A 57,671-nucleotide genomic window follows, 5' to 3' on the forward strand; every position below is an offset into this window, starting at 1 on the left:
CACGGGTACGCTCACCGACACCGGCGAATACGGAATAACCGCCGTGCTCTGTAGCGATATTATGGATGAGCTCCATGATGAGGACCGTTTTGCCGACGCCGGCGCCGCCGAACAGACCAGTCTTACCGCCCTTAGAATACGGAGCGATGAGGTCGACGACCTTGATGCCCGTCTCGAGAATCTGGGCGCTCGTCTCCTGCTCATCGAATTTCGGAGCCGGACGGTGAATCGGCCAGAATTCCTTGTTGCCCACAGGAGCCGGATTGTGGTCAACCGTCTGACCGAGGACGTTAAATACGCGGCCGAGACATTCCGTGCCGACTGGAACCATGATTGGATGGCCCGTATCAACAGCTTCCATGCCACGCATGAGACCGTCTGTCGAGCTCATAGCAATGCAGCGCGTAACGTTGTCGCCGAGGTGCTGCATGACCTCGACCACGATATCAATCTTTACGCTCGTCTCACCCTTGATGGTGACGGCGTTGAGAATTGCCGGCAGTTCACCCGCCGGGAATTCAATATCTACGACAGGTCCGACGACCTGTACGACTTTACCTTTTGCCAATGGGAAACCTCCTTACGATGCCTTTACTTGAGCGCTTCGGCACCGCCCACGATCTCAGTGATCTCGCGGGTAATACCTGCCTGACGTACCTTATTGTAATGGATATCGAGCTTGTTGATGAGGTCCTCTGCGTTGTCCGTAGCATTGCTCATCGCATTCATGCGGGAACTCAGCTCGCTGGCAGCCGACTGCAACAAGGCTGCATAGATTGTCGTGAAGATGAACTGCGGGAGCAGAAAGCCAAGGACAGTTGCTGCATCCGGTTCATAGATGTACTCGGCATGCGGTTTATGATCCTGTTCCTCTGGTGCCTTGAATGGCAGCAGCTTCCCTGCCCGGGGTTCACAGCTGATTGCCGAAATGAATTTCGTATAGACCATCTGCACTTCGGAAATCTCGCCTGTCTTAAAACGTTCGATGATATCCAGTGCAATACTGCGGGCTTTCTCGACACTTGGACGCTCGCTGACGCCAACATAGCTCTTCACTACATCATAGCCACGATTTTTCAAATGACCAGCACCCTTGCGGCCGACAACTACAAACTGCGTATTGGCTTTATCCTCTGCAAGGCTCTCTGCCAATTTGCAGGCATTGCTCGTATAGGCACCAGCCAGCCCCTTATCTGCTGTCATCAGCAGGACAAGACGTTTGCCCTCAGGATGCGAATCGAGCAGCGGATGAGAAAATTCTCTGCCGGCATTGGCTGCGACCTGCGTTACGACTTCAGCAACCTTCTCTGCATAAGGCCGGTTTGCAATTGCAGCTTCTTTGGCATGACGCAGACGGCTCGTAGCGACCATGTTCATGGCACTCGTAATCTGCTTGGTACTCTTTACGCTCTTGATGCGATGGCGAATATCCTGTAAACTAGCCAAAAAGAATCACCTCGCTGCCTTATGCCATTTTATACGAAATCGTATCTCTGAACTCCTCAATCGCTTTCTTGAGCTCGGACTCCAGCGCATCATCGAACTTCTTCTGCTCAATAATCTTCTGGCCGACTTCCGGATGCGTCGTCTTCATGAATTTAATGAAGGAATCCTGGAACTCTACAACCTTCTCGACAGGGATATCCGCGAGATAACCATGAACAGCCGTGTAAAGGACCATGACCTGATCCTGTACAAGCATCGGGCTGTACTGCGGCTGTTTCAGTGTCTCTACAACGCGAACGCCGCGGTCGAGCTGTGCCTTCGTAGCTTTATCGAGGTCAGAAGCGAACTGCGAGAACGCTGCAAGTTCGCGGTACTGAGCAAGGTCAAGACGAAGGGTACCTGCAACCTGCTTCATAGCCTTGATCTGAGCCGAACCGCCGACACGCGATACGGACAGACCAACGTTGATTGCCGGACGGATACCAGAATAGAAGGAGTCCGTCTCGAGCATGATCTGACCATCGGTGATGGAGATAACGTTCGTCGGGATATATGCCGAAAGGTCGCCGGCCTGCGTCTCGATGATTGGCAGAGCCGTGATGGAGCCGCCGCCAAGTTCATCATTGAGTTTGGCTGCACGCTCGAGCAGACGGGAATGTAAGTAGAAGACATCGCCCGGATATGCTTCACGTCCTGGCGGTCTTCTGAGCAGCAGGGACATAGCACGGTAAGCAGCTGCGTGTTTCGTGAGGTCATCGTAGACGCAGAGGCAGGCCTTGCCCTGATACATGAAATGCTCAGCCATAGCGCAGCCTGCATACGGTGCAAGGTACTGCAGCGGCGAGCTGTCAGCAGCCGTAGCAGCAACAACAATCGTATACTTCATTGCGCCGCGTTCTTCGAGCGTCTTGACGACACGTGCAACCGTCGAAGCCTTCTGGCCGATAGCTACATAAACGCAGATACAATTCTGATCATGCTGATTGAGGATCGTATCAACGGCGATGGCCGTTTTACCGATACCACGGTCGCCGATGATGAGCTCACGCTGGCCGCGGCCGATTGGTACGAGGGCATCGATAGCCTTGATACCGGTCTGCAGCGGCTCTTTTACCGGCTTACGGTCGGCAATGCCCGGTGCATGGAACTCAACAGGACGCGTCTCCGTCGTCTCAATCTTGCCCTTGCCATCGATAGGACGGCCCAGTGCATCGACAACGCGGCCAATCATGGCTTCACCGACTGGTACCTGCATAATGCGGCCCGTGCGTTTTACCTGCGAGCCCTCTTTGATTTTCGTCTCACCGCCTAAGATAACGGCACCGACATTGTCCTGCTCAAGGTTCAGGACCAAACCATAAATATCATCGCCGAAATCGAGAAGCTCGCCAGCCATAGCCTTTTCGAGGCCATGGATATGAGCGATACCATCACCGATTTCGATAACGGAACCAACATCATCGACATTAAGATCGAGATCGTAATTCTTGATCTGGTCTTTAATGATGGCTGTTATTTCTTCCGGATTCATTTTCATAACTTCGCTGTCACCCCAGTTTCATCACTTGTTTGCCAGTAATTCATTCTTCAGCGTTTCGAGACGGCCAGCGACACTGCCATCAATGCGGCGGTCGCCAATCTTGACAACCACGCCGCCGATGAGGGCCTTATTTTCATGGAGACGAAGCTCCACTTTCTTACCCGTCACCTGCTCCAGCTTCTCGGCTATTGCCTTCTGCTGTTTCTTGCCTGCCGGAATGGCGGTCGTCACGTCTGCGATCAAGATGCCTCTGGCTTCGTTGGCATAAGCATGGTACTGGTCATCAATCGTTCCCAGCAGCATAAAGCGGCGCTTATCCACCAGCAGCATCAGGAAGTGATACATGTCCTTTGAGATTTTTCCCTCGAAAATCTTCTTGAGAAAACCCTTCTTCACCTTCTGGTCGACCTGCGGATTAGACAAGAATGCCATGGCCTGCGGCACAGACTCCAGTCCCTGCCGGACCTCAGAAAGTTCCTTGCCATACTCCACAAGCTTATCCTCTTCCTGCGCAATCTCGAAGATAGCGCGGGAATATTTCCGTGCAAGCTGTATGTTTAGCATGGCAGATCCCCAACCTTATCCTTGTCCAGCTTATTGACAAATTCTGTAATAATCTGCTCGTTCTGCGCTTTGTCGATATTCTTCTCGATGATCTTGCCTGCAGCGGCCATGGAAAGAGATACGACATCTGCGCGCAGCTGTTCCATAGCGCGTGCGCGGTCTCTCTGGATTTCAGCAGCAGCAGCCTTTTTCATCTGCGCAATCTCATTTTTGGTCTCGCGGATGCTGTCCTCACGCGTCTCGCTGGCGCGCTTCTCCGCATCCTTGACAATCTCTTCCGCCTTTGTACGCGCCTCTGCCAGCGCTTTGCGGCGTTCCTCGAGAACAGCCTGTGCCTCTGCCACATCGGCATCAGCCTTATTGAGGCTTTCTGCAATCTTATCCTCACGTTCCTTGAGGATCTTCTTGACCGGTTTATAAGCCAGCTTCTTGAGAATGAACACGAGCACCAGGAAATTGACAATCTGCGCAAAGAATGTAGCGTTTAAATCAATCAACCTTCATGCCTCCTTCATCTTTTCCTTGCATCAGGCAAATCTTATTTGATCAGCGGATTTGCATAGAGCATGATGAAGGCAACGACGACCGAGATGATAGCCATTGCCTCGATGAGGCCGACGGAAATCAGTGTGTTGACAAACAGCGTGTTCTTTGCTTCCGGCTGACGCGTGATACCCTCGATGAAACGGCCCGTGACAAGACCATCACCGATACCAGCACCGACTGCAGCGAGACCGGCAGCAAGGCCAGCACCGACAAGAGCACCTAAGATCATGATTGCATTTTCCATTGAATAATCCTCCTTGATTGAATATAGATTCGGATGATAGTTACTGTGCGTCTTCTTTTTCCGGCTCATTTACGGCATTTGCAAGATACGCCGTTGAAAGCATCGTGAAGATGAACGCCTGAACACAACTGATAAAAATACTGAACGCCAGCCAGAGAACACTAGGAATGATCCACCATCTGGTCAGGTCCAGCAGGATGAGAATCAGAATCTCACCAGCCAGGATGTTGCCGAAGAGACGGAAGGCCAGTGTGATTGGCTTAGCGAGCTCTTCAACGAGGTTGATTGGGAACAGGAATGCCATCGGTTTAAAGAAATGAGCAATCCAGCCCATCCCCTGATTCTTGAGGCCGATGACATGAACCATACCAATGACGAGGATTGCAAGACCCAGCGTCGTATTGAGGTCATTCGTCGGGGACGAGAACCCAGGGATAAGTCCCAGAAGATTGGACACGAGCAGGAACATGAACAGGGAAACAATGAACGGTGCCAGCATCTTGCCGCGTTCGCCCATCATGACCTTGACCTGGCCATCCATGCCGGTAACAAACATCTCAATGATGTTTTGACAGCCTGAAGGTACCAGTTTCAAGCTCCGTGTGCCCAGATAAGAAACAATGATGACGATTGCCATTGCCAGCCATGTCATCTCCAGTGTCTCGATGTCAAACGTGAACCCGCCGAAGTGAGCGAGTGCGCGAACACCGATTTCCTCCATAGCACATTACCTCCTATCTTAAATATTTATATTGTCAGCACGAAGCTGTGACAACACGAGGATTACAAGGAACATTCCCCAAGCGCCAAGAAAAGCTGCTGCTGCTGCAAGAATGGCGCCATGGCCAACCTTAGCAGCCAGAGCAAACGTGACTGCCACAATGACCAGCCTGAGAAACAGGCCCCAGCGCATGCGGCGTCCAGCTCCTTCGGTGCGGCCGCTGGCAATCTGCCACAAACGCGCTGACAGCGACCAGAAGCAAAAACAGGCAGACAGCACGCCCAGCACGAACACACCAGCAAGATGCGGCAGACCACTCAGGAACAGACCTCCTGCCCCTACAATCAGTAAGCCTGTTACACTGCGAAGCAGATGTCCCCGCACCCTACGAAACACTTCATACATGTTCTGCCTCCATAAAACAACGCAAACTCTTTTATTTGTTTACTTCGACACGGAAAAAGTATTTCCTTTCATGGTCAGGAAACTTTCTCCAGTCTGCCTTAAACCATAGGTGCGAACCATTGATAAATAAAATTTATTTTATCATGTCAATGCAAACTCATTTATTTATCGTTTATCGTCATGTTTTATATTATATACACCTAATTGTAGAAATTCAAGCCTTTTTTTTCGATAAGAATACGAATAACTATCATTTATCTAATCCATCTATAAAATGAATGGACAAGCAAGAATAATTCTCATAGAATGCCGCTGCGTCGAAGCTGACGAAACAGCGTATAAAAAGCTCCTGGAATACTGACAATAATGCCCACCAATTTTCCCTTGACTCCAAGGTCAAAATACCGGTCTGCAAGATCGCCAAAAAAGATGCCAATCCCGATGAATACGACAATATAAATCCCCATGCTGCCCAGCAGGGCAAATGCCTTAAATGCCTGTTTCAGACCGTCTCTCATTGTTTCGTGCGAATGATTCGGTTTTTTAGGTTCTTGTGTCTTGTTCAACATAAGCTTTCCCTTCATATTTCTATTCTATCGTTTCCAGTCAGGAATGTACAATACGAATATGGCTAAATAATGATATGTCACAATCATATATACTTATAATGATAATAAAAAAGCTCCCCCATGCAGGAGAGCTTTCAGTCAATGACTCATATCAGCCTTCAAAAACGTCAGGACGCCCATCAGCCAGTCCATAATGGTAAAGAATGGCCTGAATGATGCGCCTTGCGGCCTGGCCGTCGCCGTACGGATTGACCGATTCAGCCATACGGCTGTATTCTTCTTTGTCCGTCAGAAGTCTCTTCGCTTCTTCGTAAACGCGCTCGCGGTCCGTGCCGATGAGCTTGACCGTGCCGGCATCGACGGCTTCCGGACGCTCCGTCGTATCGCGCAACACGAGGACCGGCTTGCCAAGGGCCGGGGCTTCTTCCTGCACGCCGCCCGAATCCGTCAGGATAAGATAGGCGCGGTGCATGAGGTTTGCAAACGGCTCATAGTCGAGCGGGTCAATCAGATGAACCTTCTCAAGGCCGCCGAGCTCTTCGTTGACGACTTCGCGGACTTTCGGATTCTTGTGCACGGGGAAAACGACTTCGACATCATCAAATTCTTCCGTCAGCTGCTTCAGGGCCTTGTAGACATGGCGCATCGGCTCGCCGAGATTCTCGCGGCGGTGCGTCGTAACGAGAATGATGCGCTTATGCGCAAAATCGACATCCTGCAGCGAAGCATCCTTGAACGCAAAGTCATCGCGCACCGTATGGTGCAGGGCGTCGATGACCGTATTGCCCGTGACGAAGATGGACTCCGGCGGCACGTTCTCTGCAAGCAGATTTGCTTCCGACGTGCTCGTCGGCGCAAAATTAAGGTCTGCAATGCAGCCCGTCAGGCGGCGGTTCATCTCTTCCGGGAACGGCGAATACTTGTTGTGCGTGCGCAGGCCCGCCTCAACGTGGCCAACGGCCGTCTGATGATAGTACGCAGCGAGTGCACCGGCAAAGGTCGTCGTCGTGTCACCATGAACGAGGACAATATCCGGCTTTTCTTCCGTCAGGACCTTATCGAGGCCCATCATGGCTCTCGTCGTAATATCAAAAAGTGTCTGACCTGCCGCCATGATGTTGAGATCATGATCCGGTTTGATATGGAAGAGACTGAGCACCTGGTCGAGCATTTCACGATGCTGCGCGGTGACAGCCACCACCGGTTCAATCGTATCAGGATGCTTCTGAAGCTCCAATACGATTGGTGCCATCTTAATGGCCTCCGGACGTGTACCGAAGACCGTCATGACCTTGATCTTCTTCTTTTCCACTACAAGACCTCCTTAATGCCTTTAATGCCTTAAATCCCTTATGCCAAAAAACAGCTTACTGCTGATTTGCAGAATCCTTCATATGGAAAATTCCCAGCTTTTTCGCGCCAACCAGTACAACAATCACTACGACACAGACAATGACAATGGCAATCTGGGCGCTGACTTCCGTCAAAGCCACGGCACTGAGCCCCAAAAGTGCGCTGATGACATACATCAAAAGCACAGCCTGACGCTGCGAAAAGCCGAGGTCCAGAAGCCTGTGGTGCAGATGCCCCTTATCCGGCTTGAAGATTGGCACACCGCCGCGGTAGCGGCGCACAATGGCAAATGTCGTATCAAGGATCGGCAGGCCGAGAGCAAGAATCGGCACAATGAGGGCAATCGTCGCCGCGCTCTTAACGGCACCGATGACCGAAATGCCCGCTAACATAAAGCCGAGGAACTGACTGCCCGAATCGCCCATGAAAATCTTCGCGGGATTGAAATTGTAATAAAGGAAACCGAACGCAGCGCCGGCCAGAGCAGCTGTCAAAACAGCGACAAGCAAATTGCCCTGCTGCAGTGCCACGAGAAAAATCGTAATCGAAGCGATGGTCGAAACACCGGCTGCCAGGCCATCGAGGCCATCGATGAGATTGACCGTGTTCGTCAGACCGACGAGCCAGAAAAGCGTTGCGGGGATAGCAAGATATTCCAGATAGAGATAATCCCCAAACGGGTCCGTGATGAAGTCTATGCGGACATCAAAAGCAATGACCAGCACGCAGGCTGCCACAATTTGTATGAGCAGCTTGACCTTGGCAGGCAAATTGACATAGTCGTCGACGAGGCCGCCAATGAAAATAATGGAACCGCTGACAAGCAGACCGACTGTCTCATAGAAAACCTCTGATGGCACATCCGTAAAAGACAGGACGCTGAGAATCGCCACCATGAATGCAAAATAAATGCCAATGCCGCCAATGCGCGGAATCGGCTTCTTGTGGACCTTTCTTGCATCCGGGGTATCCATGGCCCCCGTCTTTCCTGCAAGACAGATGACACCTGGCGTTATCAAGAGCGCCACACCGGCAGCAATGACAAACGCCAACATATAGACTGGCATACAAGCGCACTCCTTTTCCTTGAATACACAACTGCTTTCGTCCCTGCACAGGCAAATACACCCGCATATACCTAGAAAGCAACCATTATAACAAACTTATTTTAACGCACAGACTGTACCGTGTCAATCATTTGGACGGCTTCCTGTCAATCATGGATTTCATCCGGACGGCAGCTCACAACGCTGCCATCTTCATCGTAATAAACGACTTTCGCGAGTTTCGCGTTGCGGAGCATGCGGCGGCAGAGCAGGCAGGGCTTGCCGGAAGCAAGGCTGCCGTCGGCATTGACCCCGACGATATAGATCGTCGCGCCCTCCATAGCAGCTGGATCCGCATTGATGATGGCGTTCTGTTCGGCATGAACAGCAACGCAGAGTTCGTAATTCTGTCCTTTCGGCACATGCAGGCGTTCGCGCTCGCAGTTGCCCGTATCGATGCAGTTGGCCTCACCGCGCGGTGCGCCGTTGTAGCCCGTACTGATGATGATCTTGTCCTTGACGATGATGGCGCCGTAGCGGCGGCGCAGGCAGGTTGCGCGGCGTCCGACAGCCTTCGCGATATCCAGAAAATATTCCGTCCAGCTTGGACGTTCTTGTTTCTCAATCATGATAATACTCCTTTATATAGCGTGTCGCGAGGATTACTGCGACAAAATCATCAACGGGTTCAGGCGGCACCTGCAGCCCGAGGGGAATAAAACGGCGCCACCCCTTAGGGGGCTTCGCCTGCCAGTAAGCCTTGCGCGCCATATCCGTAGTCCTGTATTCATCGACCACCTTGATGATGAGCTCGGGCATGGCCCTCGTCAGGCGTGCCTGTGCCTCTTTGCTCGTCGTACCATTGCCCTCGATGAGCCGCGTAAAGCCATACTGCTTTTGGGCATTTCTCACTTCCTGCTCCAGTTTTTTCGTCTCAAGGACTTTCTGAAAGAGGACGCTGCCTTCTGTATCAAGGACAGCAAAGCCGCATTTATCCCGCCCCGGGTCGAGTGCTGCGATTGTCTCCATAAAAACACCTTCTCGATAAAAATAGAGCTCTGCAGGCTATTTGCCCCGCAGAGCCCTGATTCTCTTTACTGCTGGTCCGGAAGCTGCTCTTCCTTGATGATCAGGCGCAGCGGTCCGAGTGCATCCGTATTGCCGCGTGCATAGGCGGAAAGCACGACCGTACCGTGCATGCCGTTAATCGCATTGACCACTTCGTAGAACTGCGCACCGTCCATGACGCCAATGGAGCCGCGGATCGGGTCCGGCAGGATGCCCTTGGCCGAAGCAGCCGCATTGATTTCCTTCAGGAAATTCATGACAGCCTGTTCCGCTTCCCCGTTATTCGTGCCCTTAAGCTGAATCGGACGCGCGAGGATGAACTCGCGGTCCTTATAGATGACGCTGTTCTTGTAGAGCTCAAGCGAGGCGCGGACTTCTTCCCCGCGCACGAGATTGCCGGCAGCCACGATGCGCACAACCATATCCTGCGGACTCTTGGCAATCGTCTGCACAGCCGATTCATACTCCGGCTTGTAAATCCAGACATCCTTATCCGAGACATTCTGGTTCAAACGCGTCGAGACATTGCGGCTGGCCAGCTGAGCAAGGGCCTGCAGGTCCTTATCGACTTCGGCAGCCGGACGGTTGCCGCGGATGACGCCGCTCGCGATGACTTCGCCGGCACGGAAGACAATATCGCCTTCGCGGATGGTAATGAGGCCGTCACGCAGGTCTTTATTGCGTTTTTCAAGGTCCTGATTGTCCGCCGTCAGACTGGCGTTGCGGCCCGTAAGTTCCTGATTCTTGCCAGTAAGAGCCGTATTCAGGCCCTGCAGCGAGGAATTTGCCGAGGCGAGCTGGCTGTTCTGCTGGCCCAGCTGACTGTTCTGCGCCGAGAGCACATCATTGCGCTGCATGAGTTCAGCCTTCGCGAGTTCGAGCAGGCGGTTGCCCTCCTGCAACCGCTGAGACTCGGCCTCGAGTTCCTGCTGCTGCTGTTTCAGCGTCTCGACGTCCTTGCGCGACTGGTCGAGTGCGTCATTGGCCTCTTCCTGCTGCTGCTGCGCCGTCTGCAGGTCGGCATTGGCCTGGTCGAGATTAGACTGTGTCGTCTTCATCTTCTGGTTGAGTTTTTCCATGCCGAAAAGTGCCGTACGCACATTCTGCGACGCCGCGGCCATGACACCAAACGTCAGGGTCGTAATGCATACGCCCGTAAAAATCGTGACGATGATGGATGTATGACGCGGACGCAGGCCAAAGATCGACAGTTTCTTCTTGCCGACTTTTGAGCCCAGGCGGTCACCGATAAACGCGATGGCTCCACCCGTGATGATGAGTACAACAATGAGAAGGACACCATACATCCTGTATTTACCACCTTTCCTGTCTTCCTGAAAGTCCATCCCAAAATAAATTTTGGGATGACCTTACCGGGAAGCTCTGCGAATTAAGATAAAGCCTGCGATGAGGCCGACAATATTCGGAATCCAGACCGCGATGATCGGCGCAATGGCTCCGCTTCTTGCTAGAGCATTGCCCATCGTCATCAAAGCATAATAGAAGAAAATGATGATAACACTCATGGCAAAGCCGGCAGACGAGCTGTTTCTCGTTGGCTGCAGTCCAAGAGGAACGCCGATGAGGGCGAAAATCAAGCTGGCCATCGGCACGGTGACACGCTGATAGAGCTCTGCCTCAAGCTTATTCGTATCGACATACTGCGACTTCATGATGTTGATCTGGGCACGCAGTTCTTTCATCGTGAGTTCCTCAGGATCCTTCTGCTCGCGCACGATCTGTTTTGGGCTCGCATTGATCGGCAGGACCTGCGTATCAAAGCGCATGCTGTGCTCGCTCTGTCCCTCTGAGATATCGTAGAGCATGCCGTTGTGCATGACCCATTTATTCATGCTAAATTCCGCATACTCGGCATTCTCGACATGGCTGACCTTGCCATCCGTATTGAAATCCTGCATGGTCACGCTCTGCAGCGTCTGCGTGTCCGCATCATAGCGGCGCGCGTAAACAAGGCGCTGAATCTGGCCGTCCTTGATGTCCTTGAGGATGATGTGCTCCTGCGATTTCATGCCGTTGTTGCCCTGAATCTCATAATAGAGCACGTTGCGGTAAGCCGTGTTAGCCCATGGAACGACGTATTCATTGAAGGCAATCGCACCGATGCTGACCAAAAGGCCCATGAGAATGGCCGGTGCCGCGATGCGGTAAAAACCGATACCGCATGACTTCATGGCCGTAATCTCGCTCGAGCTCGACAGTCGGCCAAAAGTCAAAAGCGTTGCCAGCAGCATGGACATCGGGAAGGTCCACATGACGACGGACGGCAGGCCGAAAACAAAAATCTTGATGACGGCGGAAAGCGACGCGCCGTAGTCCGTGATGTACTTGGCAATCTTGAAGAGCGTACCGGAACCGATGAATACAGCGGAGAATGCGCATATGCCAAAGATGAAAGCCTTGAAGACTTCCCGAAATATGTACTTGTCTAAGATTCTGATATGCATTGCTGATTCTCCGTTACAAGGTGAAATTATCGCCAAGATAGAACTTCTTGGCAATCGGGCTGTTGGCGATGGTCTGACTGTCACCCTCCAAAAGGATCTTGCCGCTGTTCAGGATGTAGGCACGGTCGACAATCTGCAGCGTCTCGCGGACGTTGTGGTCCGTGATGAGAATGCCCATACCGCGTTCCTTTAAATACTGCACGATTTCCTGAATATCGGCAACGGCCAGCGGGTCAACGCCGGCAAACGGCTCATCGAGCAGGATGAACTGCGGCTCAAGTGCCAGGCAGCGGGCGATTTCAACGCGGCGGCGCTCGCCGCCTGAAAGCTCCGTGCCCTTGCGCTCGCGCACATGGCCAATGTGGAACTCTTCGAGGAGTTCCTCGAATTTATCCTTCTGTTCCGCTTTGGAAAGCTTGGTCGTCTCCAGGATGGCCATGATGTTTTCCTCTACCGTGAGTTTGCGGAAAATCGAGGGTTCCTGCGTGAGATAACTGATGCCGAGCGCCGCCCGATGATACATCGGCTCTTCCGTGATGTTGATGTCCGAAAGGAACACCTCGCCGGATGTCGGACGCTCCAGTCCGACAATCATATAGAATGTTGTCGTCTTGCCCGCACCATTCGGACCGAGCAGTCCTACAATCTCTCCCTTATCCACGCGCAGGGAAACGCGGTCCACGACCGTGCGCTTCTTGAATTTCTTTACCAGATTTCTTGCCTCGATATGCAAAATCGTGCCCTCCAAAATACCCACAGATTATCCTAAATCCATCTCTTTATTGTACCTTAGCTGACCCATCGTTCGCAAGATAAATCGTCATGCGGTTGCTGCGCATCGTATTATTTTCCTGTACAGCCCAGGCATTGCCCGTGATGACGGCTTTGCCCTGTTCCTTGCCATAGTAATCCATCTGGTCGCCGCCAGCTTCCATAGCTCTTGACGGGCTGACGACATGGGCATTGCCCTCGCCGATATAGTGCTCATCCTTAAGCCAGCCGTAAATGCGGTCAGCCGTGAACGTGTCATCTCCGCTCGTCAGCATGCCGCCGCGATCAATGACGATGTAATCATTCTGCTGCGGGAAATAATCCACCTGCTCCCCCGAGAAGGTCTTATCATCGCGCGTACCGTGAACATTGCCCGTAGCCATCATATGTTCCTGACCATCCGACATCAGATGGTCACAGGTCAGGCGCGTTCCCTGATAAACAGCGATGACATTGCCATCGACCGTAGCGGCCTGTGTCTTGGAATTATAGGTAGCACGGGCGCCCGTGACCTTCGAATCGCCGCGCGTCAGCAGTACATAGCCTGTAGCCGTGGCCTCGCCCGTCTTCATATCATATTCCAGCGTATCTGCATCGAGCGATGCCGGCACACTGTCTTCTGCAGCATAAATTGTTCCCATCTGCAGGGACAGAGCAGCCGCAATCACGGCAAGCATGCCTTTCATTTTCTTATTCTTCATTATTCTGCCCCCCTGCCAGTTTTTCGATATGTGCTTTGCCAGAAATTTTGACTTTATTGAAGCCATCCGTACTGTCGATGCGGTCACCCCAGGCTTTGATGGTATCATTGGATACCTTTGCCTGACCAATGGCAGAAAGCATTCCTTCCTTCGCTGTCCAAAGCAGCTGGTCGCTCGTAAGCTTTGCCCCATCGCTTGTCGTAATCGTGACATCACCGTCAATCTGGATGTCCTTTGTTTCATTATTATAAGAGCCGTGCTCTGCCGTTACCTCGGCAGAACGGCCGTCAGCCTGATAAAAATGACCCGTAATGCCTGTCATTTCGGCATTTCTCGAGTCGATATCGACTTCGATATGGTCCGCCGTGAGGTCCCAGATCTTGACACCATCTTTTTCCTCGCTGATGGTATTGTTGTCATACGTCATGACGCGCGGCTGGTCATTCTGCGAATTATCGACTTTCGGTGTCTGCGGCACCGTGCGTACCGCCCAGATGACCACACAGGCAAAGAAAATGAGGCCCAGTGCCACCAGGGTTTTCTGCTTGCCATTCATTTTTTCTCTTCCTGCCCCCTTACCGTATGATGCTTGCCGAGCTTCTGCTGTTCCGGCTTTGTGTTCCAGCGTTTCTGGAACCAGAGCCACTGCGTCGGGTTGTCACGGATAATCTGTTCAACAATTTTGGTCATGCGGGCTGTAAAGTCCAGCAGGTCCTTATCCGTATCCCCTGTATCATGATACCGCATGACCTCGCCGACGACAACCTTATGTTTGCCATTTGGCTGACGCAGGATGAACGCCGGCACGACCGGCGAGTTGAACTTGCGTGCAAAAACAGCAGGTCCCATCGGCGTAGCCGCAATCTTGCCCAAAAACGGCAGGAACGCGCCGCCAGGCCCCGCATCCTGGTCCACGAGAAAGCCGAGGATCTTGCCGCTCTTAAGAGCGCGCGCCGCAGCGATGAGCTCACTCGTACCGCGCGAGAAAATCTCAACGTGGATCGTCTTGCGCAGGTCATTGAGTGCATAGGTGTACTGCATATTCGGCTGCGGCTTGGCAATGGCCGTGACCGGCAGTCCGTTTAAGGTAAAGGCAGCAGAAAGCCACTCCCAAGTGCCGATATGGCCGGTGATAATGGCCACGCCATGACCTTCTGCCAAGGCATCCTTCAGGCGTTCCAGATGATCAATCTCGATGTAATCGCTAAAATTCTTTTCATTGAGATGCGGCATGTAGAGGATTTCCAAGACATTGCGGGCAAGATTGATGAAGGATTCTCTCACAAGATGACGGGCCTTGGCTTCATCGATGCCGAGAGCCGGCATCATCTGCGCAACAGCGCGCTCCCGCTCCTTCTTGATGAGAAGATAGTAGAGATTGCCAAGTACCCAGCCAATGGCCATCAACAGCCGGTAAGGCGTGTGGCAGGCCACTTTGCTCAGAAACATCACGAGTTTATACTGCATGGAAAATGCCTCCAATGTCTTTCCTAAAATTACTGGGCGAGACCATCCATATGCTCAGGAGCCTTGAACCCTTCCAAAAGCATCTGCCATTTTCCCTGAGCTTTGAGAATGAATTCGATGATTTCCCGCACAGCACCGCGGCCGCCCGGATAGGCGGAAACGATTGCGGATATTTCGCGTACTTCCTGCACGCCATCGCCCACGGCTGCAGGGAAGCCGACCTGCCCCATGATGGGCAGGTCGACGAGGTCATCGCCAATATAGGCGATTTCTTCATCTTTAAGGCCGGTACGTGCCTTGAGTTCCTTATAGGCTTCCCGCTTATCGAGATTGCCCTGGAACACCTCGGTGATATGAAGCTCCTTGGCACGGTATAAAAGCTGCTTTGACTCACGGCCGGTAATGATGGCGGTCTTGAGTCCTGCACGGTGACAAAGCGTGATGCCGAGACCGTCGCGGCAGAAGAACGGTTTAAAAAGCTCGCCTTCCGCGCCGATGTAAATGCCGCCATCTGTCAGCACGCCGTCGACATCAAAGATGATGAGCCTGACTTTTTTAGCGCGTTCGCTTGCGTCTGTCCGAAGTTCCATATCAAACAACCCCCTGACGCAGAAGGTCCGTCAAATGGACAATGCCAACCGGCACACCCTTGTCATCAATGACGGGCAGAACCGTAACAGGACGCGGTTTATGCTTCTCCATGACGGAGAGGGCCGCCGCTGCCATCTGCTGCGGTGCAATCGTCAAAGGCTCCGTGAACATGATCTTCTCCACGGCCTCATCAAGGAATTTATAATCTTTGGCGAGCGCGCGGCGGATGATGCCATCGGTTATGAGACCGACAAATTTGCCGTCATCATCAACAACCGAAACAGCACCGAGGCCCTTGTCCGTCATGACGAACAGAGCATCCTTGACCGTCTTGCCGCAGTGAATAAGCGGATTATCCTTGCCCGTATGCATGACGTTCTCGACTTTGAGCAGCAGACGGCGTCCAAGGGCACCGCCCGGGTGGAACATCGCAAAATCCTGACTCGTGAAATTGCGTTCCGACATCAGGGCCATGGCAATCGCATCGCCCATGGCAAGCGTGGCCGTCGTGCTGGCCGTCGGCGCGAGCCCTAACGGGCAGGCCTCACGCTCCACGCTGATGTCGATAAAATAATCACAGAATTTGCCGAGCTGTGATTCGCGGCGTCCGCACATGGCGACAATCGTCGCCCCGATGCGGCGGATAATCGGCAGGATGTTGACGATTTCCGTAGACTCGCCGCTGTTGGAAATCGCAATGACGACATCGTTTTCCGTGACCATGCCGAGGTCACCGTGAAAGGCTTCCGCCGGATGCAGGAAAAAAGACGGCGTGCCCGTGCTGGCGAGGGTCGCCGCAATTTTGCGGCCAACGTGTCCCGATTTGCCCATGCCCGTCACGACAACGCGTGCAGGGCAGGCCAGAATGCAGTTGACAACATCGACAAATTCACTGCCGATGCGGTCTTTGAGGGCAAGGACTGCCTTTCCTTCGATATCGAGTGTCTCAATGGCTCTCGCTTTGATGCTGTTTTCGTTGCTCACGCTGCTCCTCCTCATGCCTGATGACGAATGACCTTATGGATGGCAAGAGCATCCTTCAGGAGATCTTCGAGTTTATCGAGATAAACCATGTTGGCACCGTCTGACAAAGCCTCTTCCGGATTGTCGTGCACTTCAAGGAAGAGGGCGTCAATGCCGACGCCGGCGGCCGCGCGCACGAGGTACTCGACGAATTCGCGGTTTCCGGAAGACGTCGTGCCGTTGCCGCCCGGCAGCTGGACGCTGTGCGTGCCGTCAAAAACGACCGGATAGCCGAAGCTGCGCATAATCGGCAGGCTGCGCATGTCGACCACGAGATTATGATAGCCAAACGAAGCACCGCGCTCCGTCAGCATCATCTGCTCGCAGCCGCATTCGTGCAGTTTATCGACAACATTGCGCATATCCTCAGGCGCGAGGAACTGCCCTTTCTTGACATTGACGACACGGCCCGTCTGAGCCGCAGCATGCAGAAGATCCGTCTGACGGCAGAGGAAGGCCGGAATCTGCAGGATATCTGCGACCTTGGCAGCGGGCTCCGCCTGCGTCGTCTCGTGAATGTCCGTCACGATGGGGACATTCAGCGTCTCCTTGATTTCCTGCAGCATCTCAAGACCTTTTTTGAGGCCCGGGCCGCGGAAACTATGATAAGACGAACGGTTTGCTTTATCAAAAGAAGCTTTGAATACGTAATTGATGCCGAGACGGCCGCAGATTTCCTTGATCGTGCGCCCGATGAGCAGGCAGCGGTCCATGCCTTCAAGGACACAGGGACCGGCGAGGAGTGCCAGCGGCTCGCCTTCACCGATCATGAAATTTCCAACCTTGACCTTATTCATACGATTCACCTTCCACTTTCTGTGCTAAAAAATCTTCTGCTTCTCATATTTATTTTTCCATCATCTGACGGTAAATCTCGTTGACCTTAGCGAGGTCTTCCGCCGTATCGACGCCGACGAAACGGTACGGCGTCTTGATGACCTTGATGCGATAGCCATTTTCCAAGGCCCGCAGCTGCTCGAGGCTCTCAGCATGCTCAAGAGGTGTCTCTTCCATCTTGGCATACTGCAGCAGGAAATCCCGCTTGTAGGCGTAAATGCCGATGTGCTTGTAAACGGGCGTGCCCGTATGGCGCGGGTACGGCAGCAGCGAACGCGAGAAGTACAGGGCATAGCCCTTCCTGTCCATGACCACCTTGACATTGTTGGGGTTCTTTGCCTCTGCCTCATCCGTGATTTCCGTGCAGACCGTTGCCATCTGCAGGTCGGCGTCATCATCGAACGCAGCGGCGAGTTCATCAATGAGGGCCGGCTCAATGAGCGGTTCATCGCCCTGCACATTGATGATGAGGTCGACATCCGGATATTTCTCTGCCACTTCTGCCAGGCGGTCCGTGCCCGTTGGATGGTCCTTACGCGTCATGACGGCCCTGCCGCCATTTTGCACGACAGCCTCCAAAATGCGTTCATCATCGGTCGCCACCAGGGCAGCCGATACACGCTTAGCCTGTGAAGCTCTATCGTAAACACGGCAGATCATGGGTTTGCCGGCAATATCCTTGAGCGGTTTGCCCGGCAGGCGCGTCGATGCATAGCGCGCGGGAATGACACAGAGAACATTCATGGACTTTCTATCCTTTCTATTATATATAGAAGAAAATGAGATTTCAACGGGGGCCGAGGCGTTCTGCAAGGCGCTGCTTCAACATTTCATGGAGGCCTTCGCTGCCCTTCTGGAACGTCACTTCTACGCAGATAACATAAATCGGGATGGACCATTTCTCACGGGCTACGTCCGCCGGAATCTTAACGGCATCTTTCTCCGTGATGACGATGGCCTCTGCGCCGGCATTTTCAGCCTGCTGGAAAATATCGGTCATCTCCGACATCGCATAATCGTGATGGTCCGGATAGCGCAGGCTCTCGATGATGACAGCACCAAGGTCGGAGAGTGTCTGTTCAAACGAAGCCGGATTGCCGATAGCCGAAACCGCCATGATGCGCTTGCCGCGCATTTTTTCAACATCGATACCCTCACTCGCAATATTGACATACCATTCCGTCAGCGGGATAAAGCAGCGCGGCTGGTGAATGCTCTCGACAATACGGGCTTCCGGATTGTAGCGGTGCACCGTCTCGCGGATGTAATCGCACGAGCCCGCTGCTGCCTGGTCCACCTTGGTCATCAGGCAGATATCGGCCCTGCTGATATGCGAAATTGGCTCGCGCAGCGTGCCGCGCGGCAGGATGTAGCCATTGCCAAAAACATTGACCGCATCGACGAGCAGGATGTCAAGATCCCGCATGAGCTGCCAATGCTGGAAGCCATCGTCGAGGATGGCAACTTCCGCGCCGAAATGCTCCATCGCGTAGCGGCCTGTCTTTGCGCGCTCCGCGCCGATGAGCACGGGAACTTCCGGCAGATGCTTTGCCAGCATATAGGCCTCATCGCCGGCTTCAGCCGCATCCATATGCAGTCTCTTGCCGTCCGAAACAATGCCGACTTCGCCGTGCCATTTGGCACGGTAGCCGCGGTTGAGGATGACGACGCGGTAGCCCATGTCGCGGATATCGCGCGCAAGGCGCTGAGCCGTCGGCGTCTTGCCCGTACCGCCGACCGTGACATTGCCGAGGCTGATGACGAAGCAGTCGAGCTTTTGTTTCTGGAACACGCCGTATTTGTAGCCGGCGAGCTTGATATTGACGAGCAGGCCGTAAATCAGCGAGAACACATAGAGGATGCCCATGATGATATTCGGGAAGAAACCATCTACTTCCTTACTATGTACGAGGTCGATGAAATAGGTCTGGAAGTTCGTGATTTTTTGCGTGGAACGCACGTGATGGCGGTTTTCGGGGCTGCTCTCATAGGCATCGAGCATCTGATGGAGCAGAACGGCCGATTTGCGCGAAGCGCCCTTATTCTCCCGCACGATGGCGCGCGTTTCTTCTTCCATGCGGTGGCGGTGATCCGGTTCATCAAAGAGACGCGTAACTTCCTTGGCCAGTTCGTCGCCGTTGTGGACCGTAATGCAGGCATTGCGGTTCTTGAAAAGAGCATATGTATCTTTGAAATTGAACATATGCGAACCGACGATGATGGCCTTGCCATGAGCTGCCGGCTCGAGGATATTATGGCCGCCATGCGGCACAAGACTGCCGCCGACGAAGACGACATCGCCGATGCTGTAGACCTTGCCGAGTTCGCCAATCGTATCGAGGATGACAATATCTTCATTGTGCGAAGGCTCCTTCTGGAGCGTTGTCCTCGTCGTCACAGTGAACCCCGCCTTGCGGCAGAGATGGACGACTTCCGTCGTGCGCAGGAGTTCACGCGGCGCGATGACGAGACGCGCGTGCGGATGCGTTTTGCGCACAGAAGCAAAAGCCTGCAGCACAGGGCCTTCCTCGCCGCGGTGCGTCGAGCCCGCGAGGAAAATTCCGTCATTTTCCGTCAGGCCCATATCCTCAATGATTTTTTGCTTTTCTTCCGGGCTGACGTCCGTATACGTCTGGTCAAACTTCGTATTGCCCGTAACGGTCACGAGTTCCTTCGGTGCCCCGAGGCGCATGATGTATTCCGCATCGATCGGCGACTGCATGGCAAAGAGCTTGACCGTGCCGATCATGTCGCGCAGCAGACTGTGCAGATGCTTGTACTGCTTGACACTCTTGTCGCTGATGCGGCCGTTGACCATCATGACCGGTACATGAATGCGGCGCGCCGTGCGCAGGAAATTCGGCCAGAGCTCCGTCTCGACCGGCAGGAATACGCGCGGACGGATGCGGCGCAGTACATGGCCGGCCAGCCACGGCAGGTCCAGCGGGAAATAAATGATGGCATCGGCATCCTTGATGATGCGGTTGGCCATTTCATAGCCGCTGGTCGTGACAACCGAGACGAGAATCGGGCTTTTGGGAAATTCTTTGCGGAATTCCTTGATGAGCGGGCTCGTCGCCACGATCTCACCGACAGAAGCCGCATGCACCCAGATGCAGTCCTTCTTCTCCACTTTATCAAGGGCGTGTTCCGGGAAGAAGCCAAAGCTCTGACGGATGCGTTCGACAAAGCCCTTCTCGCGCACCGAGCGGATCATGAACATCGGGATCACGAGGATCACAATGATGATGGCCGCTATATTATAGAGTAATTGCATAACCTCTTCCCTTCTTAAACGTTTTTCTTACTGAACTGGATGTTGTAGAGATAACTGTAAAGGCCGCCGAGCTTCAAAAGCTCCTCATGCGTGCCGTGCTCCTTGATATGGCCGTTGTCGATGACGTAAATCTGGTCGGCATTGAAAATCGTCGAGAGGCGATGGGCAATGACGAATGAGGTACGGCCGACCATGAGTTTATCGAGAGCTGCCTGTACAATCTTCTCACTTTCCGTATCGAGAGCCGATGTAGCCTCATCAAGAATCAGGATCTGCGGGTTCTTGAGGATGGCGCGCGCAATGGCCATGCGCTGGCGCTGACCGCCTGAAAGGTTCAGGCCGCGTTCGCCGATTTTCGTCTCATAGCCGTTTGGCAGCTCGCGGATGAAGGCATCGGCATTCGCCGCCTTGGCAGCCGCTTCGACTTCCTCATCTGTCGCATCGAGGCGGCCGTAGCGGATATTCTCGCGGACCGTCGTCGAGAACAGCATGGTCTCCTGCGGCACAATGCCAATCTGTTCGCGCAGGGAAGAAACCGTCACATCGCGGATGTCGAAGCCATCGATGGAAATAGAGCCCGACGTAACCTCATAGAAACGCGGGATGAGGTTCGCAATCGTCGACTTGCCGGCGCCGCTCGGACCGACAAAGGCGATCATCTGGCCCGGTTTTACTTCGAGGCTGACATCGGAAAGTGCCGGCACACCCTTCTTATATTCGAAGGAAACGTGGTCGAAGACGACATGGCCTTTAACTTTCGGCAGTTCCTTGGCATCTGGCTTATCCGTGATCGTCTCTTTGAGGTCGATGACGTTGAAGACGCGGTCGACGGCGGCCATTGCCCGCTGCAGATTGCCGTAAACGCGCGAGAGACGCTTGACCGGGTTTGCCAGATTGACCGCATATGTGAGGAACGCGACCAGCGAACCGGCTGTCATCTGACCATTGACGACTTCGTAACCGCCGAACCAGATGATGACCGTAACCGAGATGGCCGCGAGAAACTCAACGGATGGCGTCAAGAGACTCGTGAGCTGAACATTCTTCATGGCTGCCTGAAAGTTGAGTTCGTTCTGACGGCAGAAGCGTTTGATTTCGTAATTCTCACGTACGAAGGACTTGACGACGCGGATGGAAGAAATACTCTCCTGCAGCAGCGACGTGATATCAGCCATGCGTTCCTGAATGACCGTACCATTGCGCTTGATCTTACGGCCAAAAATCTTCATTGCCTGCCCGACCAGCGGGATGATGACGAGAGTCAGGATTGAAAGCTTCCAGTCCAGCACAATCATCATGACAAGAGAGCCGATGAGGATGGACCCTTCTGTGACCATCTCAATGAGCTGGTCGACGAGGGCCGACTGGATGGCTGCGACATCGTTCGTAATAAAGCTCATGACCTCGCCCGTCTGATGGCGGTCAAAATAGGCCATCGGCATGCGCTGAAACTTGCGGAACATGACCTCGCGCACATCGATGATGACTTTCTGGCCGATGAACGAAACGAGATAGGACTGACCGTAAAAAAAGATACCGCGCAGCAGGAAGACCACGACGATACCGACGCAGATGAGATTGAGCATCAGCATATCTTTTTCGGCCAGCACTTTATCGATCATGTCCTTGATGATCCATGGCAAATAAAGGTTCGCTGCCGCTGCCATGATGATGCAGAAGATGGCCAGTATGAGCTGCTTGACATATGGCCGCATATATTGAAGCAGCCGCTTATAATTCTTCATGTTGTTCTCCCGAATTTCGTTTTCTCTCTGCGGCCGCTAAGATTTTTGCGGCTACCCGTTTGGATGCACCCGGCGGCCCCAATTTTGCACAGGCCTCCCGAAGTTTCGCCGCCGTCGCACCGCGTGCCGGTGCCCCGCGATAGAGGCGGGCCAGCTCGCGCGCGATGCGGTGCGGCTCCACTTCATCCTGCAGGAGCTCCGGCTGGATGGTCTCATCGAGCAGGATATTCGGCAAAGTGAAGTGCCTGACATGCACGAAGGCACGGCCAATCATATAGTTGAGCGGTGCCAGCCGGTAAAGTGAGACGCAGGGCAGTCCCATGAGGGCTGCCTCCATGACCACGGTTCCCGAAGCTGCTGCTGCCACGTCGGCAAGTCCCATGAGCGCATAGCGGTTTTCATGTGTCAGCCGGACTTTAACATCATGCTCTGCCACCATGCCCTCAATCAACGCCTCATAAGCAGGAGCTGCTACGGGCAGGAAGAATTTCGTATCGGGCCGCTGCGCCTTTAAGAGTTCTGCCGCCTTCAGCATGGCCGGCAGCAGCATCGTGATTTCCTGACGGCGGCTGCCCGGCATCAGCAGGACGGCATGCTCGTGTTCATGGATGCCGAAAAATTTTCTCGCCTCGTCTTCGGGCAGCTCCGCCTTGACGGTGTCGACCAGCGGATTGCCGACAAACGAAATATTGGCGCCAGCCGCTTCATAGACAGGCAGCTCATGCGGGAAAATCGCGACGAACTCATCGGCAAGAGCCGCACATTTTTTTGCTCTGCCCTTGCGCCAGGCCCAGGCCGACGGCGGAATGTAGGAGAAGACCGGTATGCCGAGCTTCTTAGCGCGTTTGGCAAGTCTCCAGTTAAAGTCCGGATAGTCGATGAGGACCAAGAGGTCCGGCCTCTCTCTTTCCATGTACGCAGTCAGGTCATCAAGGAGTTTCAGGATGCGCCGGAGATTCTTGATGACCTCCCAGACGCCCATGACATTGTAATCCGCAAAATTGCGGAAAAGCCTGACACCTGCAGCTTCCATCCTTGCTCCGCCAAAGCCGACGAGCTCCGTCTCCGGGGCCTGCTCATGGATGGCTCTGGCCAAACGTTCTCCGTGCAGATCACCGGAAACTTCCCCTGCGGACATCATGATTTTCATCCGAACCCCTCCTTTCCTGCAAAGACACCGAAAAAATAACAGTCCATAAGAAAAGCCGAAAAGACGCGTGGATACCAGCATTCCTGATTCCGCCGCGTCTCACAATCACGTACTTACATGGCTGCAATCGTTATATTATTGGCATCTGCCAGTGCAAGCATCTCCTCACGCTCTACCAGAAGCGTCTTGTCTGCCTCGATGGCCAGCGCCGTTGCACCGACAGCGACCATGCTCTTGATCGTTTCCAGACCTACGGTCGGCACGTCAAAGCGGTCGTCCTGCTGCGGCTTGGCAACTTTTGCCACCACAGCGCCGCCGCGCGCGAGTTCGCCGCCGCGGCGAATGCAGGCATCCGTACCCTCAATGGCCTCAAGTGCCATGACAGCCATATTTTTGACAACAGCCGTCTGGCCGACATCGAGACGGCCGATTTCCTTGGCCATGCGGAAGCCAAACTCCATGTCCTTGCGCTCTTCCGGTGTCGGTTCACGCTTGGAGATTACACCGCGATGCGGCATCAGACGGCGTATCAGGGCCGTCTGATCAAAGGCCTGCATGCCGGCTTTCGCGAGTTCGCGGACAAACATCATCATGATGGTATCGTCCTTGCGGTCCGGCAGTTCCATGATGAGCTTCAGCATGCGGGCATCCGGCTGAACTTTACCCGAAAAGAGCAGTTCCTTCGTGACCTTGCCGATCATCGTAACCTTCGTGACCTGATGTTCTTTCAAATAATTGAGGACAGCATCGAGATGTGCGATGCTGATGAACTGACAATCTGCTGTGCAGTCCTTGAGTTCTGCATCCGTCTCCGGCAGCAGAGCGACTGCATAAACCTCATAGCCGAGGAGTTTGGCTGCTTTGGCACACTCCACCGGCAGTTTGCCAGCACCAGCCAGCAGTCCGATTTTTTCCATAACGATTCCCCCGAATTTCTCCATCAATACCGATATCAGTCACGCTCTCTGCGCTCACGGCAAATGCCGCGCTCTGCATTGCGCAGGAAACGCAGAAAATGCTCGACCTCTTCACAGGAATCGACTTCCTGCTCGATGACGGCAATTGCCTGCTGCAGGCTCAGACCGGAACGATAGAGAAGTTTATATGCCTTCTTGATATTGCGGCGTGCCTCAAGCTTGATGCCGGCACGCGAAATGCCCACGGCGTTAAGGCCGACGACTTTGGCCGGCTGTCCATCGACAATCGTATACGGCACGACATCCTGCGTGAGCTTCGACATGCCGCCGACCATGGCATTGCGGCCAATCTTGACAAACTGGTGCACACCTGCCATGCCGCCGATGACGGCGCGGTCCTCGACAACGACGTGACCGGCAAGACTTGCCAGATTCGACATAATGACATGATTGCCCACAACGCAGTTGTGCGCAACATGCGTCAAAGCCATGAGCAGGCAGTCGTTGCCGACACGCGTTTCCTCACCTTCGCCGGTCGCGCGATGGATTGTAGAACCCTCGCGGATGGTCGTGCGGTCGCCGATAATCGTATAGCTTTTTTCCCCTTTAAATTTAAGATCCTGCGGTTCTTCGCCAATGGAAGCCCCCTGGAAAATGCGGCAGTCTCTGCCGATCTGCGTCCAGCCGTGAATGACGACATGCGGGCCGATCTTCGTCCCTTCGCCAATCTCAACATTCTCCCCGATAACCGAGTACGGGCCAATTTCAACATTTTCTGCGATCTTTGCACCTGGCGCAACCACAGCAGTTTCATGTATATTTGCAGTGACTTTATTGTCCGTATTCATCTGCTCCAACTCCTTAACCTTCCTCCAATGCCGGCTGTGCCGGCCAGTTTGCTCTGTCCTTCTTTATATACTCCTGAATACCCTCATCATTCTCGTATTTCATTTGACTGCAAATCTGGGCGTTTTACGAGTTGAACAAAGACTAAATGTGCTTAGACAATTAATGCAGGCAAAAATCAAAGATCTTCGCCTTTTTTCAGGGCAAACTTAAAATCTGCCGAAGCAGCGAGCTCGCCATCCACATAACCGTCGCAATGGAGCAGGCCGAAGTCACCGCGCGTGCGGACGAGTTTGGCCTTCGTGACCAGCTGGTCGCCCGGCACGACCTGACGTTTGAATTTGACATGCTCCATGCCGCCGAACAGCGCAATCTTGCCGCGGTGCTCCGGTGGATACAGCATGGCCACGCCGCCGACCTGAGCCATGGCCTCAAGGATCAGCACGCCCGGCATGATCGGATGGCCTGGGAAGTGGCCGCGAAAATGGGGCTCATTCATCGTGACGTTCTTGATGCCTGTAGCCGACTTAAACGGTTCGAGCTCAATGATGCGGTCGACAAGCAGCATCGGCGGACGATGCGGTAAGATTTTCTGGATTTCTTCGATGTCTAATACCATGATATATCCCTCTTCTTCCTCTGAAAACTTCAGGTAAATCTTTTTCTTCTTATTCTTCTTATTCTTCATAAGCAGCGGCAATCTGTTTTGCCAGCTGCGTGTTGAGTGCATGACCGGAAGCCACGGCAATCACATGGCCGCGGATGATGCCGGAAAGGCGCAGGTCGCCAATGACATCGAGAATCTTATGGCGCACGAGCTCATCCTCGAAATGGAGCGGATTGAGCCAGCCCTCATCATTGTAAACAATGACGTTCTCGAGCGAGCCGCCGAGTCCGAGCCCCATCTCGCGCAGGGCCTTGATTTCCTTTTCATAGGCAATCGTGCGGGCCGGTGCAATTTCTTTATGATAGACTTCTTCATTGACATGAAAGTCTTCATACTGAACGCCAATGAGCTTATGCGGATTCAGAGATGTAAAGCTCACGCGGAATCCATCATAGGGAACGACCATGACGAAGCGGCCCGTCTTTTCATCATCGATGCGGTAAACCTTATCAATGACGATTTCCCGGCGTTCCTTCTCCTGCTCCACAATGCCTGCTTTTTCCATGAGCTCGAAGAATACGAGCGATGCGCCGTCCGCTACCGGCGGTTCCTCTGAGTCAAGCTCTACATACGCATTATCGATGCGGTGTGCATGAAAGGCGCTCATGAGATGCTCAATCGTAAAAACTTTATTGCCATGTTCTTCAATCGTCGTAGCGCGCAAGGTCGACGTGACATTCTGGGCCTTCGCATGAATCTGCGGCTCTCCCGGAAGGTCTTTACGCACGAAGACAATCCCAGCGTCCTCTGGAGCCGGCTTCAGCACTGCGTGAACCTCACGGCCGGAATGCAGCCCGATGCCAGTATAAGAAATTTCTGTCTTCAATGTTCTCTGCTTCTGCAAAATCATACCCCCTGCCGTAATATGCCTTCCTATATTGTACAAAACTATTGACCTCGATGCAAGTTAGGATTCTTCCCGCATGGATTTCCAGCGGTCATGCAGCCAAAACCATTCTTCAGGATATTTGCGCACATGGTCCTCGATGCATTTTGTCAGAACCTGTGTCGTCTCACGGATGTCCTCGCGCTTGTCGCGCGTCTTTTTCACAAAGACAGGGTTCTGCACGATCAGTGTATGGAAGCCGTGTTCATCGCGATGCATGAAGGCAGGGAAAATCGGTACACCCTGAAAGCGGGCCATCGAGGCCGCGCCCGGGACACAGTTCGTCGGTCTGCCGAAGAAATCGAGGACGATGCCGCTGTGACGGTTCGTATCCTGGTCCATGATGAGGCCAATAGCCCAGCCTTTCTGCAGCATCTCAAACATCTCCCGCACGCCGGTCTTATAGGTGATATGCATGCCGATAAGGGTGCGGTATTCATTGATGAAACGGTCTGCCCCCGTCGACTTCTGCTTCATGGCCACGCCGACGAGCGGAATGCCGGCCTGCGCAAAAGCGCCGCCCATGAGCTCCCAATTGCCGCTGTGTGCTGCCGCTATGATGCATCCTTTGCCAAGAGCCAGGCCTTTCTGCAGCTTATCGAGGCCTTCGATGCGCACATACTCATCGATGTGTTTGCGGATGACCGGAAAGCGCAGAACTTCCATGAGCATCGGGCCAAAGCGCACACTGCTGGCCTTCGCGAGTTTTTCTGCCTCTTTCTCGTCAAGACCCAGACACACCATGATCTGGTCTTTGGCGAGTTTTTTGCGGCGTTTCGGCACAAAAATCCAGGCGAATTCGCCAAGTGCCCTGCCCAAGACCTCACATACGCTGCGCGGCAACAGGCAGCAGATTTTGCTGATGAATTTCAAGATATAGTAGGAAAACACGCTTTTCTCCCCTTTCAGCAAGAAAGCCTTCCATCTTCAGGAAGGCTTTCTTCATCGCATCACTGCGTTATTGTTTCTCGTACTTGGCCAGCTTCTTTTCGAGCTGCCGGAACTTCTTGTACATTTCCGGCAGATGCTTCATCGAAGCCTGCATGCGCAGCCATTCCGCATGGCTCTGCACAGGGAAGCCCGCACAGAACACACCTTCCGGCATATCGCCGATGATGCCCGAACGTGCGGCATAGACGGAATTCGCACCAATCTTGATATGGCCGACCGTGCCGACCTGTCCGCCAAACGTGACATTGTGGCCGACAATCGTCGAGCCCGAAATACCCGTCTGCGCGACAATCAGGCAGTTCGGACCGATCTTGCAGTTATGGCCGATATGGACGAGATTGTCGATCTTCGTGCCGTGGCCAATGACCGTCGAGCCCATGGCCGCGCGGTCAATGCCGTCATGCGCACCGATTTCGACGTCATCCTCAAGGACGACATTGCCGACCTGCGGCACCTTCGTGTGCACACCTTCGTGCGTCGTGAAGCCAAAACCATCCGAGCCGATGACAGCTGAGCAGTGGATGACGCAGCGTTTGCCGACATGGCAGTGCTCGCGGACCGTAGCACTCGAATAAATGACCGTATCGTCTTCGATTTCTGCATACTGACCGATATACGTATGCGGATAAAGCGTAACGCGGTCCCCGATGACAGCATGGTCGTCCACGACGGCAAACGGCATGATGACAACATCTTTGCCAATCTTGACATCCTTGCCGATATGGGCCTGTTCGCTCACGCCCTTCGGGAACTGAAGCTTCGGTGTGAAGAGCTCGAGCAGCTTGGCAAAAGCAGCGCGCGGCTCTTCCACATAAAGTGCTGTCTTCGGGAAATTTTCAATTCCTTCCGGCAGCATGACAGCAGCAGCCTGACACGTCTTGGCTTCCTCAATATGCGGATCCACAGCAAAGGTCAGATCGCCTGCACCGGCCCCCTCGATATTGTCAAGCCCGCGAATGACGATGGATGCATCGCCTTCCACACGGCCGCCAACATATTCTGCAATTTCCTGCAAGGTCTTTTTCATGTCACAATCCCATCCTTACGTCCTTACGTCTTACTGCAGTTTGGCAATAACGTCATCCGTCACGTCAACGCAGCCCATCAGCGCCGTCGGCTGTTCCTTCTCGCTGTCCACTACGACATCGAGTTTCTTCTCTTTCGCGATATCCTGCAGAGCTGCGCTTACTTTCTGCTGCAGCTGCATCTGATACGACTGGTTGAGGCTGGCCATCTTCTGCTGGGCCTGAGCCTGTGCCTTCTGCGCATCTTCCTGACTCATATCCGGATTATCCTGCAGGCTCTTCTGAGCTTCTTCGCGGGCATCATTGATTTTCTGATTTCCTTCATCCACCAGAGCCTTGACCTGCGGAGCCTCCTGCATGACGCGGGAGCCTTCGATATAACCGATCTTGACCTGACCGCAGCCGCTCATGAGCATCGTTGCAGCGAAAGCTGCCGCCAAGAGGCCTACGGATTTTTTACGCAATTTCATGTTATGATTCTCTTCTTTCTATAATAGTATAGATTTGTTAAAGATAGGATAATATTTATGAGTTCTCAGATGAGCTGTCTGAAGTTCCTGAAGTTCCTGAAGTATCTGAGCCGTCCGCATCACTCGCAGACAAGGTACTCATCTCTTCGACCAGTTCATCCGTGACATCTTCCGTGTCGCTGCCGACCACAGGCATAAAGCGTTCCGGCTTCATGCTGTCCGGTACGGCAAGCGGAAGTTTGTAGACAAGGTCCTCCGCCGGATTGGCGAGGATCAAAGTAAAATGATGCAGAATGGCGATTTTGGCTGCTTTGCCCGCGATATCATTGCGGATATGCGTGTCAAGTGCCTGAATTTCTTCTGCCTTTGCCGCCATCTGCTGCTTGATCTGGGCACGCTGCTGGAGTTTCTGCGCTGCGTCCACCTGAGTCTGAACCTGCATGGCCTGCGTATCGCGCTGCTGCACCTCAGACTGCTTTTTTACGGCCGCCGACTTCTGCTGGCTTACCGTCGTCTTTGCCTGTTCCTGCCATTTGGCTACCTTCGGCCCCATGACGGACTGTACATACGCATTGACTTCTTTTTCCCATTCCTTGGCCAGCTCCTGCTGTCTCATGCCGCGTTCCTGCTGCAGGAGTTCGCGCTGGTTTTCCCAGTCTGCCTTCTCGGCATCGAGGTCTGCCTGCTTGGCCCAGGGATGGTGCATGACCTTTTGATTGTCAATCTTGAGATTCAGATTAAAAATCGCATTCTCATAATCTTCATCGACAGCCTTGCGGCGGCTGTCGTACTCGGCCTGATGGGCCTCACGGTAAGCTTTTTCAACATCCTTGGCCTCGCGCTCGAGTTCGGTGCGGCCGCCGATGACAGCCTGCGCATTTTTCTGCCAGACAGAATCATCAAAGGGCTTGCTGTCGACCTGCGGAGCCTGCACCGGCATTTCCGGCAGTTTCTCGGTATCCTTCAGAGAAAGCTCCAGACTCTTGTACTCCTTTTGGAGCGCTACGAGCTTATCATAGTCAGGATGTGCCTCCAGCGCCTTCTGCATGTCAACAAGACCAATGCTCGCGGCTGCCGCCGTATTCTGCGTGTCCTGGTGGCTCGGCATCAGGGCGCGCAGGCCCCAGGCCCCCAAAAAGACGAGGCCGATGGCGATGACGCTGCCAAGGATGATTTCCTTGCGCTTTTTCTGCCAAAGCCCGGATTTGGCAGAGTCCGCGGACTTTGCCGTTTTATTCGGATCTTCCACAAACCCTGCCCTCCTTACAAGTAGTACCGAGCGCAAACGCTCGGTACCCAACATTTCATATGAACCTCAGAGGTTTACTTGCTGAGCTTATTGATGACATCCTGCGTGATATCCTGGCCGCCGTAAACTACCGAGCTCTTTTCAAGGACAACAGAGAGGCCTTTTGCTTCTGCTACGCTCTTGACGGAATCCTCAATATTCTTCTGGAACGGCTCCATGAGCTCCTGATTCTTCTGTGCAAGGCGCTGCTGCGTCTGCTGATAGTAGTCGTTCTTTTCCTGGTCGCTCATGTTTGCGGATTTCTCCTCAAACTCTTTCTGCGCATCCTGAACTTCTTTCTGCATCTGGGACTGGATGTCCTGGAGCTGTGAGCTCTGCTGCGCAATCTGGCGGTAATCCACAACGCCGACATTCGAGCTTGCAGCGCTGGCAATGCCTGAACCGGACTGCGTGAGTGCAAGGGCTACAACAGAACCGACAAATACAAGTGCAATGAGGATACTGATGATCTTGACCTGCTTCTTCTGTAAAGTTACCATTTTATCTTCTCCTTCTTACGATTCCAAAGAAACACGTTTATTATAGCAGACTTCGCAGGGGTCTACAAGGAGTAGTTGACCTGCAAAGCTATTAGAAATTTCCAATGAGGCGGAGCCAGCCCTGCGTCTTATCGAGGACATACTCCAGACTCAGGAAATCATGAACTTTATATAGGAGACCTGCCTCACCGAGCTGGTCTGCAAAGCGGTACTCATAGCGGAGCTGCCAGCGCGGCGCTAACGTCTGCAGGGCACCGAGGACAAAGCGATTTTTGCGCATATCGTAGCGGACCTGCGGAACTGTCCCCATGCCGAAGCGGTGTCCATAGCCGAGTTCCCAGCCCCAATCCACTTTCTGCGGCATGAAGTCAAACTGCGCAAAGGCTTCATCGCGCGAGGTCAGCATGCTGCCCGCATGCAGGCGGAAACGCAGGCTGTCCATCTCGCCGTCATATTTGCTCTCACGCCGTCCCATATCGACCCAGCCGAGCAGCCGTGCACGATAGCGGTCCGAATTGGAGCGGCTCATGACTTCCATGCGCTCATGCGGTGTAATCGTCACGGATGTCGTCATGCGCAGCGCGCGAAAATCCTGCTGGGCATCAAGCGTCTTGGCAAACATCTGCTCAAATTCATGCTGATGACGCGCCACAAAAGCAACCGGCACGCCCACGAGCATATCAGTCTGCTGCTGCATGAGCTCGCGATGATTGAGCAGGGCAAAATTCGGTATGGTATCGGAGCGCATCGATAAATCCGTCGTACGCACCACAGGCAGCCGCGGATAGACCGTCAAACTGACGTTGGCCTTATCGCCATCTGTTTCAACCTCAAAGTCACCGCGAAATTCCGGTAAATGCACCGCGAGATAATCGTTCAGATGATGCTTGAGCACTCCGTTTGTCCAGTCTGTCGCCGCAACGGGCAGGCCGTAAAGAGCATCCGAAAAGACTGTATTGACATCGGCAAGGTCCTGGCGAATCAGGGTTTCGACTGCCGGCGGCATACCCTCGACATTTGTCTTAACTTCAATATTCCGGATCTGGTCCGACCATGGCATCAGCCGGACGGTGACGCTGGTCCCCTGAGCATCGTCCGGTGTGACTTCCACCTGACGTACTGTGTAGCCAACGAGGACCTTGTCAAAAACCTGACGAATGACTTCTGATTTTTGCTGCAGTTCCTCAGCAGAAGCATCTGCGGGCATGCCGAGCAGCAGCTGTTCCGCAATGACGCGCACGCTTGTCTCCATGCGCTGCTTCACAAGAGGCGGCATGCCCGTCTCTGCTGTCACATGGGCATCGACACTTTCCACGCGGCCGCTGGCCTCTGCCGTAAGCGGCAGCAGCAAAAGGAGCAAAATCGCCGCCAGGACTGCATTCCGGCCGCCCCTTCTGCCCAGCCATCGTTTCAGCAAAGAACATCCCTTCTTTGTATATTAGGTTCGGCTCTTTTCCTGATTAGAACGAGCTGCCGACGCTGAAGTGAACGCGGCCGCCGTCATCGCCCCAGCCATAGTCAAAGCGCAGCGGACCGATTGGCGTCGTCAGGGAAATACCGACACCGACGCTGCCGTGCATGTCGTCAGGCGTCAGGCCGCTGTCCCAGGCACCGCCCCAATCCGTGAACAGGGCACCCTGAACTTTTTTCATGAGCGGGAAACGGTACTCGAGCGTGCCGAGGAACTCGCGGTCGCCGCGGAACTGGTCTTCGCGGTAGCCACGCAGCGAGCCCTGGCCGCCGATGCGGTACTGGTTGAACTCGGAGATATCGCCGTTGCCGATGCCGTAGCGGGCGCGCATAGCCCAGACCTGCGAGCGGCCGGCACGAACATAGCGCTGACCGTCAATCGTGTACTTCTGGAAGTCGAAGTCACCGCCGAAGCCCGCGAACTCACCCGAAAGACTCAGGCGGCTGCCGCTCATCGGGTTGTAGACATTGTCGCGCGTATCCGTGACATGCTCGAGCGTGATGCTGCGCGTCGTACCGAAGTTATCGTTGCGCCAAGCTATATTCTCAGGAGTATCGATACTGCGGTCGCCCATATTGCCGTCATCGACATGTCTGACATACGAATCCTTGCGGTTGCGCAGAGTCAAATAGTTTGTCGTGTACTCGCTGACCGGACGTCCGAACGTCAGCTCGCCGCCGGCGTACTTACGCATGTATGTTTCCTTGAGGTCACCGCTCGTATCGTAATCATCGTATTCATATGTACGGTTGTAGATGCGGAAGGTGCCGACCGTCTCCTTGCTGTCGAGCCATGGACGGCGGTAGGAGAACGTGTAGCCGTGTGCATCCGTGTCATCGCCGCTCGTCTCATACGTCAGGCTGACGGCATCGCCCGTGCCGCGGAAGTTCGTATCGCCGATGGAGACCATGCCGATGACGCCGTCTTCACTCGAGTAGCCGGCGCCGATGCCAAACGAGCCCGTGCGTTTCTCCGTGACATCGAGCTCCATGACCACGGCATTCGGGTCGACACCAGGATTCATCTTGATGTTGACGTCCTCAAAGAAACCGAGGTTGTAAACGCGCTGCATGCTGCGGCGTGCGAGTTTCGAGTTGAACGGTTCGCCCGGCTTCTGGCGCATCTCGCGCAGAATGACGCGCTCCTTCGTCTTCGTATTGCCCTTGACTTTATAGCCCTCAAGGATGCCCTCGTTGACTTTGAGGTTCAGAATGCCGTTCTTATCGATGTTCATATCCGTGATTTTTGCGAGAATATAACCATCGCGGCGGTACTGCTCCTGAATGGCCGTGACATCCTTGCTGAGCTCACGGCTGTTGAGAATTTCGCCTGTCTTGAGCGTCAGGAAGTTCGTGAGCGTATCCGTGCTCTCGACCGTATTGCCGCTGATTTTTACACCCTTGAGAACAGGATTTTCAAGGACATGATACGTAATGATGACACCCTCCGGCACGTTCTGGAAGCTCGGATAAATATCATAGAAATAACCCGTATTATAGATTTTTTCGCGGTCAGCATCGAGCCCTTTGACGGTGAACATGTCCCCGGCTTTCATGGAAATGGCTGCTTTGGCCGTTCCCTCTGTCGCTTTTGACGTACCGTCAAAAATCGTATCGACAATGGTCTGACCCTCATACTGCTTCATGCTGTCCGAGATGGCCGTTTCCTGGGGGCGGTTTTTCGCCCAATTCTGCGTGCGTTCATCCACGGACGAATTGGCAGCCGCATCAGCCTGCGCTGCAGCCGATGTATCCGCCGTCTGTGCGGCAGGAGCTGCAGCCTTCGTCTCCTCCGCTGCGGTTTTGGCTGCATCTGCATGTTCAGCAGCGGTATCAGCGGCAGAAGGCTGTGCTGTCACGGGCTGCGCTTCTGCTGCCCAGGAAGTGCCCGGCACAGCAGCACAGCTGACGGCAATTGCCACAGCATAAGCGAGAGATCTGTATTTCTGTTTCTTCAAAGGTCAAACCTCCTAAGCGATATCTTCATCATTCATAAATCAATTCAACAAGGATATCTTATCAATTCCGCAGGGTTTTGCCCGCGGTTTGCATCAATTTTTGCATCCCGTCATCCGGGACTTTCGGTGTTTTGGCAGCAGGAGCAGCAGACTGCTCTGCCACAGGCTGCTGCGCCGGAGCGGCTGTCTTTTCCGTCTTCACCTGCACAGGGTCCGTCTGCACGGCCGCAGGGACAGATGGTTCTGCCCTGCCGGCCGGCGAAGGTGCGAGAGGCGCATCATGAGAGGCCGCTGCTTCCGGCATGGCCGCAGTCGTTTCCTGCGGCGTCGGCTCCTGCGGAGTCTCCTGCACCGCAGAAGCGGGCGGATACGAGGAAGACAGGGACGGCGTCCGTGCCTGCCAGAACAGCCAGCCGCCGCCCGCAATGAGCACGGCCATAGCTGCCGGCAGCAGGCGCATGGTCCATTTCTTCAGGAAACGGTGTCCCGGCGTTCCTTCGACGCGCGCGAGTTCCGCCTTGGCCAGCATGACTTTAAGCTCGCCCCGCACTCTGTGATTTTCTGCCAAGGAATGCTCGGCCTCGCCAAGCCATGCCCGCGCAGCCCGTATGTGACGGCGCTGTTTTTGATTCCGGTCCTTCATGATACACCTCCTGCCTGTTCAAATTCACAGACTCATCTTTTATATTCCGAGGTCATCATGGTATCCCGGCATGCCGTATAACGCCATAACAGCAGATGATAAGAAAATATCTGCTGTTTCCTTTTGCATGCAGGCCATTTTCACTTACTTTCTTGCTCTTCCTATTTTTACCAATAATGCATGAAGCGTGACAGCATGCCGCGGATGCGGCGGATGCCATTTTTCTGCAGGCGGTAAATGTGGGACGAACTGACATTGAGCGTGTCCGCCATATCAGCTGCATCTTCGCTGCTCCAGTACATGCCCTCGAGCACGGCGCGTTCCTTGTCCGGCAGGCGCGCCATCGCCTGATGCAGCTGTTCTGCGAGCTCATGGCTCTCTGCCTGTTCGGCAACAGAGGCCGTAAGGTCCACAAGATTTTCCTTGAGGCTGCCGGAACAGCCTTCCGCGGCCTCTTCCATGCAGGCAACATCCACCTGTCCCTCGCGGCGCAAAAAATCCATCATGCGCCCGCGGATCCGGTGGACGGCAAACAGGCTGAACGCCACGCCGCGCGTGTGGTCATAGCGTTCTACCGCTTCAATGAGTCCGACTGTGCCTTCCTGGATGATATCCATAATGCAGTCGAAACGTGCAAACGGCGCAGCCTGCTTAAAGACAAGCGGCTGGTACGATTCGATGAGAAGCTGGCGCGCCCGTTCATCACCCTGCTCCTTGCAGGAAGCCCAAAGAAGTTTTTCTTCCTCGGGAGACAAGGTTTTGACCTTGCTGAGTTCCTTCATATAATCATTCAGGCGCACGCATCTCACCTCCTCATTTTCCTATAACCATTATAACCATTAAAAACGAATGCGCGCTTCCAGTCCGACAATGAACTTCTGTGCCTCTTTTTCAAGAGACAGGCCAAAGCGGTCATTCATATCATACTGAACACCGACGCGGTGCGTATCATCGCCGCCAATCTGCTGCGTATACTTGAGCATGACCTTATCGGTGATGTACTTGCCCATCTCGACATGATAGACGTCGATGTCTTTATTGGATTCCTCATCATGCGTATCAAAGGCCGAGCCGCTGCCGCGCGCAATCGTGAAGCGGTCAAGCCAGAGCACATTGCGCATGATATCCTCGACTTCGGACAAAAAGCTCATCTGCAGGCCCACAATCAGGAGGTCGCCTGCATCGAGATTGGCCTCGCCCGCCCTATAGGCACTGCGCAGCGTCAGCATGCGGATGATTTCCGTCTGACTCATCTCCGGCGACGAACGCAGCGTAAACGTCATATTGTCAAGCGGTCCCGTGATGGACAGGAACACCTTGGCCTGCGTCAGCCGCGTATCAGCGATGAACGTAATGCTCGGCAGGAACGAATCAACCTGATTGAAATAGGCCGTACCTTCACGGACATTGAATTCCGTTTTGAGGTAGCTGACCGTGCCGCCGCGTTTTACGGAAACGGAGCCTGACGTCTTCGGATGATGCGTCGTGCCGCCGAAATGGACCTTGCCCACAAGATACATATCGTAAAGATACGAACTGTAGGCATGGACTTTATCGCCGACATTGACATCTACATCGAGAAGGACATCCGGCAGTTCGCCGCTGCTGTCCGGGATGGTCGGCACGGAAATCGTGCAGTCCGCGAGATTGACCTCGCCGGAAATCTTCGGCATTTTTTTGCCAAAGATCTCGGCATTGACAACGTGCAGGCTGCCGCTCAGAGGTCCTTTGAAAAAGTCACTCTGGATATCAAGGCTATCCGCTGTCAGCGAAAAATCGTATGTCGAAGGCGTCACACCGTCGAGTTTCAGCGTGCCCTGACCTGTATAACTGCCTTTGCCCATTTTACCAGAAAAGTCGCTGACTGTCATGGTGTCCCCATTAAAAACAAGCTGAGTGTTCATTTCCGTGACAGGTGTCGCAAGTGGTTTGAACTTAACCGCACCGTCTGTCAGAGAAACCGTGCCTTTGACAAGAGGATGGGCAAGCGTGCCCGTAAACTCCAGCGTGCCCTTCGTCGGCCCCAAAGCCCAGTCAATCTGGTCGGAGACAAACGGCAGGATGGAAAGGTCAGCCTGGTCGAGGTTGACATCGAGCTTGATGCGCTCATAATCATCGAGGTCTTCGTTGCGGTTTGCAAAAAGTGCCTTGATCGGCACGATGCCCTTGGCCGTGGCCTGATAATCCTTGCCTTCAATGGTCTTCTTGACGGCAAACTCCCTGACATCGACGAGACCATTCGTCAATTTGAAATGACCATTCAGGGCATCAAAAGTCGAGCCCTGGAAGCCGCCGTTATTGGCCGCAATCGTGACATCGGCGGCTGGATTGCCCGTTGTGCCGCCAAATTCGGCCTCGATATCCGCCGTGCCGTGTACCGTGCGTTCAAGGCCAGCCGACTTCGTGAACATGCCGAGGGCGAGCTTATGAGCCGAGAATTTTGCGGCAATCGGGCCATCAAGGCCCACACTGCCGCTGGCCGAAAAGCTGCCGTCCGTGCCCTGCATACCGGAAAGCTTGTCAATATAGACAACATTATCCAATAAATGTAAATTAACTTCCACATCATGAACATCATAACCGGAAATTTTGCCGCTGTCGAGAATGCCGTTGAGTGTGACATCCGGATTGTCGTACGTGCCGCCAATCTCGATATCACTGCTGAGCTTACCCGAAACGATATTATTCTTGAGATTGGCAATGGCCGTCAGGGCATTGACATCGCCATCCGTGACACTTACCGTGCCCTTTGCGTCATGCGTATCCGTATTGATGGTAAGTACGGCCTGATAGAGGCCATCCCCCTGATGGAAGCCGAACGGACTGACACTGACCACGCCGTCGCGGTAATTGACGATGCCGTGGACATCGCGGATTTCCTGGTCATTCAGGGTAATGGACGGGGCATCGAGCGTGCCGTCAAACTGCGGATTTGAGAGATTCCCGCCGATTTTACCGGAGAACGTGCCTTTGCCGCTGACCGGATACGGGAATTTGCTGGCAAAGCGTTCCATATTGATTTCATGGACGTTGGCCTGCAGGTCGAGGTTCATGTCGCGGTCAACCGTGCCATTGAGGTCCATATCGACCATAGGCGAGAAGACATGGAAGTCCTGCAGGCGTGTAACGCCGTCTTCCATGAAGTAATCGCCGTCCATGCCGGAAAGCAGGATGCCATTGTAACTGCCGTAATAGAAATGGATGTAGCCCACTGCATTTGGATGGTCGAGCGTGCCTGTGATGCGGATGGTATTATCCACATTACCGGTGATGGGCTGGTCCGGAAAGGCCAGAGCCGCAATGTCCTCCATACGGGCCCCGACTGTATCAATGCGCATATTGATGCGGCGTTCGCCCGTGAGACCGACAGAGCCATCGACATACCACGTCTGTTTGCCATCTTTTACCAGCGAGAATTCTTCTATCGTAACGCCGTCGAGACTGCCGCCCGCGTTGAATTTCAGGCTGTCATACGGCTGCTTGAAGAGCGTGCCGTTCGTCGCCGTGAATTTGAAATTGACCTGCGGGTCCGCCATATCGCCCTGCACCGTACCGGAAAAATCGCCAAGGCCCGTGATATCGGCCTCGGGAATCAGGGTGCTGACGAGCGAAAGGTCAACGTGGCCGCCGTAAAAAGCGAGGTCGAGGTCACTGCCATTTTTGATGCTGCCTTCAATGCCAAGGCTCGTGTGATGAGGCAGATTGAGGCTGGCATAATCAATCGTAATATCCCTGCCCTTCACGAAGAACGAGGCATTGAGACTGTCAATCGGCAGGTTCTGATAAGAGCCCGACTGCAGGGAAGCACTGCCATAGGCCTGCACAGCGGCACTGTCTGTACCCTGACCGCTGAGACCCATATCGACGCTCACACGCCCCGTGATGTCAGCAAGCTGCGGCACAAAAACAGCGGCCTGCTGCACATCAATATCCCTGCCAATGAGATGAGCCGTATACGTCAAATCACTCGGTGAAAAATAAACTTCGCCGCTGGCCGTACCGCCAAAAACACCTACGGAAAGTCCCTCAACAGAGACCTGATTGTCTTCATAGCGGACATGTGCACGGGCATTTTGGAACGGAATATCCATAGCCGTACCCGACGCAATTTTCACGTCACCCTCGACCACCGGCGACTTTACGGGGCCCGTGATATGCGCCGTAACGGCAGCTGCCCCCGCATAAGGAATATCCTTGAGCACTTTGGACGGATCAAAGGAATTCGACGAGGCATTGAGGTCAAGATACGGGGAATCCGTATCGTAACGCACCTTGCCATCGACATGTGCCTGCTGCCCCGCTGCCTCAGCATCGGCAAAAATCAGGGCTTCTGTATCGGTAAAAGAGGCAAAGCCGTGGATATCATCGACTTCCGTATCCTTGACCTTGACGGCGCCATCTTCATACTCGGCCTGGCCGGAAAACGAGAGCACACTGCCCATATACTGGCCGGAAACCTTGGCCGTCTTGACCTTGCCGCCAAGAATTTCAATGCCGCCTGGAATCAGGCCGTCCGGCACAAGCGGCAGAATTTTGCTGAGGTCCGCGCCTGCGACTTCCGCATTGAAAATCTGACGCTCTTTGCGATACGTCCCCGAAAGGGAGACATCCGCGTCAAGGCAGCTGCCCTTGGCGTCGAGCTTCAGCACGGGATAATCCGCAAAATCAAGCGTTCCCGCTACATCGCCGATATAAAGTTCTTTGCCCAAGGCGGCAAGTTTCAAGCCGCCGTCTTCCACTTTAACCGTACCGAAAAAGGAACCCTCGCCCGAGCTTTTCGTCTGGATATCCTGAACATTCCAAGTGCCGTCATCGCGCTGCACGAGATTGGCCTCAACGCCTGACAGCGTGACTTCTTTGACAGCATGCGCGGGATCCTTATATGCAGAAAGCAGGCGGAACTCCACGCGGGCCGTGTCGGCCGTCGCAATGCAATCCGCCTGCTTATCATAAATGGCGAGGTCATGAATCTCGAGGTCATGAAGCGAATTCACCTTGATAGAGCCGACGGAAACGGGCACGCCTAATGTATCGCTGGCAGCGGTGGAAGCAGTTTGTTCTACTTTATCCATGAAAGCGCTGGTCTGTATGTAATACCAGATACCGCCCAGTACCAGCACGAGTATGCCCAAAAGCACACCGATGCCTATCCCGATGGTTTTTCGTTTCATGATGGTCTCCCCAATGATTCACTCCTGAAATTCACGCTATAAAATTCTTATTTTCGTGTTTACACGCTGCTACGCGTGAGCAAAGCTTAATTGGCCATGTCCGAAGCAACCGTCTCGCTTGAGACATTGGCCGCACTCGCGTTATTCGCGGCTGCAGCAGCACTTGCGGCAGCCGTGTCAGCTGCTTTCTGCTGAGCTGCTGCTTTGGCAGCGTCAGCGGCTTCCGCCTTCGTCTCTGACTGCTGAGCCTTCTGCAGCTGCTCCATCTCAAAGATCGCATCATCCTTGAGCTTCGCATCATCGCGGGCCTTCGGCGCCGTCTTGCCGGCTTCCTCAGAAGCCGAATACTTGACGACATCGAGGTCTACCGGAATGCCCATGGCCTTGTCGAGCTGTGCCTTGCTCGTGTTGTAGTTATAGAGAGCCGTGTAATAATTCGTGCGGGCCGTCGTCAGCTTCTCGTTGGCATCCATGACATCGAGGTTCGTGCCGACGCCGGCGCTGTAGCGGACCTGTGCAATTTTGTAGTCCTCTTCGGCCCGTGCGACAGCGACAGAAGTCGTCTGGATGTTCTTTTCAGCAGCCTGCAGGCCAAGGTAATACGTGCGCACATCGAGACGAATCTGGTCATCGGTCTCGGCTGCCTTTTCCTTGGCCTTGGCAAGGGCCATATTGGCCGAGTTGACACTAGCCTGAGTCTGGCCATTATCAAAGACATCCCAAGAAGCATTAACACCAGCCGCCCAGCTATCGCTGCTCGTATGGTCGTGTGTAAATGGCTTTTCACCAGCAATAGCTTTATTCACTACAGCATTGACCGTTGGCTGATAACCTGCCTTGGCCGTTTCAACGTTTGCTTCCGCGGCCTTGACAGCGTAGCGCGCGGCCGCACCGTCAGCGCGGTTATCCAAAGCATAATTGACGCAGTCATCCTGAGTCAGGTCGTACTTCGTGTATTTAAGCTGGTCGCGGATGTCAAGGACCGTATCCGTCGGCAGGCCGATGACATTGTTGAGCGTCGAGACAGCGATATCATAGTTGTTCTGGGCCGTCACGAGCGCCTGCTGGGCATTAGCGAGCTGCACCTGAGAGGCGAGCACATCGGATTTTGCGACCGTGCCGACGCGGTACTGCGCGTTGACATTGTCGAGATGCTCCTGCAGGGTATTGACCGACTCCTGCTCGACATCGATGAGATTGCGGCACTGCAGAATACTATAGTAGTCCGCAGTTGCCTGCAGTCGGATAGCCTGCTTTGTCTCTTCCAATGCTAAGTCAGCTTCGTTAAGACCGTAACGGGCCTGCTTAATCTGACCTTTGATTGAAGCATTATAAAGTGGAATAGCTCCTTGTACTGTGTTGCCCCATGCATAATCATAAGCAGGGCCAACCAAGCCAGCAGAATGTTGGTTATGTACAGTATCCAAAGAATCACCGCCAATACGATTTGCGTTGGATGTCCACGTTACAGTTGGTCCCATCGTACGGCGTGCCTTGGACAGCGACCACTTGGCCGTGTCGACATCTGTCAAAGCCTGACGGATCGTGCGGTTATTTTCCAGTGCCATCTGCACGCTGTCGTGCAGGTCGAGCTGTACGGTATCAGAAGCCAGCGCCGTACCAGAGATGGTAGCCGTCATCAGGCCCATGGCGACAATGGCAGTCAGTTTTTTATAGAAGCGTTTTTTCGTATTCAAGGTCAGTTCCCTCCCAGAGAAATGTAGCATCTCTTCCTTAAATCTTCATTTGAACCAAGATGTTTCGTCAGAACGACTGGCGTATGCCGAGATACGCTGCGCGTTTATCGCTGTCGTTGACATCATTCCACTGGCCCATAAGCCAGGTGCCGGCATTGTTGAGTTCATATTGAGCCTGCAGGCGCAGCGATGGATCGTTGGGGTCCATGGCATCCGCCGAAAAGATGAAGCGTTTGCCCGCGTAAGCGTCGAGACCTACGCCCACATCGCCGTTTATGACCCCGCCGCGCACGCCGTAATGGTCACCGCGGCGTCCAATCTCAAAATTTCCGCGGTTGCCGTCCCCGATATCATCGAGTCCGGCCCGCAGAAAATTTCCTTTTTCAGGCCCAATATCGACATTGAAATCCGTCTGCCAGTCACTTTTGGCCCCACTATAAAGTACGTCTGCCGATGGGTTGACTTTGATATCTTCGAGCTTGCCCATCATATTTCCTGCTTTTTCGGACATTTGACGTGCATTATGAATTGTTTTCTTGATGTCCTCAGCTGTCTGCGGGTCGCCGACGGCGTTGTCCATGTTTTCGGCGATATTCGCGATGCGGTCGCTGGCGTCCTTGATGTTCATGAGCGTCAGGCGCAGATTTTCTGCCGTCTGCGGGTCAGCACCAACGGTCGCAAGATTCGTCATCATGGCCTCGACCTGCTGCATCGTGCGGTTGAGACCGCCCGAGGCCGCATTGAGATTGGCGAGCATCTGCGTAATATTGCCCTGATTATCCCGCATCGTCTGCTCCATCGCCGCGACGAGGCCATCCATATGAGCCGTCATATCACGGATATTTACGGCCATCTGCAGGAAGTTTTTCTGAAAGTCCGGATTGCCCATGACCTGATTCAGTGAATCGAGCAGGGTCTGCACCTGATCCATGACATCACCCGCTTTGGCCATCAGGGTATCGATGCCCTCTTCTTCCTGACCAATCAGGTAGTCGCCATCGCCAAGGTAGATGCCCTGGTCCTTGCCCGGCAGGATATTGACGAATTTATCGCCCATGACACCGGACGAGCCGATGGTCACCTGTGAGCCCTTCGGGATTTTCGTATTTCCCGTGATTTCCATGGCCACCGTGACGCCGCCGCCATCGTTGCGGATGCTCTTGACCTTGCCCACGGGCACGCCCGAGAGGCGTACGACAGATTCCGGCTCCACGCCGATGACCTGCTTGAAGCCAGCATATAATGTATAGCCTTTATGTCCGGACAGGGAAACACCTGAGAGCAGGGCGGCCACGGCCGCGAAAAGAATCACGCCGATGACGGTAAATGCCCCGACTTTTGCCTCTGTCGTCATGTCTCGTCCTCCTTCACTGTACGCAGGGTGCGGAAAAATGCCTGCACACGCGCATCTTTGATTTTCTTGAAACGCTCCACCGTGTCGACTGCGATGAGTTCGCCATTATAAATCATGGCAATGCGGTCGGAAATGCGGCAGGCACTGGCCATATCGTGCGTGACGACAATGCTCGTCACGGAAAGGGCCTTTTGTGTATTTACGATGAGTTCGTCAATTTTCTCGGTCATCAAAGGGTCAAGGCCGGAGCTCGGCTCATCGTAGCAGATGATGGAAGGCTCTACAGCGATGGCCCTTGCAAGGCTCACGCGTTTTTTCATGCCGCCCGACAGTTCATTCGGCATCATGTTTTCGACGCCGTCGAGTCCGACGAGATGAAGTTTTTCCTTGACGATGACGCGGATATCGTCATCACTGAGTTTTGTATGTTCGCGCAGGCCGAAGGCGACATTCTCGCCCACGGTCATGGAATCAAAAAGCGCGGAATACTGGAAAACCATGCCCATCTTGAGTCGGGCCTTGTTGAGCTGTGCCTCATTCATCGGCACGATGTCCTGCCCGTCGATGAGAATCTGGCCGCTCGTCGGCTTGATGAGGCCCATGAGCAGGCGCAGGAACGTGCTCTTGCCCGAGCCCGAGCCGCCGATGATAGCCAATGTCTCGCCATCGTATATTTTTAAATTGATATGCTTCAGTGCTTCTTTTTCTTCAAAGCGCATGCATACATCGACAAATTCAATCATATTGCTTTCCTAATCAAAAGAGCAAGAATGTCAGCAGAGCATTCAGGCAGAAAATGACAATGATAGACGCGACTACGGTCTTTGTCGTAGCCCGGCCGACGCCTTCCGCGCCATCCGGGCAGTGCAGGCCGTAATAGCAGCCGAGCACGGCAATGACATTGCCGAAGAACACAGCCTTGATGACACCGCCCATCAAATCGAAGAGGTCGCAGAAGACATGGATGGAATTCATATAACTGTATGTCGTCAGACCCTTGTAAAAGACGGCAATGACCCAGCCGCCGAAAACGCCGATGACATCGCCAAAGACCGTCAGGATGGGAACGACCATCATGCAGGCCAGCATGCGCGGCACCAAGAGATAATCAATGGGGCTCACGGCCATGACGCGCAGAGCGTCAATCTGCTCCGTGACTTTCATCGTCGCAATTTCCGCCGTGATGGCCGAGCCTACGCGGCCGGCACAGACGACGGCGACGAGCACGGGGCCGAGCTCGCGGCCCACGGCAATCGTGACAATGCCGCCCAAAGTGCCCTGCGCGCCAAAGCGAATCAGGACATCCGCTGTCTGCAGCGTGATAACCACGCCCGTAAAGAGCAGAGTCAGGCTGACAATCATCAGGGAATCCACGCCAAGATGCGACATCTGCGTCAGGATATGATGAAAGCGCGGTTTGTGGCGCAGCGAACGCAGGGTCTCGCCATAGAGCATGACGATGGTGCCAAGTTCCTCCAGCCTGTGCAGGACAAAGGCGCCGATGGCACTGAGTATCCGCAGCAGCATCTTATTCCCCCTCTCTTTTGCATAAATCCTCATAGTTACGATTTTAGCAAGCAATTGAAAAATAGTAAAGATAAGTTTACTATTTTGAACATAATTTTCTCTGTCTTTCTCAAAAAAAGTCCTTTATAATAGAAGAAAACCTTGTTCAGGAGGAGTCTATGCCCAAAAAAGTATACGCCGTACGCGTTGGCCGCAGCTGCGGCCTTTTCATGAGCTGGGAGGAATGCAAAAAACAAGTCGCAGGCTTTCCCGCTGCCCGCTATAAAAGCTTCACGAATGCACAGGAGGCCCTGAGCTGGCTGGCCGGTTCCGACACACCGCAGGCAAAAAAAGCACCGTCAGGCTCAGCCGCTCCCTTCCCTCATGCAGCAAAACCTCATAAATCATATGCCCGTACTGCCAGTCCCACTCCGTCAAAGCCGCTGCGCCCCGACGCCGAGCAGGATTTTGTCATCTACACCGATGGCTCGTGCCTGCGCAATCCCGATGGCCCCGGCGGCTGGGCCGCGGTCATCCGCGACGTCGCGACGAACGAAGTCACAAAACTGCATGAAGGCAGTCCCTCGACGACAAACAACCGCATGGAGCTCTCGGCAGCCATCGCGGCCCTCGCTTTTCCGAAGATGCCTGCTAAAATTGCCCTTTATACGGACAGCCAGTACCTCAAGAACGGCATTACAAAGTGGATGACAAATTGGAAACGGCGCGGCTGGAAAAAAGCCGATGGCCAGCCCGTCCTGAATCAAGACCTCTGGCAAAAGCTTGACACACTCTACAGCCGACACGATGTGACATTTCACTGGGTCAAGGGCCATGTCGGCGTTGAACTCAATGAAGAATGCGATCGCCTTGCCAAACAGGAAGCAATGAAATACCGCGCATAAAAAAAGACTGCCTCACGGCAGTCTCTTTTTATTTCATAATATAATCTTATTCCGGCTTTTTGATGACTTCTACGCCGCCCATGTACGGAATCAGGACTTTCGGCACGCGGACGGAGCCGTCAGCCTGCTGATAGTTCTCGAGGATGGCTGCGACCGTGCGGCCGACAGCGAGGCCCGAGCCATTGAGCGTGTGGACAAACTCCGGCTTGCTCTTGGCATCGCGGCGGAACTTGATGTTGGCGCGGCGGGCCTGATAATCCGTGCAGTTCGAGCACGAAGAAATCTCGCGGTATTTGTTCTGTGCAGGGAACCAGACCTCAAGGTCATACGTCGTGGCCGACGTGAAGCTCATATCGCCCGTGCAGAGTTTGACGATGTGGTACGGGAGCTCCAGAAGCTTCAGGACATCTTCTGCGGCGTTGACCATCGTATCGAGTTCATGCCAGCTCGTCTCCGGCTTGACGAATTTGATCATCTCAACCTTGTTGAACTGATGCTGGCGAATGAGGCCGCGCGTATCGCGTCCGGCGCTGCCGGCCTCGGCGCGGAAGCAGGCCGTGTAGCAGCTGTAGTATTCCGGCAGTTTGCTGCCATCGAGGATTTCATCGCGATGATAGTTCGTCATCGGCACCTCAGCCGTCGGCACGAGGTAATAGTCAAGGCCTTCAAGCTTGAACATATCCTCGGCGAATTTCGGCAGCTGGCCCGTGCCGATCATGCTGTCCTTGTTGGCAATGTACGGAGCCAGCACTTCCGTATAACCGTGTTTGTTCGCGTGCAGGTCCATCATGAAATTGATGCAGGCGCGCTCGAGGCGGGCACCCATGCCCTTGTAGAACGTGAAGCGTGCACCCGTGACTTTGGCGGCGCGGTCAGCATCGAGAATATCAAGGTCGGAACCGATATCCCAATGCGCCTTCGGCTCGAAATCGAATTTCGTCGGCTCGCCCCATTTGCGGACTTCCGGATTTTCTGTGTCGTCCTTGCCGATAGGTACGTCTTCGCGCGGCATATTCGGGATATGGAGCATGATGTCGCGCAGCTGCGCTTCGACATCTTTGAGCTCTTTGTCGAGTTCCGAGATTTTTGCACCGACCGTGCGCATCTCAAGAATCTTTGCCTCAGCGTCTTCCTTGTTCTTCTTCATGACGCTGATTTCCTTCGAGACCGTGTTGCGCTGGCTCTTGAGAGCCTCAGACTCCTGCAGCAGCTCGCGGCGTTTTTTGTCAAGGCCTTCAAAGTCATCGAGGTTCAGCGGATTACAGCGGTTCTTGAGCATCTGACGGACTTCGTCGAGATGTTCGCGCACAAATTTGATATCCAACAATGTTCTCACACTCCATTATGATTCCAGCACCGCAGGGCGCGGCACAAGTTTATGCATGATTTCTTCTAAAATATCATTATATCAGCTTTCTAAAAACGCGGCAAATCTTTCCAAAGAAAAAGGTCTCCCCTAAGGGGAGACCTCTATGCCTAATACGTCAAAGGAAACGCATAGATAGCAAAGGAACAAAACAAACGGCTTCAGGCCATCACGGCTTTGCGCGGCAGGTGCGAGATAACCTTGGCACCGGCTTTTTCTACGGCCTTTTCCGCGAGGACTTCTGTCGCATCGATGAAATTGCCCTCGAGATGGTACATCTCTACAGCCACCGGCACTTCCGTGCAGCCGAGCACAAAAGCCTCGCAGCCTTCGTCAGCCATCTTCTTCAGAGCCATGCGTACGGCCGTCGTATCGTAGCTCATGTCGCCGGCTTTGACGCCATCGTAAATCATGCCGTGCACGGCTTCTTCTGCTTCGCCCTGCGGCTGTACGACCTCGACGCCCTCGCGTGCCAGAGCGCGCTGATAAAGGCCCGACTTGCACGTGCCGGCCGAAGCGAGCAGGCCGACTTTGCGATAGCCTTCTTTGGCGCAGAACTTAGCCGTCTCCTCAATCATGTTGATGACGGGGATTCTCAGATGCGGCAGCATGAGCGGCAAGAAGTAATGTGCCGTGTTGCAGCCCATGATGAGGAAATCCGCGCCGCCATTCGTCAGGCGCTCAGCCGACTTCATGAGCTCCGGCAGCGGGCTCTCGCCTTTGCCGAGAATGGCTGCCGTGCGGTCAGGGATATTCGTGTTGTTGTCTACGAGAATAGGAATATGGTCCTGATCTTCACGCGCATCTGTGGCGAGAATGACCTTTTTCATGAGGTCCACCGTTGCCATCGGGCCCATACCGCCAATAATACCAATCGTCTTCATCATGACCACTCCTCTATGTTACGGCGCCCTGCGCCAGTCAAAATCTTTTCTTGTTATCAGCATATCATTTTGGTAGTATATAAACAAATACATATAATTATATAATATCTATCGAAATATTTTATGGCACAAAAGGAGATATATTCATATGCAGGGAATGGATTATGTCTATGCGGTCTGGCAGGAAAAAAGTTTTTCCGCCGCCGCGCGCAAGCTCTTTGTCTCACAGCCGGCACTGTCGGCCTCGGTGCGCAAAGTCGAAAAAGAACTCGGCCTGCCCATCTTCGACCGCAGCACTTCGCCGCTGCAGCTCACGGACGCGGGCCGCGCCTACATCGAGGCCGCGGAGCGCATCTTCCGCATCAAGAAGGACCTCAAGAGCTACTGCGACGACCTTGCCGGGCTCGAAAGCGGCACGCTGCAGCTCGGCGGCACGAATTTTTTTGCTTCGTGCTTCCTGCCGCCGATGATTGAGGCCTTCAGCCAGCGCCATCCGCATATCGCCCTGTCGGTCACGGAGTCGGACTCGGCCGACCTCTTCAATAAACTGACAACCGAAGAGCTCGACGTCATCGTCGACAGCGGTATTTACGACGAGACACTTTTTGAGGCAGTGCCCTTCTATCAGGACCACATCCTGCTGTCGGTGCCGGCGTCGTACCCCATCAATGAAAAATTTCCCGCTTACCGCATGACGCGTCAGGACATCCTCATGGGACGCCATCTAAGGCCGCAGATGCCCGCCGTACCGCTCGTGGCTTTTGAGGAGACGGATTTTTTGATTCTCGGCAAGGGCAACGATATGTACCGCCGCTCGAAAAAATTATTCCAGCACAATGGCTTTACCCCGTGCGTGCGGCTTTACCTCAACCAGCTCATGACAGCGTACCATATGGCACGTCAGGGACTCGGAGCTACGTTCCTGACAGATACGCTCGTGCGGCTGTCGGCGCCAAATGAAGCACTCGTTTATTACAAGCTCGAGGATGAAGAAGCCGCTCGGCAGATTTTTCTCGCGGTGAAGCGCCGGGGATACCGGACAAAGGCGATGCAGGGATTTATCGAAAGCAGTCTGGCCCTCTACCGCGGCGAATAATGTTTTCAGGTTATGGCATAAAAAAACTGCCCTCATAGGGCAGTTTTTTTGCTATCGCATAATCTTCGCTCGGAAAACGAGATATTTTTATAAGAGAGTCGAACGAAGAGTATCGCCGCTCTGCTGGCAGAGGTATGCTGGGGCAATGTCGAGGACGGTACGGCAGCCGGTCTGACCTTCCTGGGCGAGACGATAAGCGGCACGGGCATAGGCGACGAGGACGCTCGTGGTGAATTCTGGGTTGGAGTCGAGCTTCAGGGAGAATTCGATGATGTGGTTATGCTCTTTTTCGTGGCCCGTGCGTCCGGAACGGATGACGAAGCCGCCGTGAGCAAGGCCGCTGTGGTTCTTCTTGAGCTCTTCTTCGCTGATGAAGTGTACGGTCGTATCGTATTCATCGAAGTAGTTCGGCATGGTCTTGATGGCATTTTCGACGTAAGCGGCATCAGCGCCTTCTTCGAGGACGACATAGCATTCACGCGTGTGTTTCTGGCGCGTGGTGAGGTCCGGATTCGAGCCGGAGCGCACAGCTTCGAGAGCTGCTTCTACTGGAACGGTGTACTGCTTAGCATCTTTTACGCCCTTGATGCGGCGGATAGCGTCGCTGTGGCCCTGGCTGACGCCTTTGCCCCAGAACGTGTAGTCCTTGCCGTGCGGCAGGATGGCGTTGCTGTAGACGCGGGCGAGGGAGAACAGGCCCGGGTCCCAGCCGACGGAGATGATGCCGAGATGACCGCTCTCTTTGGCTGCATTGTCGACCGCAGCAAAATGCTCAGGAATGCGTGCGTGCGTATCAAAGCTGTCGATGACATTGAAGTATTTGACGTATTCCGGCGTCTGCTTCGGCAGGTCCGTGGCGCTGCCGCCGCAGAGAATCATGACATCGATTTTGTCGCTCCAATCCTCAACATCCTTGACGCTGACGACAGGAACATTCTTGGACCAGATTTTGACGCTTGCCGGGTCGCGGCGCGTGAAGACGGCCACGAGCTCCATGTCGTCGTTTTCCTCAACGGCGCATTCTACGCCGCGGCCAAGGTTGCCATAACCGAGAATACCAATGCGAATGCTCATAAAAACACCTTCCTGTTCTAAAAACAATGTTGAAAATCCCATCTCCAGTATACTATAAGAAGATACACAGGCAAATAGGAAAAATCACATTTGCGGAAAACAGGACAATAATCAAAGGTCATCAACAAGCGCGGTGCTCTTGGCGTAGGCCGTGCTGCGGCCTTCGATAAAGTCGGTCTTGATGAAATTCGGGTTGGCATACTGACTGACCCAGCGCATGGATGAAGGTTCTTCTTCGTGGCCTTCATAAAGCGGACCGAGGCCGATGCTCTCGGCGCGGGCATTGCCGAGGTAGAGAACGTAGTCTTCTATCATCTTCTCATTGAGTCCCTCGACCTCGTTGCCGATGGCATATCTGCCCCAGGCGATTTCCTGACGCACGCCTTCTTTAATCATCTCACGCATCATCTCTTCATTTGCCGGCGTGAAGAGGTCCGGCTCTTCGCCGCGCAGGTCGCGCAGGATATTGCGGAACAGCCAGAGGTGCGTGTTCTCATCGCGGTTGATGTAGCGGATTTCCTGCACAGAGCCCGGCATATGGCCAATGCGGCCGAGGTTGTAGAAGAACATGAAGCCCGAATAGAAGTAGATGCCCTCGAGGATGTAATTGGCGACGAGCACGCGCAGGAAATTCCGGCGCGACTGGTCCTGCTGGAATTCATTGTAGAGGTCGCCGATAAACGTATTGCGCCGCAGCAGATGCTCATCGTCCTTCCACTGGAAGATGATGTCCTGACGCTCGTCGGGGCTCGCGATGGTGTCGAGCATGTAGCTGTAGCTCTGCGAATGCACGCATTCCTGGAACGACTGAATGGCCAGACACAGGTCGACCTCATTGGCCGTGATATAGGCCGAGATGTTCGGCAAATTTGCGCTCTGCACAGAATCGAGGAAGACGAGGAACGACAGAATCTTGTCGTAGGCACGGCGCTCGGCCGGCGGCAGCTGGCGGTAATCCTTGACATCCTGCGCGAGGTTGATTTCTTCGGGAATCCAGAAATTATTCATGGCCTGACGGTACCAGTCCGAGGTCCATTTGTACTTCAGATTGTTGAAATCATTCATATTCGTCGTATTGCCGCCGAGCAGACGGCGCTTCGTCACGTCGATATCTCCCGCAGGATTGAACAGCGGACGTTTCTTCAGTTCTGACATAATTCCCCTTTTATCCTTTCTCTTCTCTTATTTTCCTTTGGCTGCATATCTGCATCAGGAAGAGCAGCTCTCGCATTCCTCGACTTCGAGAGATTTGCTGCGCACATAATAAATCGTCTTGACGCCCTCTTCATAGGCCTTGATGTAAAGCGCGAGGACCTGACGGAACGTGAAATCGTTCGTGATGTAGAGATTGACGCTCTGGGCCTGGTCGATATGGCGCTGACGGACGCCCGCGGCCCGTATGGACCAGGTCTGGTCGACCGTATGCGCGCTCTTGTAATACCAGTACGTCTTCATGCTGAGGTCGGGCGCGATGCGCGGCAGGATGGCCCCTTTCTTCTCTTCAAGGAAGAACCGGTTCATGATGGGGTCGACGCCAGCCGTCGTACCGACGAGGATGGACGTCGAGCTCGTCGGCGCAATGGCGAGAAGATACGCATTGCGCAATCCCTGTGTTTTGACGTTTGCCGCGAGCTGCTGCCATTTTGCTGACGTATAGCCGCGTTTCGTAAAATACGCGCCCGTCTGCCAGTCGCTGCCCGCAAAGCAGCGGTACGCTCCCTTTTCGGCCGCAATATCGGAGCTCGCCTCAATCGCCGCATAATTGATGCGCGCAAAGACATCATCGACAAAAGCGAGATGCTCCTCACTCTCCCAGCGGATGCCGTATTTCGCCAGCATATGATGATAGCCCGAGACGCCGAGGCCGATGCTGCGATATTTCTGGTTCGTGAGTCTTGCATACGCCAGCGGCGCCTCGTTGAGGTCGATGACATTGTCGAGGGCCCTGACAGCCGTGCGCACGACGGAGCGAAGCTCTTCCTTATCCTCCACATGAATGCGGCCGAGGTTGAGGCTTGCGAGGTTGCAGACGACAAAATCGCCGGGACGCGTCGTGACCTGCACGACCGTGTCCCCGTCCTTCGTCTTTACTTCCGTGCTGACAGCCTCGACCGGCGACATATTCTGCGCGATTTCCGTGCAGAGATTCGAGCAGTAAATCATGCCGGCCTGAGGATTTGGGTTGAGCCGGTTGACCGTATCGCGGTAAAATGCAAACGGCGTGCCTGTCTCGACGACGGATTTTAAAATGAGCCGCACGATTTCCTTGACGGGAATCACGCGCTTATCAATGCGCGGCTCGGCAATGCAGGCACGGTAGCGGTTTTCCCATTCCTCACCCCAGAAATCCTCGAGCGCATAGCCCATGACCATCTCGATTTCATGCGGGTCCATGAGATACCACGGCGCATCGAGGTCCTCGCGCGCCGTCTTCCAGAATAAATCCGGATAGCAGACCGCGGGGAAAATATCATGCGCCTTCATGCGGTCATCACCATTATTCGTGCGCAGCTGCAGAAATTCCGGCAGGTCCTTGTGCCAGGCATCGAGGTAGACGGCGCAGGCCCCCTGACGCACGCCGAGCTGGTCAACAGCCACGGCTGTATCGTTGACCAGTCGAATCCAGCGAATAACGCCGCCCGCCGCGCCTTCAAATCCGCGGATGGCCGCGCCCGTCGCGCGGACTTTGCCAAAATAGAGCCCCATGCCGCCGCCCCATTTGCTGACCTTGGCAAACGAATCAAGACTGCGGTAAATGCCTTCCAAAGAATCCGGCACCGTGTCAATAAAACAGCTCGAGAGCTGATGATACGGTTTTCTGGCATTCGCGAGCGTCGGCGTCGCCATCGTCACCTGCTGCAGGCTCAGCATATCGTAAAAACGGCGGACCCAGTCGAGGCGTACGTCTTCCTTTTCCAGCATGGCGAGGTGCAGGGCAATGCCGAGATACATTTCCTGCGGCGACTCCAAGGGCACGCCGTGATGCGTGTGAATGATGTAGCGCGAGAGAAGCAGGTCAAGGCCGGCATAGGAATAGAGGTGATTCCGCTCCCTGTCCATGAATTTCGCCGTCTGCCGCAGCTCCTGCTCCGTGTAATTCTCAAGGATGTAGCTGCCGTAAAGCCCTTTGGCCTCGAAATAACGCAGCTTCGCCACAAAATTCGTGATGCCGCGCCTAGCTTCGTCCTGTGCGAGCTGCAGCGAGAACTCGAGATAGCGCAGTCTTGCCGCAATCTTATCCCAATACGGCGCCTGCGCCGTCACGAGCTCCACTGCCGCGCGGATAAGTCCCTGCAGTTTTTCCTCGGGGCTCTGCGACGGCTTGGCAAAGACCTCATATTTTTCTACGAGCTCAAAAAAATTTGCCTGTTCGGCAGCAAAATCCCGCTCGATGCCTGCAAGGCAGGCCTCAAGACCATCTACACGGCATTTTGACAAAAGACTTTGCCATGCCGGTGACTTAACAGTACAATCCATATACTCCGCTCCTACTACTTCCTGTCAACTTTCCGTCGACGTCAACTACCAGATACAGTAGATATTTTTAAAATTATTCTTTTTAACCACTATATATTGATTACTGACTTAGTATAGCAAATACAGGAAAGGACTGTCAATGAAGCCGCATCACAATGCCTGTTCAAAAAGAATCGATGTGCGTTCAAAAAAACTTGCAATTCCCTCTCATATCATTATAATGAAAGTAAAGAATGTGTATTGTAGCAAAAGGAAGGACAACACGACATGATCACGAAAGAACTCATCGCCCGCATCAATGAGCTCTCCCGCAAAAAACGCAGCAGCGGTCTAAGCGAGACAGAACTCATGGAACAGCAGATGCTGCGTCAGGAATATCTCGCAAGCATCCGCGAGCAGGTTCGCCACATGCTTGACCAGATCGAAGTCGTTGACGCGCCGCTTGAAGGACCGAAGGTCACGCAGGTGAACGAAATCGCCTTTTCCCTGCGTCCGAGTCATAAACTGCACTGATATAAAGCACGGAACATATAAAAGAGGAAGATTCCAGGCTATGCCGGAATCTTCCTCTTTTTGTATCTCATGTTTTATTTTACTGCTCAGCAAAATACTCGTACGTGCGTCTGAGCCCTTCGCGCAGCGGGACGGCCGGAGCCCAGCCGAGCGAGCGACACGCGCGGCCGTTGGCCAGCATGGACTTGTAGATGTCGCCGGGACGGGCCTGCGCATAAGCCGGCTGAATTTCTTTGCCCGAGACATCGGTCAGGATGGCCACGAGCTCCTTGAGGCTCGTTTCCGTCTGCGAAGACAGGTTGTAGGCATGATTGACATGCTTCGTATAAAGCGCCGCGTAGATACCCGCGGCAATATCGCCAGCGTAGATGAAATCGCGCGTCTGCTCGCCATCGCCGTAAATCGTCAGGCCTTTGCCCTCAGCCAGACGTTTGGCGAAAATGCTGATGACGCCGCCTTCGCCGCCATTGCCCTGACGCTCACCGTAGACATTGGCAAAACGCAGAATGACAAAGTCGAGGCCAAACGCCTTCTGATACAGGCGCAGATAATGTTCGACCGTGACTTTTGAGAGTCCATAGAAGGACATCGGCTGCAGCGGCTCTGACTCGACAATCGGCAGCTTCTCCTCGGCGACATCGCCGTAACTCGCGGCCGTCGACGCAAAAATGACACGCTTGACGCTGGTGCGGCGCGCCTGTTCGAGCACGTGGATGGAACCGATGATATTTTCATGGCCGTCGAGCTCCGGCGACTCCATCGAGATATGCACCGTCGTCTGGCCGGCCAGATGCACGACGGCATCAAAATGGCCTTTGTCGAATACCTCGGCCAGGCGCACATCGTTCACATCCATCTCGATGCAGTCAAGGCCCTGTGCTGAATCCGGCAGATTGGCACGGCTGCCCGTGCTGAAATTATCGAGCACGGTCACCTGCTCACCCTCGGCCAGTAATTTTCTCACCAGATGCGAGCCGATGAAACCGGCGCCGCCCGTCACTAAAATCTTCACGTCAAATCCTCTTCTCTTTTATCTTTCTATCGATAAATCACGATGTTATGTTATTCAATCCCGATGGAAACGGTAGCCGGCACCGCGCACCGTCTCGATGTACGACGGATGCGCGGGGTCCGGCTCAATCTTGTCGCGGATGCGGTTGATATGCACAGCCACCGTCGCGCTGTCGCCGAGGGCATCGAGTCCCCAGATGCGCTCGAACAAGGTCTCGCGGCTGAAAACGAGGCCGCGGTTCTCCATGAGGAACTGCAGAAGCTCAAATTCGCGGTTGGTCAGATGGACTTCCTCGCCGTCTTTGAATACGCGGTGCGACTTGGCCTCGAGCGTCAGCCGGCCGCAGGAAAGCTGCGCGATGCGCGTCTGCTCTTTGGCTGTCAGCTGCTCGTAGCGTGAAACATGGGCCTTGACGCGGGCCACGAGCTCACTGGGGCTGAACGGCTTTGTCAGGTAATCATCAGCCCCGAGGCCAAAGCCGCGGATTTTGTCGATGTCCGTCTGACGGGCCGAGACGATGATGACAGGGATGTCGAGCTCTTCGCGCAGACGGCGGCAGAGATTGAAGCCATCAAGGCCCGGCAGCATGAGGTCAAGGATGATGAGGTCATATTTGCCTTTGAGGGCTTCTTCCCTGCCTTTGATGCCGTCGCCCTCAATCGTGACTTCAAAATCCGAAGCCTCCAGATAATCGCGCTCCAGTTCGGCAATCTCGCGGTCATCTTCTACAATCAGAATTTTTTTCATATCATCCCTGCCCCCTGTTTTTCCCTAGGCCTTCTCCCTCGCCGGCAGCCAGATGCAGATACACAGCCCTTTCGGCATGGCGGGCCTTGCCCAGATGCGCCCGCCCATGGCCGCCACAATTTTCGCCGTGACAGCAAGACCAAGACCGCTGCCCTTGGGCACGCCCTCACGCGCCTTGTCCGTGCGGTAAAACGACTCAAAAATGCGTCCGAGGTCTTCCTGCGCTACACCGCGGCCGCGGTCCTCGCATTCCAGAAGATAGCCTCCATCCTGCGCGGCCAGACGCAGCGTCAGACTGCCAGTGTCACTATCTTTGTATTTTAACGCATTACTAAGGGTGTTGTCGAGTACACGCTGAAACTGGAGGCGGTCAAGGCGGATGACGGCAGGGTCATCGCCGAGCCGATTTTCAAACGTCAGGGAGAAATGCTGTTCCTGCAGAGGCGCCGCCTGCAGTTTTACATACTGGGACAACAGATTGACCAGCGAGGCATTTTCCCATTGGAATACCGCCTTGCCGAGTTCGAGCTTCGAGAGCAGGAACAATTCATGCACCATCTGTTCCATATTCTGACTCGTATGGTAGACGAGCTCGAGGTAATGGCGCTGTTTTTCGGGAGTATTGGCAATGCCGTCGAGGACGCCGCTCGTATAGCCCTGAATCTTCGTCAAGGGAGTCGCAAGGTCATGGGCAATACCCGCAAAAAGTTCCTGACGATTTTTCTCGTACTGCTCGCGCAGTTTGCGGCTCTCTTTGAGCTGCTGGCGCATTTCCTCAAAAGTCTCCGCCGTTTCGCCGAGCTCGTCTGCCTCATGGCTCACGATTTTTGTATCGTAGTCGCCATGCTGGATGCGCCTTGAGGCCTGCTGCAGTTCCGTCAAAGGATGCAGAATATCCCGCGACATGCGCCGCACGAGCAGCCAGCCCACGAGCACGATGATAAACATCGACAGCAAAAAGACGGCCAGAGCGGTGCCGCGCCAGACAGGCCCCATATGCGGCGGGAAAAAGCCCCGCCCAATCTCAAAAGGCACCGGACCTACAGCCACGGCGATGGATTTCTTATCTTTCGAGATATAGCGGTAAACGAGCCCCTGCGCATCCCAGCGCATGACATTGCCCTCCTGCGGCGCAAGTTCATACGACTCGGCAATCAGGGTCTCAGAAATTCCTGGCTCCGTCTCGTAATCAATCACGCCATCGCGGATGCATACCACCTTAACCCCGAGCTTTTCTATAGATTCCATATGGCGCGGCAGGCTCTCCTTCTCGCCGCCATCGACATTGGCATAAAGGTGACTCAGGGCGATATAAACCGGAATGGAATTCCCAGCCTCCGGCCAAAGGACCTCAAGCTCGCGCTCGCGGAAGTTGCCCGTCGCCCGCAGCCCGTAAAAAACGGCACTGCCAATGGCCACGAGCAGAAACATCGGCACAAGCACCATGATGATATTGTTGAGCAGCAGACGGTGGTGCACCGAAAGATCCCGCAGTTTCATGTTTCATTCCTCCCCGACGCGTCAGGGATTTCGTGCTTCCTGTTTTTCTCCTGACAAACGCTCTACAATACTTCCATACAAGGTCTTGTTTTTCCTGTCTGCCCGATCAATGCGGCCGTCCGCATGGTACGGGATGAGCTTATAAACGCGGTACTGCGCATCGCTGCCAATTTCCGTCCAGAACCCCGGCACCTCTTCGCCGAGTTCTTTGCTGTGCCC

At 54.1% G+C, this 57,671-nt stretch carries 56 protein-coding genes (2 of these 56 running past the window's edge); 3 read left to right on the top strand and 53 right to left on the bottom strand.

Going from position 1 to position 57,671, the window contains the following annotated elements; translation table 11 throughout:
* The 44 genes from atpD to ACE419_RS07285 form a co-directional block, all read right to left on the bottom strand.
* Positions 1-568 carry the start of a F0F1 ATP synthase subunit beta gene (gene atpD / locus ACE419_RS07070; protein WP_435721478.1) on the bottom strand. The gene continues 845 nt to the left of window position 1, outside the view, so only the first 568 of its 1,413 coding nucleotides appear in the window; it begins with the start codon at positions 566-568; its stop codon lies beyond the left edge, outside the window.
* Positions 569-591: 23 nt separating this feature from the next.
* Positions 592-1,446, bottom strand: a complete 855-nt coding sequence (gene atpG, locus ACE419_RS07075; protein WP_295635001.1) for an ATP synthase F1 subunit gamma — start codon at positions 1,444-1,446, stop codon at positions 592-594.
* Between the two features lie 19 nt (positions 1,447-1,465).
* Positions 1,466-2,983 carry a F0F1 ATP synthase subunit alpha gene (atpA, locus tag ACE419_RS07080; protein ID WP_295635004.1) on the bottom strand — a complete coding sequence of 506 codons (1,518 nt, stop codon included), beginning with the start codon at positions 2,981-2,983 and terminating at the stop codon, positions 1,466-1,468.
* A 24-nt stretch (positions 2,984-3,007) separates the two neighbouring features.
* A complete protein-coding gene (gene atpH, locus ACE419_RS07085; protein WP_435721479.1) occupies positions 3,008-3,550 on the bottom strand; it encodes an ATP synthase F1 subunit delta in 543 nt (180 codons plus the stop codon).
* Positions 3,544-4,047 (bottom strand): F0F1 ATP synthase subunit B, encoded by a 504-nt coding sequence (gene atpF / locus ACE419_RS07090; protein ID WP_302488868.1) that lies wholly within the window; start codon positions 4,045-4,047, stop codon positions 3,544-3,546. The genes atpH and atpF overlap by 7 nt, the downstream gene beginning before the upstream one ends.
* A gap of 41 nt (positions 4,048-4,088) precedes the next feature.
* Positions 4,089-4,340: a F0F1 ATP synthase subunit C gene (gene atpE, locus ACE419_RS07095; protein ID WP_295635013.1), complete on the bottom strand. Its 252-nt coding sequence runs from the start codon at positions 4,338-4,340 to the stop codon at positions 4,089-4,091.
* Positions 4,341-4,380: 40 nt separating this feature from the next.
* Positions 4,381-5,061, bottom strand: coding sequence for a F0F1 ATP synthase subunit A (gene atpB / locus ACE419_RS07100; protein WP_295635017.1), 681 nt, complete (start codon positions 5,059-5,061; stop codon positions 4,381-4,383).
* 18 nt (positions 5,062-5,079) lie between these two features.
* Positions 5,080-5,466: an ATP synthase subunit I gene (locus ACE419_RS07105; protein ID WP_435721480.1), complete on the bottom strand. Its 387-nt coding sequence runs from the start codon at positions 5,464-5,466 to the stop codon at positions 5,080-5,082.
* 299 nt (positions 5,467-5,765) lie between these two features.
* Positions 5,766-6,035: an AtpZ/AtpI family protein gene (locus ACE419_RS07110; protein WP_435721481.1), complete on the bottom strand. Its 270-nt coding sequence runs from the start codon at positions 6,033-6,035 to the stop codon at positions 5,766-5,768.
* A gap of 151 nt (positions 6,036-6,186) precedes the next feature.
* A complete protein-coding gene (gene wecB / locus ACE419_RS07115) occupies positions 6,187-7,323 on the bottom strand; it encodes a non-hydrolyzing UDP-N-acetylglucosamine 2-epimerase (RefSeq protein ID WP_435721548.1) in 1,137 nt (378 codons plus the stop codon).
* Positions 7,324-7,402: 79 nt separating this feature from the next.
* On the bottom strand, positions 7,403-8,455 hold the full coding sequence (locus ACE419_RS07120; RefSeq protein WP_432645976.1) for a glycosyltransferase family 4 protein: 1,053 nt from the start codon (positions 8,453-8,455) through the stop codon (positions 7,403-7,405).
* Between the two features lie 146 nt (positions 8,456-8,601).
* Positions 8,602-9,063: a deoxycytidylate deaminase gene (locus tag ACE419_RS07125; RefSeq protein ID WP_435721482.1), complete on the bottom strand. Its 462-nt coding sequence runs from the start codon at positions 9,061-9,063 to the stop codon at positions 8,602-8,604.
* The gene (locus ACE419_RS07130; protein WP_435721483.1) at positions 9,056-9,463 is read right to left on the bottom strand and encodes a RuvC family protein; all 408 of its coding nucleotides are present in this window, start codon (positions 9,461-9,463) and stop codon (positions 9,056-9,058) included. The genes ACE419_RS07125 and ACE419_RS07130 overlap by 8 nt, the downstream gene beginning before the upstream one ends.
* 65 nt (positions 9,464-9,528) lie before the next feature.
* Positions 9,529-10,809: a DUF3084 domain-containing protein gene (locus tag ACE419_RS07135; RefSeq protein ID WP_435721484.1), complete on the bottom strand. Its 1,281-nt coding sequence runs from the start codon at positions 10,807-10,809 to the stop codon at positions 9,529-9,531.
* A 63-nt stretch (positions 10,810-10,872) separates the two neighbouring features.
* Positions 10,873-11,967 carry an LptF/LptG family permease gene (locus ACE419_RS07140; protein WP_435721485.1) on the bottom strand — a complete coding sequence of 365 codons (1,095 nt, stop codon included), beginning with the start codon at positions 11,965-11,967 and terminating at the stop codon, positions 10,873-10,875.
* A 13-nt stretch (positions 11,968-11,980) separates the two neighbouring features.
* A complete protein-coding gene (gene lptB, locus ACE419_RS07145; protein WP_432646014.1) occupies positions 11,981-12,700 on the bottom strand; it encodes an LPS export ABC transporter ATP-binding protein in 720 nt (239 codons plus the stop codon).
* A 46-nt stretch (positions 12,701-12,746) separates the two neighbouring features.
* The gene (locus ACE419_RS07150; protein WP_432645981.1) at positions 12,747-13,439 is read right to left on the bottom strand and encodes an LptA/OstA family protein; all 693 of its coding nucleotides are present in this window, start codon (positions 13,437-13,439) and stop codon (positions 12,747-12,749) included.
* A complete protein-coding gene (gene lptC, locus ACE419_RS07155) occupies positions 13,429-13,995 on the bottom strand; it encodes an LPS export ABC transporter periplasmic protein LptC (protein WP_432645982.1) in 567 nt (188 codons plus the stop codon). Before lptC ends, ACE419_RS07150 begins: the two co-directional genes overlap by 11 nt.
* Positions 13,992-14,906 (bottom strand): lysophospholipid acyltransferase family protein, encoded by a 915-nt coding sequence (locus tag ACE419_RS07160; protein WP_432645983.1) that lies wholly within the window; start codon positions 14,904-14,906, stop codon positions 13,992-13,994. The genes lptC and ACE419_RS07160 overlap by 4 nt, the downstream gene beginning before the upstream one ends.
* 29 nt (positions 14,907-14,935) lie before the next feature.
* Positions 14,936-15,496 (bottom strand): KdsC family phosphatase, encoded by a 561-nt coding sequence (locus tag ACE419_RS07165; protein ID WP_435721488.1) that lies wholly within the window; start codon positions 15,494-15,496, stop codon positions 14,936-14,938.
* A gap of 1 nt (position 15,497) precedes the next feature.
* Positions 15,498-16,481 (bottom strand): KpsF/GutQ family sugar-phosphate isomerase, encoded by a 984-nt coding sequence (locus tag ACE419_RS07170; RefSeq protein WP_435721489.1) that lies wholly within the window; start codon positions 16,479-16,481, stop codon positions 15,498-15,500.
* Positions 16,482-16,492: 11 nt separating this feature from the next.
* Positions 16,493-17,317 (bottom strand): 3-deoxy-8-phosphooctulonate synthase, encoded by an 825-nt coding sequence (gene kdsA / locus ACE419_RS07175; protein ID WP_432645986.1) that lies wholly within the window; start codon positions 17,315-17,317, stop codon positions 16,493-16,495.
* A gap of 49 nt (positions 17,318-17,366) precedes the next feature.
* Entirely contained in the window at positions 17,367-18,101 is a 735-nt protein-coding gene (gene kdsB, locus ACE419_RS07180) for a 3-deoxy-manno-octulosonate cytidylyltransferase (RefSeq protein WP_435721491.1), read from the bottom strand.
* A 43-nt stretch (positions 18,102-18,144) separates the two neighbouring features.
* Entirely contained in the window at positions 18,145-20,634 is a 2,490-nt protein-coding gene (gene lpxK / locus ACE419_RS07185) for a tetraacyldisaccharide 4'-kinase (RefSeq protein WP_432645988.1), read from the bottom strand.
* Positions 20,635-20,648: 14 nt separating this feature from the next.
* A complete protein-coding gene (gene msbA / locus ACE419_RS07190) occupies positions 20,649-22,379 on the bottom strand; it encodes a lipid A export permease/ATP-binding protein MsbA (RefSeq protein WP_432645989.1) in 1,731 nt (576 codons plus the stop codon).
* Positions 22,366-23,529 (bottom strand): lipid-A-disaccharide synthase, encoded by a 1,164-nt coding sequence (lpxB, locus tag ACE419_RS07195; RefSeq protein WP_432645990.1) that lies wholly within the window; start codon positions 23,527-23,529, stop codon positions 22,366-22,368. Before lpxB ends, msbA begins: the two co-directional genes overlap by 14 nt.
* Positions 23,530-23,642: 113 nt before the next feature.
* A complete protein-coding gene (locus tag ACE419_RS07200) occupies positions 23,643-24,446 on the bottom strand; it encodes an LpxI family protein (protein WP_432645991.1) in 804 nt (267 codons plus the stop codon).
* A 35-nt stretch (positions 24,447-24,481) separates the two neighbouring features.
* Positions 24,482-25,294, bottom strand: a complete 813-nt coding sequence (lpxA, locus tag ACE419_RS07205) for an acyl-ACP--UDP-N-acetylglucosamine O-acyltransferase (protein WP_432645992.1) — start codon at positions 25,292-25,294, stop codon at positions 24,482-24,484.
* Between the two features lie 176 nt (positions 25,295-25,470).
* Positions 25,471-25,911, bottom strand: a complete 441-nt coding sequence (gene fabZ / locus ACE419_RS07210) for a 3-hydroxyacyl-ACP dehydratase FabZ (protein ID WP_432645993.1) — start codon at positions 25,909-25,911, stop codon at positions 25,471-25,473.
* A 58-nt stretch (positions 25,912-25,969) separates the two neighbouring features.
* Positions 25,970-26,809 carry a UDP-3-O-acyl-N-acetylglucosamine deacetylase gene (gene lpxC / locus ACE419_RS07215; RefSeq protein WP_435721493.1) on the bottom strand — a complete coding sequence of 280 codons (840 nt, stop codon included), beginning with the start codon at positions 26,807-26,809 and terminating at the stop codon, positions 25,970-25,972.
* Between the two features lie 57 nt (positions 26,810-26,866).
* The gene (locus ACE419_RS07220; RefSeq protein WP_435721494.1) at positions 26,867-27,736 is read right to left on the bottom strand and encodes a lysophospholipid acyltransferase family protein; all 870 of its coding nucleotides are present in this window, start codon (positions 27,734-27,736) and stop codon (positions 26,867-26,869) included.
* Positions 27,737-27,803: 67 nt separating this feature from the next.
* Positions 27,804-28,823: a UDP-3-O-(3-hydroxymyristoyl)glucosamine N-acyltransferase gene (lpxD, locus tag ACE419_RS07225; protein ID WP_435721495.1), complete on the bottom strand. Its 1,020-nt coding sequence runs from the start codon at positions 28,821-28,823 to the stop codon at positions 27,804-27,806.
* A 30-nt stretch (positions 28,824-28,853) separates the two neighbouring features.
* A complete protein-coding gene (locus ACE419_RS07230) occupies positions 28,854-29,291 on the bottom strand; it encodes an OmpH family outer membrane protein (protein ID WP_432645997.1) in 438 nt (145 codons plus the stop codon).
* 55 nt (positions 29,292-29,346) lie between these two features.
* Positions 29,347-30,540: a hypothetical protein gene (locus tag ACE419_RS07235; RefSeq protein WP_435721496.1), complete on the bottom strand. Its 1,194-nt coding sequence runs from the start codon at positions 30,538-30,540 to the stop codon at positions 29,347-29,349.
* Between the two features lie 74 nt (positions 30,541-30,614).
* A complete protein-coding gene (locus tag ACE419_RS07240; RefSeq protein ID WP_432645999.1) occupies positions 30,615-31,079 on the bottom strand; it encodes an OmpH/Skp family outer membrane protein in 465 nt (154 codons plus the stop codon).
* A 91-nt stretch (positions 31,080-31,170) separates the two neighbouring features.
* The gene (locus ACE419_RS07245; RefSeq protein WP_435721497.1) at positions 31,171-32,496 is read right to left on the bottom strand and encodes an acylphosphatase; all 1,326 of its coding nucleotides are present in this window, start codon (positions 32,494-32,496) and stop codon (positions 31,171-31,173) included.
* Between the two features lie 43 nt (positions 32,497-32,539).
* The gene (locus tag ACE419_RS07250) at positions 32,540-34,507 is read right to left on the bottom strand and encodes a BamA/OMP85 family outer membrane protein (protein ID WP_432646001.1); all 1,968 of its coding nucleotides are present in this window, start codon (positions 34,505-34,507) and stop codon (positions 32,540-32,542) included.
* Between the two features lie 61 nt (positions 34,508-34,568).
* Entirely contained in the window at positions 34,569-35,150 is a 582-nt protein-coding gene (locus ACE419_RS07255; RefSeq protein WP_435721499.1) for a hypothetical protein, read from the bottom strand.
* Between the two features lie 167 nt (positions 35,151-35,317).
* Positions 35,318-35,950 carry a sigma-70 family RNA polymerase sigma factor gene (locus ACE419_RS07260; protein ID WP_432646003.1) on the bottom strand — a complete coding sequence of 211 codons (633 nt, stop codon included), beginning with the start codon at positions 35,948-35,950 and terminating at the stop codon, positions 35,318-35,320.
* Positions 35,951-35,989: 39 nt separating this feature from the next.
* Complete coding sequence (locus tag ACE419_RS07265; RefSeq protein ID WP_432646004.1) at positions 35,990-40,321, bottom strand: translocation/assembly module TamB domain-containing protein; 4,332 nt, start codon at positions 40,319-40,321, stop codon at positions 35,990-35,992.
* Between the two features lie 86 nt (positions 40,322-40,407).
* Positions 40,408-42,018, bottom strand: a complete 1,611-nt coding sequence (locus ACE419_RS07270; protein ID WP_503128870.1) for a TolC family protein — start codon at positions 42,016-42,018, stop codon at positions 40,408-40,410.
* 67 nt (positions 42,019-42,085) lie between these two features.
* Positions 42,086-43,372, bottom strand: a complete 1,287-nt coding sequence (locus ACE419_RS07275; RefSeq protein WP_435721501.1) for an MlaD family protein — start codon at positions 43,370-43,372, stop codon at positions 42,086-42,088.
* Positions 43,369-44,115, bottom strand: coding sequence for an ABC transporter ATP-binding protein (locus ACE419_RS07280; protein ID WP_435721502.1), 747 nt, complete (start codon positions 44,113-44,115; stop codon positions 43,369-43,371). The genes ACE419_RS07275 and ACE419_RS07280 overlap by 4 nt, the downstream gene beginning before the upstream one ends.
* A 13-nt stretch (positions 44,116-44,128) precedes the next feature.
* Complete coding sequence (locus tag ACE419_RS07285) at positions 44,129-44,899, bottom strand: MlaE family ABC transporter permease (protein WP_432646008.1); 771 nt, start codon at positions 44,897-44,899, stop codon at positions 44,129-44,131.
* A gap of 158 nt (positions 44,900-45,057) precedes the next feature.
* Here ACE419_RS07285 and rnhA point away from each other — a divergent pair, with 158 nt between their 5' ends.
* Positions 45,058-45,783, top strand: coding sequence for a ribonuclease HI (gene rnhA / locus ACE419_RS07290; RefSeq protein WP_432646009.1), 726 nt, complete (start codon positions 45,058-45,060; stop codon positions 45,781-45,783).
* A 46-nt stretch (positions 45,784-45,829) separates the two neighbouring features.
* Here the strand turns inward: rnhA and serS are convergent, their stop codons facing one another.
* Both serS and cuyB read right to left on the bottom strand, forming a co-directional pair.
* Complete coding sequence (gene serS / locus ACE419_RS07295) at positions 45,830-47,110, bottom strand: serine--tRNA ligase (RefSeq protein WP_295635130.1); 1,281 nt, start codon at positions 47,108-47,110, stop codon at positions 45,830-45,832.
* A 200-nt stretch (positions 47,111-47,310) separates the two neighbouring features.
* Positions 47,311-48,036, bottom strand: a complete 726-nt coding sequence (gene cuyB / locus ACE419_RS07300) for a cysteate racemase (RefSeq protein ID WP_435721504.1) — start codon at positions 48,034-48,036, stop codon at positions 47,311-47,313.
* Between the two features lie 145 nt (positions 48,037-48,181).
* Here cuyB and ACE419_RS07305 point away from each other — a divergent pair, with 145 nt between their 5' ends.
* Positions 48,182-49,129, top strand: a complete 948-nt coding sequence (locus tag ACE419_RS07305) for a LysR family transcriptional regulator (protein ID WP_435721505.1) — start codon at positions 48,182-48,184, stop codon at positions 49,127-49,129.
* Between the two features lie 87 nt (positions 49,130-49,216).
* Here ACE419_RS07305 and ACE419_RS07310 read toward each other — a convergent pair whose 3' ends face one another.
* From ACE419_RS07310 to ACE419_RS07320, 3 genes are all read right to left on the bottom strand, one after another.
* Positions 49,217-50,203: a diaminopimelate dehydrogenase gene (locus ACE419_RS07310; RefSeq protein ID WP_302488891.1), complete on the bottom strand. Its 987-nt coding sequence runs from the start codon at positions 50,201-50,203 to the stop codon at positions 49,217-49,219.
* Between the two features lie 111 nt (positions 50,204-50,314).
* Positions 50,315-51,358 (bottom strand): ribonucleotide-diphosphate reductase subunit beta, encoded by a 1,044-nt coding sequence (locus ACE419_RS07315; protein ID WP_295712874.1) that lies wholly within the window; start codon positions 51,356-51,358, stop codon positions 50,315-50,317.
* A gap of 54 nt (positions 51,359-51,412) precedes the next feature.
* Complete coding sequence (locus tag ACE419_RS07320; protein WP_435721507.1) at positions 51,413-53,680, bottom strand: ribonucleoside-diphosphate reductase subunit alpha; 2,268 nt, start codon at positions 53,678-53,680, stop codon at positions 51,413-51,415.
* A gap of 267 nt (positions 53,681-53,947) precedes the next feature.
* On the opposite strand from ACE419_RS07320, the gene ACE419_RS07325 reads away from it, so the two are divergent.
* Positions 53,948-54,193 (top strand): DUF896 domain-containing protein, encoded by a 246-nt coding sequence (locus ACE419_RS07325; protein ID WP_295635149.1) that lies wholly within the window; start codon positions 53,948-53,950, stop codon positions 54,191-54,193.
* A 79-nt stretch (positions 54,194-54,272) separates the two neighbouring features.
* On the opposite strand, the gene ACE419_RS07330 is transcribed toward ACE419_RS07325, so the two are convergent.
* The 4 genes in view from ACE419_RS07330 to ACE419_RS07345 are tightly spaced (at most 54 nt apart) and all read right to left on the bottom strand, a layout consistent with a single transcriptional unit that may run on beyond the window.
* Positions 54,273-55,205, bottom strand: a complete 933-nt coding sequence (locus ACE419_RS07330) for an NAD-dependent epimerase/dehydratase family protein (RefSeq protein ID WP_302609768.1) — start codon at positions 55,203-55,205, stop codon at positions 54,273-54,275.
* Positions 55,206-55,259: 54 nt separating this feature from the next.
* Positions 55,260-55,952, bottom strand: coding sequence for a response regulator transcription factor (locus tag ACE419_RS07335; protein ID WP_295712883.1), 693 nt, complete (start codon positions 55,950-55,952; stop codon positions 55,260-55,262).
* Between the two features lie 24 nt (positions 55,953-55,976).
* Positions 55,977-57,452 (bottom strand): sensor histidine kinase, encoded by a 1,476-nt coding sequence (locus tag ACE419_RS07340; RefSeq protein ID WP_435721508.1) that lies wholly within the window; start codon positions 57,450-57,452, stop codon positions 55,977-55,979.
* A gap of 21 nt (positions 57,453-57,473) precedes the next feature.
* Positions 57,474-57,671 carry the 3' end of an ArnT family glycosyltransferase gene (locus ACE419_RS07345; RefSeq protein ID WP_435721509.1) on the bottom strand. The gene runs 1,347 nt beyond the window's last position, so the window shows 198 of its 1,545 coding nt (coding positions 1,348-1,545); its start codon lies off the right edge, out of view; its stop codon occupies positions 57,474-57,476.

Source organism: Mitsuokella apri (assembly GCF_047974105.1).
Taxonomy (GTDB): Bacteria; Bacillota; Negativicutes; order Selenomonadales; family Selenomonadaceae; genus Mitsuokella.

What these genes read in the sequence shown, in the direction of transcription:
- atpA (WP_295635004.1), bottom strand. Translation starts at nt 2,983, where the DNA reads ATGAAAATGAATCCGGAAGAAATAACAGCCATCATTAAAGACCAGATC.
- atpH (WP_435721479.1), bottom strand. Translation starts at nt 3,550, where the DNA reads ATGCTAAACATACAGCTTGCACGGAAATATTCCCGCGCTATCTTCGAG.
- atpE (WP_295635013.1), bottom strand. Translation starts at nt 4,340, where the DNA reads ATGGAAAATGCAATCATGATCTTAGGTGCTCTTGTCGGTGCTGGCCTT.
- atpB (WP_295635017.1), bottom strand. Translation starts at nt 5,061, where the DNA reads ATGGAGGAAATCGGTGTTCGCGCACTCGCTCACTTCGGCGGGTTCACG.
- ACE419_RS07105 (WP_435721480.1), bottom strand. Translation starts at nt 5,466, where the DNA reads ATGTATGAAGTGTTTCGTAGGGTGCGGGGACATCTGCTTCGCAGTGTA.
- ACE419_RS07110 (WP_435721481.1), bottom strand. Translation starts at nt 6,035, where the DNA reads ATGTTGAACAAGACACAAGAACCTAAAAAACCGAATCATTCGCACGAA.
- wecB (WP_435721548.1), bottom strand. Translation starts at nt 7,323, where the DNA reads ATGACGGTCTTCGGTACACGTCCGGAGGCCATTAAGATGGCACCAATC.
- ACE419_RS07120 (WP_432645976.1), bottom strand. Translation starts at nt 8,455, where the DNA reads ATGCCAGTCTATATGTTGGCGTTTGTCATTGCTGCCGGTGTGGCGCTC.
- ACE419_RS07125 (WP_435721482.1), bottom strand. Translation starts at nt 9,063, where the DNA reads ATGATTGAGAAACAAGAACGTCCAAGCTGGACGGAATATTTTCTGGAT.
- ACE419_RS07130 (WP_435721483.1), bottom strand. Translation starts at nt 9,463, where the DNA reads ATGGAGACAATCGCAGCACTCGACCCGGGGCGGGATAAATGCGGCTTT.
- ACE419_RS07135 (WP_435721484.1), bottom strand. Translation starts at nt 10,809, where the DNA reads ATGTATGGTGTCCTTCTCATTGTTGTACTCATCATCACGGGTGGAGCC.
- ACE419_RS07140 (WP_435721485.1), bottom strand. Translation starts at nt 11,967, where the DNA reads ATGCATATCAGAATCTTAGACAAGTACATATTTCGGGAAGTCTTCAAG.
- ACE419_RS07150 (WP_432645981.1), bottom strand. Translation starts at nt 13,439, where the DNA reads ATGAAGAATAAGAAAATGAAAGGCATGCTTGCCGTGATTGCGGCTGCT.
- lptC (WP_432645982.1), bottom strand. Translation starts at nt 13,995, where the DNA reads ATGAATGGCAAGCAGAAAACCCTGGTGGCACTGGGCCTCATTTTCTTT.
- ACE419_RS07160 (WP_432645983.1), bottom strand. Translation starts at nt 14,906, where the DNA reads ATGCAGTATAAACTCGTGATGTTTCTGAGCAAAGTGGCCTGCCACACG.
- ACE419_RS07165 (WP_435721488.1), bottom strand. Translation starts at nt 15,496, where the DNA reads ATGGAACTTCGGACAGACGCAAGCGAACGCGCTAAAAAAGTCAGGCTC.
- kdsA (WP_432645986.1), bottom strand. Translation starts at nt 17,317, where the DNA reads ATGAATAAGGTCAAGGTTGGAAATTTCATGATCGGTGAAGGCGAGCCG.
- kdsB (WP_435721491.1), bottom strand. Translation starts at nt 18,101, where the DNA reads ATGAATGTTCTCTGTGTCATTCCCGCGCGCTATGCATCGACGCGCCTG.
- lpxK (WP_432645988.1), bottom strand. Translation starts at nt 20,634, where the DNA reads ATGCAATTACTCTATAATATAGCGGCCATCATCATTGTGATCCTCGTG.
- msbA (WP_432645989.1), bottom strand. Translation starts at nt 22,379, where the DNA reads ATGAAGAATTATAAGCGGCTGCTTCAATATATGCGGCCATATGTCAAG.
- lpxB (WP_432645990.1), bottom strand. Translation starts at nt 23,529, where the DNA reads ATGAAAATCATGATGTCCGCAGGGGAAGTTTCCGGTGATCTGCACGGA.
- ACE419_RS07200 (WP_432645991.1), bottom strand. Translation starts at nt 24,446, where the DNA reads ATGGAAAAAATCGGACTGCTGGCTGGTGCTGGCAAACTGCCGGTGGAG.
- lpxA (WP_432645992.1), bottom strand. Translation starts at nt 25,294, where the DNA reads ATGAATACGGACAATAAAGTCACTGCAAATATACATGAAACTGCTGTG.
- fabZ (WP_432645993.1), bottom strand. Translation starts at nt 25,911, where the DNA reads ATGGTATTAGACATCGAAGAAATCCAGAAAATCTTACCGCATCGTCCG.
- lpxC (WP_435721493.1), bottom strand. Translation starts at nt 26,809, where the DNA reads ATGATTTTGCAGAAGCAGAGAACATTGAAGACAGAAATTTCTTATACT.
- lpxD (WP_435721495.1), bottom strand. Translation starts at nt 28,823, where the DNA reads ATGAAAAAGACCTTGCAGGAAATTGCAGAATATGTTGGCGGCCGTGTG.
- ACE419_RS07230 (WP_432645997.1), bottom strand. Translation starts at nt 29,291, where the DNA reads ATGAAATTGCGTAAAAAATCCGTAGGCCTCTTGGCGGCAGCTTTCGCT.
- ACE419_RS07240 (WP_432645999.1), bottom strand. Translation starts at nt 31,079, where the DNA reads ATGGTAACTTTACAGAAGAAGCAGGTCAAGATCATCAGTATCCTCATT.
- ACE419_RS07255 (WP_435721499.1), bottom strand. Translation starts at nt 35,150, where the DNA reads ATGAAGGACCGGAATCAAAAACAGCGCCGTCACATACGGGCTGCGCGG.
- ACE419_RS07265 (WP_432646004.1), bottom strand. Translation starts at nt 40,321, where the DNA reads ATGAAACGAAAAACCATCGGGATAGGCATCGGTGTGCTTTTGGGCATA.
- ACE419_RS07275 (WP_435721501.1), bottom strand. Translation starts at nt 43,372, where the DNA reads ATGACGACAGAGGCAAAAGTCGGGGCATTTACCGTCATCGGCGTGATT.
- ACE419_RS07280 (WP_435721502.1), bottom strand. Translation starts at nt 44,115, where the DNA reads ATGATTGAATTTGTCGATGTATGCATGCGCTTTGAAGAAAAAGAAGCA.
- ACE419_RS07285 (WP_432646008.1), bottom strand. Translation starts at nt 44,899, where the DNA reads ATGCTGCTGCGGATACTCAGTGCCATCGGCGCCTTTGTCCTGCACAGG.
- rnhA (WP_432646009.1), top strand. Translation starts at nt 45,058, where the DNA reads ATGCCCAAAAAAGTATACGCCGTACGCGTTGGCCGCAGCTGCGGCCTT.
- cuyB (WP_435721504.1), bottom strand. Translation starts at nt 48,036, where the DNA reads ATGATGAAGACGATTGGTATTATTGGCGGTATGGGCCCGATGGCAACG.
- ACE419_RS07305 (WP_435721505.1), top strand. Translation starts at nt 48,182, where the DNA reads ATGCAGGGAATGGATTATGTCTATGCGGTCTGGCAGGAAAAAAGTTTT.
- ACE419_RS07310 (WP_302488891.1), bottom strand. Translation starts at nt 50,203, where the DNA reads ATGAGCATTCGCATTGGTATTCTCGGTTATGGCAACCTTGGCCGCGGC.
- ACE419_RS07315 (WP_295712874.1), bottom strand. Translation starts at nt 51,358, where the DNA reads ATGTCAGAACTGAAGAAACGTCCGCTGTTCAATCCTGCGGGAGATATC.
- ACE419_RS07320 (WP_435721507.1), bottom strand. Translation starts at nt 53,680, where the DNA reads ATGGATTGTACTGTTAAGTCACCGGCATGGCAAAGTCTTTTGTCAAAA.
- ACE419_RS07325 (WP_295635149.1), top strand. Translation starts at nt 53,948, where the DNA reads ATGATCACGAAAGAACTCATCGCCCGCATCAATGAGCTCTCCCGCAAA.
- ACE419_RS07335 (WP_295712883.1), bottom strand. Translation starts at nt 55,952, where the DNA reads ATGAAAAAAATTCTGATTGTAGAAGATGACCGCGAGATTGCCGAACTG.
- ACE419_RS07340 (WP_435721508.1), bottom strand. Translation starts at nt 57,452, where the DNA reads ATGAAACTGCGGGATCTTTCGGTGCACCACCGTCTGCTGCTCAACAAT.